Consider the following 54,597-nt stretch of genomic DNA (forward strand, 5'->3'; position numbering starts at 1 on the left):
TCTCAGCCAGACTGAGGCGATAGCCCTGCAAGCATCGCGTTGATCTCGTCAACCGTGCTGCGCGCACTTCGCATGACACCGACCAGCGTGGCTGACGCCATGCCGGTCCATTCACCGTAGCCCACCAGCCACAGCCGTGGCTCAAGCAGGCTACGAGTGCCGTTCACAGCGACCTTGCCCTGAGCATCAATCAGGCCCAGCGACCGCAGGTGATCCAGCGCAGGCCGAAAACCAGTGCACCAGATAACCGCATCAAAGTCCGACTCCGATCCGTCACGCCAGCGCACGCCTCGCTCAGTGAAGCAATCGAATGGCTCACGCGCGCTGAGCACCCCTCGCGAACGGGCCTCCACAACGGAAGCCACCATCACGATATCGCCAAAACCCCCCGGGAGGTCGTCCACTGGACGCCCGGCCTGTTGGGCCCTCCAGCGTTCAGTGGCGCGCTGAAACAGCACACCGCCATCCACGTTGTCGGGCAAAAATACAGGAGGTCTCTCGGTAACCCATGTCGTCTGAGCATGCTGCGAAACCTCAGCCAGAATCTGTGCGCCTGAATTGCCGCCGCCGACGATCAAAACGCGCAGGTCAGCGAAAGCATCAGGTTCCAAATATTGTGCGGAATGGATCTGGGCGCCCCGAAACCCGTCAATCCCCTTGTAGTCTGGAACGTGCGGGTGTCGCCAGTTGCCGGTAGCGCTGATCAGGGCCGCAGCCTGCCAGTCGCCCTGGTCAGCGTGCACAAGCCATCCGCTGTCTGTGCGTTCGACAGATTGGACAGTGACCGGTCGCCGCACAGGCAGCTCGTACCGCTCTTCGTAACGACGCAGATAGTCGAGTACTTCGTCTCGCGTCGGGTAGCGATCGCTGCCCGCCGGCATCGGCCAACCAGCCAGGGAGCTCCACGTGGCCGGCGAGAACAGGCGAAGGGATCGCCAGGTATGACGCCAGGCACCGCCGGCCCCCTCTTCAGCATCGAGGATCACGAAGCTGCGGCCACTGCGGCGAAGAAAATAACCGGCCGACAAGGCGGCCTGACCCCCACCGATGACGATCACATCGAATTGCTGCATGGACCCCATCATCGCAGCCCGGCACAGTGACGTTTCAGAACGGATGCCGGGGCTTACCCGGACGGTACCGACCCTCATGCAGGCGGCAACGCCATGCCACCAGCTGGTCCAGCAGTTCATTGAAGCGGCGGGCGATTCGCGCCGAGAAGTTGTGTCCCTGTGTACGGATCACAGTGGTACAGCAGGGCATGCTGCTGTGCGCGACGGGTCGGGATGGGCTCATGGTGTTTGCTCGCAGAAGTATGGAGAAGTGGTGCAGCAGCGCAGGGCACGCCGCTGCCGGGAGTTGGAGGATCGCCAGCAACCCGCTAATGCGAGTCGCTGCGCGCACATCAGAAGGGGAAACTGCTTCGGCCTTGGCGATCCGAGACCATTCGTTCAACACCAAGATCTCGCAACATGGCGCTGCTGAGCCTCATGTCGTTCAACGCGGCTGAGTCGAGGTAGGCAAGATGCTGAGCCTCGTGCCGCGCCTGGTTCTTTTCAAGTCGCCATGTCGCCAGTGCCTTAATCAATCGACTGGACACACCTGACAAGCGGGGCCAGAAGGAAAAGCGAGCGCGCCGTGCCTCTGTCGCCGAGGAATCGAGGTTCACACAGCAGGCGATACCCGCGTGAAGACGAGGTTCACAGCATTCCATGTTGTCCTCCAGGGTTGGGAGCTGCGCAGCCGATACAACAGCTGCAACGGTATAGACGCCGTCAGAGGCCAAAGGTGCCCAAGCTTGAGGATGCGTGGGAATACGGCTTCGCGCTGGCCCGAGAGGTTGTCGGGCTGTCGCAGCCTGGTTCCTGAGTGCAATCCTGCGACGTACGACAAATCAGAGACATCGCCTGTCATGGCGTCCGCGTCCCCAGGCGCAAGAGTAACGAGAGTTGGGCGGCCTCTGATTTCATCTTCAACCTCAACAAGGTGTCTATGAAACCGGCAGCAGCCCACTCTACCTCCCACGTAGCAGTCGGTAGACCACCGGCACCACGAACAGCGACAACAGCGGCGCGCTGATCATGCCGCCGACCATCGGAGCGGCGATGCGCTGCATCACCTCGCTGCCGGTGCCGCTGCTCCACAGGATCGGCAGCAGGCCGGCCACGATGGTCGCCACGGTCATGGCCTTGGGCCGCACGCGCAGCACGGCCCCCTCGCGGATGGCCTCCAGCAGGGCTTCGCCATCGCCGCGGCCCTGCGACAGCCGATCGCTCCAGGCTTGCTTCAGATACACCAGCATGATCACGCCGAACTCGGCGGCCACGCCGGCCAGCGCGATGAAGCCCACCGCACTGGCCACCGACAGGTTGTGGCCGAGCATCCACAGCAGCCAGACGCCGCCGACGAGTGCGAACGGCAGCGTGGCCATGATGAGCAGGGCCTCGTCCATGCGGCCGAAGGTGAGGTACAGCAGCACGAAGATGATGAGCAGCGTGAACGGCACCACCACCTTGAGCTGCGCGCTGGCGCGCTCCAGGAACTCGAACTGGCCCGACCACGACACCGAATAGCCGGGCGGCAGCGACACCTGCGCCGCCACCGCCTGCTGCATGTCGAGCACCGCGCCGCGCAGGTCGCGGCCGCGCACATCCACGTACACGAAACCGGCCAGGCGCGCGTTCTCGCTGCGCAGCATGGGCGGGCCGTCGTTGACGCGCAGGTCGGCCACGTCGCCCAGCACCAGGCGCTGCCCCACGGGCGTGACCATGGGCAGGGCGCGCAGCCTGGGCAGCGAGTCGCGCAGTTCGGCGGGGTAGCGCAGGTTGATGCTGTAGCGCTGCAGGCCTTCGACCACCTCGCCGATCACCATGCCGCCCACAGCGCTTTCCACCACGGCTTGAACGTCGGCGATGTTGAGACCGTAACGCGCGGCGGCCTCGCGGTCGATGTCGATGTCGATGTAGCGCCCGCCCGTGAGCCGTTCGGCCAGCGCGCTGCTCACGCCGGGCACGGGTTTCACCGCGCGCTCGATCTGCCCGGTGAGCCGGTCGATGGTGGCCAGGTCGGGGCCCGCCACCTTCACGCCCACGGGGCTCTTGATGCCGGTGGCCAGCATGTCGATGCGGTTGCGGATGGGCGGCACCCAGATGTTCGAGAGCCCCGGCACGCGCACCGTGCGGTCGAGCTCTTCCACCAGCCGGTCGGGGGTCATGCCGGCGCGCCACTGCGCGCGCGGCTTGAACTGGATGGTGGTCTCGAACATCTCCAGCGGCGCGGGGTCGGTGGCGGTGTCGGCGCGCCCGGCCTTGCCGTACACGCTCTGCACCTCGGGCAGGGTCTTGATGAGCCGGTCGGTCTGCTGCAGAAGCTCGGCCGCCTTGGCCGCCGAGAGGCCGGGCAGCGCGGTGGGCATGTACAGCAGGTCGCCCTCGTCCAGCGGCGGCATGAACTCGCTGCCGATGCGCTGCAGCGGCCACAGGCTCGCGACCAGCAGCAGCGCCGTCACCCCCAGCGTGAGCCGGGGCCAGGCCAGCACCGCGTCCAGCATGGGCCGATACACGGCGATGAGCGCGCGGTTGATCGGGTTGCGGTGTTCGGCCGGTATGCGCCCTCGGATGAGGTAGCCCATGAGCACCGGGATGAGCGTGACCGCCAGAGCGGCCGAGGCCGCCATGGCGTAGGTCTTGGTGTAGGCCAGCGGCGAGAACAGGCGCCCCTCCTGCGCCTGCAGCGTGAACACCGGCACAAAGCTCAGCGTGATGATGAGCAGCGAGAAGAACAGCGCGGGCCCGACCTCGGCAGCGGCCTTGCCCATCAGCCGCCAGCGCGCCTCGCCCTGCAGCGTCTGCCCCGGGTGGGCCTGGCCCCAGCGTTCCAGGTGCTTGTGCGCGTTCTCGATCATCACGATGGCCGCGTCCACCATGGCGCCGATGGCGATCGCGATGCCGCCCAGCGACATCACGTTGGCATTGATGCCTTGCTGCTGCATCACGATGAAAGCGACCAGCACGCCCAGCGGCAGCGTCACGATGGCCACCAGCGCGCTGCGCACGTGGAAAAGGAAGGCCAGGCAGACCAGCCCGACCACGATGAATTCCTCGATCAGTTTGGTGGTGAGGTTGTCCACCGCGCGCTCGATCAGACCGGAGCGGTCGTACACCGGCACAATCTCCACGCCCGCCGGAAGACCGCGCTGAAGTTCTGCCAGCCGGGCCTTTACGGCGGCGATGGTGCTCAGCGCGTTCTTGCCCGAACGCATCACCACGATGCCGCCCACTGCTTCGCCCTCGCCGTCGAGCTCGCCGATGCCGCGCCGCATCTCGGGGCCGGTCTGCACGCGCGCCACGTCGCCCAGCCGCACCGACACGCCAGCCGGTGTGGTCAACAGCGGTATCGCGCGGAAGTCGTCGAGCGTGCGCAGGTAGCCGCTGGCGCGTACCGCGTACTCGGCCTCGCCCAGCTCGAGCACCGAACCGCCGGCTTCCTGGTTGGCTCGGCCTACGGCATCGCTCACCATGGCCGGCGTGATGCGGTAGGCCTGCAGTCGGTCGGGGTCGAGCACAATCTGGTACTGGCGCACCATGCCCCCGATGCTGGCGACCTCGGCCACGTCAGCCACGGTCTTAAGCTCGAAGCGCAGGAACCAGTCCTGTAGCGCACGCAGCTGTGCCACGTCCTGCTGGCCGGTGCGGTCGATCAGCGCGTACTGGTAGATCCAGCCCACGCCGGTGGCGTCGGGCCCGATGCTGGAGCGGGCGTTGGCGGGCAGGCGCGCCTGGGCCTGGTTCAGGTACTCCAGGACGCGCGAGCGTGCCCAGTAAGGATCCACACCGTCGTCGAACAGCACGTACACGAAGCTGTCGCCGAACATCGAGTAGCCGCGCACCGCCTTGGCGCCCAGCACCGACAGCATGGTGGTGGTCAGCGGGTAGGTCACCTGGTTCTCCACCAGCTGCGGCGCCTGCCCGGGCCAGGTGGTGCGCACGATGACCTGGGTATCGGACAGGTCGGGCAATGCGTCCAGCGGCGTGCGCTGCAAGGCGAGCACGCCCCATGCCGTGACGATCACCGTGGCGACCAGCACGAGCACGCGATTGGCGATGCTCCAGCGGATGAGCCGGGCAATCATCGCGTTGCCCCGGGCGCGACGCGCTGCAGGTCGGTGATTTGCGGAACGTCGCCGTCCTGCATCTGGAATTCGATCTGCACGCGCTCGCCCAAGCCCAGATCGCGTGGCTGGCGCTCGCGCGGCGGCAGCTTGAAGTCCATCGTCATCTCGGGCCAGTTCAGCGACGGCACGGGCGGGTGAGTCAGCGTGACCGTGTCGCCTTCCAGCGCATTGATGACTGCGTCGGTGCGGTGGCTTTGCGGTGCCGGCGGGGCGGGTTCCGTGCCCTGGTTCAGTCTGGCCTCCAGACCGCGCAAGCTGGCCTCCGAGTCGATCAGGAACTGCCCCGAGCGGACCACGCGCTGTCCGGCCTGCAGGCCGGCGATGACCTCGACCTGATCGCCAGCCTCGCGCCCGGTCTGCACCTGCACCGGACGGAATCGCCCGTCGGCCTCCGCCAGCATCACCACGCTGCGCTGCCCGGTGCGGATGACCGCATCGGCCGGCACGAGCAGGCGCATGTCGCCAGCCGGCCGCGCAAAGCGCATCTGCACCAGCATGCCGGGCACCAGCCGCGCGCCGGGGTTGGGCAACTCCAGCCGCGCCTTGAGCGTGCGGGTGGTCGGCTCCACCTGCGGCAGCAGGACCTGCAATCGCCCCTCAAAGGTCTGGCGCGGCACGGCCGGGCTGGTGGCGCTGACCGCCATCCCGGGCATCAGCTCGGCGCTCTGGCTCTCGGGCACCTCGGCCTCGGCCCACACCGTGGCCGTGCCCTGCACGGTCATCAGAGGTGTGCCGGGCATCACCGTCGCGCCCTCGCGCACCATCAGCGCGGTCACCACGCCGGCTTGCGGCGCGCGCAGCGTGAAGCGCGCCTGCAGCACACCGGTGCGTTGCACGAGGTCGATCTGGGCAGGTGACATGCCGGCCTGGCGCATGCGCTGCAGCGCGGCCTCGCGCAGCGTGTCCAGCCCACTGCCCTGCATGCGCGAGATGGCCAGCAGGTCCTCCTGCGCGGCCACCCAGTCGGGCACGTACACATCCAACAGGGGCGCGCCGGCGGCCACGCGATCGAAGGTGGCGCGCACGTGCAGCTTCTCCACAAAGCCGTTGGCGCGGCTCGTCACCGTGGTCTGGTCGCGCTCGTTCCACGCGATGCTGCCCACCGCTGTCACCTCGGCGGACAAGGCCCCGGCCTCCACCACGGCGGTGCGCAAGCCCAGGTTCTGCTGGATGCGCGGGCTCACCGTCACGGTACCGGTGTCCGATCCCTCGGCACCGGCGTAGCGTGGCACCAGCATCATGTCCATGAAGGGCGACTTGGCGGGCGCATCGAAGTTCCTGCCCGGCACCATGGGGTCGTGGTAGTTCAGGATCCGGCGCCCCGTGGCTGGGTCCAGGTCGCCGGCCTTGAGGCCATCGCGCATGTGGCGCCGCGTGGCGTCCTCGCCCTGCGAAATCGTCCACGTGGACGGGTCCGACATCGCCTCAACGGCGGTCGAAGCCCCCGGTTTGGACAGCGCGTCGTCGGCTGTGCTCCGAGGTTCAGCCGAGACGCCCATGCGCACACCACTGCGCACGCCCGATTGCCAGGCGGCAATGCCCACCCCGACCAGCAAGGCAAAGGTGGCAGCGCAGGCTATCCAGCGCGCACGCGTCGATGAAAAGAACGGCTTCATGGGTTCACCTCGCTTGGGTATTGGACGCGGCCGGGGTCGTCGATCGCAGGGCGTCCAGCGCCGACCATGGGCGCGCCGCATCCAGTTCCACGTCGATGCGTTCGATCGACAGGACCACGGCAGCCTCCTGGGCGGCCAGCAGCTCACGCAGCGACAAGGTGCCGGCGCGGTAAGCGGCCATTGAGGCCACGACGCGCTGTCGCGCCAGCGGAAGGCGTTCGCGATCAATCAGCTCGAGCTGCGCCAACGCCGCGGCAAGGGCTTGCTGCCACTCGGCGATCTCCAGTTCACTGACACGGCGCGCTTCATCGACCTCGGCGTCGCGCGCGTCGGCCTCGGCCAGGCGTGCCGACAGTTCACGATCCTGACGCCGCGCACGGTTACTCGCAAGCGGAATCGACACACCCACCGACAGCATGTCGCTGTAGGCGCTGCCGCGCTGGCTGAGCATCAGTTCCACACTCCAGTCGGGATCGCGCTCCAGGTGGGCCAGGTCGGCGGCCGCACGCGCCACCTCGGCACGCGCCTGCAAGGCCTGCACAGCGGGATGCTCATCGAGCCAGCGGCGCGAGGGCTCTTCGACCCACGCCGCTTCGTCCAGCCGAGGCGGCTCGCCGAGCGTGATCTGCCCCTGCACCCCCGTCCATCGCTCCAGTGCCTGGCGCGCGACGCGCTCGCGGGCATCGGCTTCGATGCGAAGTTGCTCGAGCCGCCAGAGCGCATCGCGCGCAGCGAGCAAGTCACTCGGCGTGCCGCGGCCCGAGCGCGCTGCGGCTTCGGCGGCCAGCACTTGCCGCTGCAAGGACTCGCGCTGCGCGGCCAGCAAGCCCAGGCGCTGCTGCGCGGCCCGCAATGCGAACCAGGCCACCGACGTCAGGCGCAGCACCTCGGTGGCCTGCTCGCGATGTCGGGCGTGAGCCGCTTGGGCCTCGCGCTCATACCAGCGAGCGCGCGCCTCGCGCTTGTCACGTCCCGGCAGCGCCTGGGCGATGCCGATGGAGCGCATGGTCATGAAGTCGCGCGTTGTGCGCCAGCGATCGGCGCCGTTGACCGGCAGGTTGTCCAGCGACAGGCGCAACACCGGGTCAGGCCGCTGCGCGGCCGCCACCGCCATCTCGCGCGCAGCACGGGTCTCGGCCTGTAACGCCTTGAGCAGGCCCGAGCGCTGCAACGCCGCGGCCATCGCCGCACTGCGGTCGATGCCCGATGGCGCCTGCGCGCGCAGACCCATCGGCACGGACAAGCCAAGCACAAACACGAACACGAGTGCCAGCGCACCGGGGCCGCGCGAACGCCAGGACGGCCCGCACGGACCGCACAAGAAACGAGACATGGGTCACCTCCTGAACCAGCTGGACCGGATCGGGCCCGGTCGATCACCGCACCGACCCTTGCGCAGCGGCAAGACGGTGCTGAGGGGTTCAGCCGAGGGAGGGGGGCCGCCAGATGGCGGAACGCGCGGATGAGGGTGGTCCGGCGACGTTGAGGGCGAGATGGCGGGTTGTCTGCAGAGCGGGTGCAGCCGACAAACCGCCTGACGGCACGCTGGCCATGGGCGCACCACAGTCCACGCCGGTCTTGCAAGGCTGACCGGTTTTCAGGAAGGTGGCCTCGTCGTTGCAGCAATCGGGCACAGCGCCAGGGCCCGCGTCGTCGGCCATCGCGCCGGATGCCATCACCATGCCCTCCGTCGGGCACGGTTCGACGGGCGCCGCCCAAGACCATGCGCCCTGCAGAGGCAGGGACAGGCAAATCAGCAGCGTGACAAGCCAACGCATGGGCTGCATTCTAGGATTTTCTTCGGAAATCTCAGGCATGTCTCATCAAGCCCCGAGGCGGGGTGCAAGCGCCGCGAAGTCGTTCGCCGCCAGGGTGTATCCGGAAAAGGATAGGTGGATGGAGGCCAGCGGGTCGCTGACTCCCATTTCGGGAGATCAGACACCATCCTCAGCCATCTCGACGTTGGATCTGGAGATGGAAGCACTTCTGTATTCGACAACGCACGTCACTGGTTGTCCCGCGGTACGTTCAGCGAACCGTCAGCTGGCGTATTCAACAGGAACCATCTGCACAAAACGTAGGGCGTTGCGGTGGCGGCAGGTGTTCTGTACCCGTTGACGGGCGGGTTGCTTTCTCCTTGAGCGCGGCCCAGACGATGATCCTGAGTTTGGCGTCGTTGATTGGTAACGCCTTTTGACTGCGCTCCGGCTGCTGAGCCGGATATGGCGTCCAGCGGAGCACCTGACGAAGATGTAATGGGCTTGCAGGGATGGCGTCATGGCCGGCGCCCTATCGTGGCGGCGTACTCACGTACCCCGGGGCGTGCAGCAGCACCCCGGGCATCAGCAAGGAAACGCCATGAAATCCCAGTTTGTCATTGCCGCGCTGCTGTTTGCCAGCGCCTCTGTTTTTGCAGGCGACGCCGCGCGCCAGGCCGCTGCCGAGGTCACGCCACTCAAGGATGGCGGCGCCCTCTACCTGTTCAAGGACGGCAAGATGGCCAAGGAAGATCGCTTCGGCCGAGCCGAGTATCTGCGCGCGGGCGCGACACTTCTGACGGCGAGTGACAAGCAGGTCCCCGTCACGAGCAACGAGGTCGCACGCCTGTCGTATCTGCTAAGCAAGGGGCACAGCAACCACTGACCCCATTCCTGGCGATCGCGCTAGCGGGTCGTGAACTCGAGCGCGAACGTGTTGACCCCGTCTGCGGAGCGCACCGTCACCTCGCCGTGGTGAGCGTGCATGATGGCCTTGGTGATGGGAAGCCCCAAGCCCACCCCCTCGGAAGCGTCCCGGCTTCGGCCGGGGCTCAGGCGCACGAAGCGATCAAAAAGCTGCTGGTGGGATGCAACCGGAATATGCGGACCGAGGTTGCTGACCGCCAGCACTACACCGGTATCGGATGGTCTCACCACAATCGACACGGTAGAGCCAGCATCGGCGTGCCGCACGGCGTTGGAGAGCAGATTACTGATGGCACGGCGAATCATCAATCGGTCGCCCGCCACTTCGCCGACGCCATCGACACCGATGGTCAGATACTTTTCGCTGGCCACAGCCTCGTAGAACTCCACGATTGACCGGGCCTCTGCCACCAGGTCCACAGGTTCGCGCAAAGGCAATTCATGCAAGTTTTCGGTCTTGGCCAACAGCAACATGTCGGAAATCGTGCGCGCCAGACGCTGAAGTTCTTCCGATATGGTGGCCAGGCTGCTGCGATAGTCCTGCGGCGTTCGCTGCTGTGCGAGCGTGACCTGCGCAGCGGTCAGCAAATTGCTCACGGGCGTGCGCATCTCATGAGCCAGGTCCGATGAAAACGCGCTGAGGCGCTCGAAGTCGGCTTGCAGGCGATCCAGCATGTTGTTGAGCGACAGGGCCAGTTCGCGCATTTCCCGAGGGACACTCTCGGCGGGCATGCGCTCGGCCAGGTGCTGGGCGCTCAGGCGCTCAGCTCGCGCCTTCATGGCTGTCAATGGCTTGAGGCCGCCTCGGCTTGCCATCCACCCTAGCAAGGTGCCGGCCAACACGGCGACCAACGCGTAGCCCGCGATCTTGAGCGTCAAGTCATCGAGAAAGTGCCGGTGATGGCTCGTATCGACGGCCGCGGTCACCGATATCTGCCCGGGCGCGTTGGCGCCCAAATCCAGCACGAAGCGCTGGGCGTACAGGCTGCCATTGGTGTCACGCCAGGCCAGGCCTTGGAGACTTGTCTCCAAACCTTCCCGCACGGCATCGGGCATGCTGAGGTCGCCCTGCTCCAGCAGCACGCCTGAATGGCCGCTGACCCGAAGGTACAGGCCGTCATGACCATGTGTGCTCGTGGCCAGTCGACGGCGCAAATCGTCCTCGGTTTGGCTCGCCTGAACCGCTTCTTCCACAAGGTGCACCTTGCTCATCAACAGCGAGCGATCCAGTTCGATGAAATGCGCGCTTGTTTCCCGAAACACGAGCGTCGAGAAACCGGCCAAAACGAGCGCAACAACACCCGCGAACAGAATGGTCAGACGCGCGGTGAGTGACATGCTTGCCTGCAATCAGTGATCGGGTTCGTCGAGAACGTAGCCCATGCCTCGCACCGTCTGCAGGAGCTTGGTGTCGAAGCCATCGTCGATCTTGGCGCGCAGTCGCCGCACCGCCACGTCGATCACATTGCTGTCGCTGTCGAAATTGATGTCCCACACCAGCGACGCAATCAGCGTCCGAGGAAGGACCTCACCGCGGCGTCGCATGAAGAGCTCCAGTAGCCCGAACTCCTTGGCGGTCAGGTCTACGCGCCGACCTGACCGCGTGACGCGGCGACGGACAAGGTCCAGCTGCAAGTCTGCGATCTGCAAGGACGTCGTATCTTGAATTTGGCCGCCACGCCTTAGCAGCGTCTTGATGCGGGCAAGCAACTCGGAGAAAGAAAACGGTTTGATCAGGTAGTCGTCGGCGCCCAGCTCCAGGCCTTTGACGCGATCCTCCACGCTGTCTCGGGCGGTCAGGTACAGCACCGGCAACTGGCTCTTCTTGCGCCGCAAAGAGCTCAGCACAGACCAACCGTCGATGCCTGGCAACATGACATCCAGGATCACGAGGCCGTAGTCGCCCTCGGTGGCCTCGTGCAATCCGTCGACACCGTTGCGGGCCAACTCACAGAAGTATCCAGCCTCCCTCAGCCCTTGCTTGAGGTATTCGCCCGTGTGGGCTTCGTCTTCGATGATGAGGATCTTCACGCTACTCGACTCCGATCATTGGCAGTTTGCCACGCCGTTTGTGCAGACCCAACATGACAAATCTGTAATGAAACGGACAGACGCCTGTGTGCGGGCAGTCAGAACAATGCCCTCATCGATCAGCAAAGGAGTCCACGTGAAGAGAGTTCGATGGAAAACGCGGGGGTTGGTCCTCCTCGCGGCGATGGCGTCCGCGGGCTTGGTTGCCGCGCAAAGCACCGCAGCCGAACAGGCGTCGGACTGGCGCTCTGCGAACGACGCGGTCGGCCAGTTCAAACGAGGGCACGCCGACATCCTCAAGTGGGAGGCGCAAAACGCCCCTGCGCCAGTTGCCGAGCCGAAGCTCGAACCCGGCTTCCCGCTGCCGACGATGGAGAGCGTTGTTCGCGCGGCCTGGAAGCCACACCTTGAACTTCGCAGCGTGATGTCCCGATTGGGTCAGGAGAACGCTGACCGCATTGCAACTGGGCAATGGCTGGACGTCGATGCGCGTCACCAGCGCCGTGTGGGCGGGTTCGACGAATTGCTGGACGTCGCGGTGGATGCCCGCAAGGCATGGCTGAGCGCCGTGGCGGCGAAACAGGCGCTGCGCCTGCAACAGGAATCGCTCGACGCCGCGCAGGCGGCCACCGAACTGGGGCGTCGCATGGTCAAAGTGGGCAACTGGAGTGCGTACCAGCAAAGCCGCGTCGAATTGGGGCTCTCCGCGGAGAAGACGGCGCTTCTTCAGGCCCGTGTCGCAGCGGCGCAATCGGAACAAGCGTTGTTGAAACTGCTGCGCCTCAACGGCGTGTATCAGCGGTTGGATCTGCCCGACACGCTGCCCGATCTGCCCAAAGATCTGCCGAGCGGCGAGCGTCTGAATGCCGAGCTGAGAGAGATCTCCGCTCAGCTGCCTGTCGTGAATCAAACCAAAGCAAAAACCAACTTCGATCTCGCCGTTGGTGCGTGGGAGGCCACGTTGGGCGTCGCTCGCGCGTACCGCAACGAGGTGATGACCCAACGCAACCTGATCGTCGACGAAAGCGTGCTTCAGTACAACGGCATGCTCAAGAGCGTGTGGGAACTGCTCAGCGAAGTTCAGGCCCGCGCCCAGGCGCAGCGCAACACCGTGAACGCGGTACGCGACTACTGGTTTGCCGAAACCGACCTGCTGTGGGTACTTCAAGGCGGAGAACCCACGTCCTTCGTCACACCGGGCGCACCTGCCGGTGAGGGCGCTGCTGCCGCCGGACATTGAACCCAACAAACCATCCAAAAAATGAGCAATCGACGTCAATTCTTCGCGGGCGCCGCCGCCACCATGGCCGGTCTCACCGTTGCACGATCGGCGCTGGCCGCCCTCCCCGAGCCCGTCATCCAGACCTCTGTTGACACAGCGGCACCTCTTGTTCCCAATACCGGGCGCCCATACAACCCGGTGGTCACGCTCAATGGCTGGAGCCTCCCCTGGCGCATGAACAATGGCGTGAAGGAGTTCCACCTGGTGGCCGAGCCCGTGGTGCGCGAGATGGCGCCCGGCTTCAAAGTCAATATGTGGGGCTACAACGGACAAAGCCCTGGACCGACCATTGAGGTCGTTGAGGGCGACCGCGTGCGCATCTTCGTAACCAACAAGCTCCCCGAGCACACCACCATCCATTGGCACGGCCAGCGCCTGCCCAGCGGCATGGATGGCGTCGGCGGCTTGAACCAGCCCGCCATTCCAGTGGGCAAGACCTTCGTCTACGAGTTTGAGGCACGTCGCCCCGGCACCTTCATGTATCACCCGCACGCCGACGAGATGGTGCAGATGGCCATGGGCATGATGGGCTTCTGGGTCACGCACCCCAAAGGCAAGCATCCCCACATCAGCGACGTCGACCGCGACTTCTGCTTCCTGCTCAACGCCTTCGACGTCGAGCCCGGCAGCAAGACGCCCAAGGTCAACACCATGACCGACTTCAACATCTGGGCTTGGAACAGTCGTATCTTCCCAGGCATCGACACGCTCAACGTGCGCCTGAACGATCGCGTGCGCATCCGCGTGGGCAACCTGACGATGACCAACCACCCCATTCACTTGCACGGCCATGAATTCCTGGTGACCGGCACAGATGGTGGACCCACGCCGCCCTCCACGCGCTGGTACGAGGTGACCACAGATGTAGCAGTCGGTCAGATGCGCCAGATCGAGCTGATTGCCGACGAAGAAGGCGACTGGGCCGTCCATTGCCACAAGAGCCACCACACCATGAACGCCATGGGTCACGATGTACCCACGATGATTGGAGTGGACCACCGTGGTCTGGTAAACAAGATCCAGCGCGTGGCGCCGGACTACATGGTGATGGGCGAGCGAGGTATGGCCGACATGGGCGAGATGCAGATGCCCATCCCCGACAACACCGCACCCATGATGACCGGCACCGGCCAGTTCGGTCCCATCGAAATGGGTGGCATGTTCAGCGTGTTCAAGGTCCGCAAAGACCAGAAGCCGGGAGACTACAAAGATCCCGGTCCCTACAAGTTTCCGCAAGGCACCGTTGCCTATGAATGGTCAGGTGCCACCCCGACCGCGCCACGTTCAGCCGCCGTCAGTAGCAGCGGCAAGGCCGAAGCAACGGCTGTGAAGCCCTCGCACAGCGCGAAGCACCACTGACGCCTCGCATTCAGTTCCGTTCGTACGACATCTCACCATTTTGGAGTCATTCATGAAACTTCGCACTGCGGCCCTGCTCCTGTCACTGGCCTCGATCACCACCCTCGCGAGCGCCCATGGCAACGAGGAGCACAAGAAGGCCGGACCGGTCAAGATGGAGCAAAAGCCCTGGGGCATTGCCGGCAACGCCAAGGCGGTGAGTCGCACCATTGAGATCGGTATGACCGACGCCATGCGTTTCACGCCGGACAAGCTGGAAGTGCGGGAAGGTGAAACGGTGCGTTTCGTCCACACCAACTCGGGCAAGGTGATGCACGAGTTTGTGCTGGGCACCAAGAAGGAACTCGATGAGCACGCGGCGCTGATGAAGAAATTCCCCGGCATGGAGCACGAGGAGCCCTACATGTCGCATGTGGCGCCCGGCAAGCGGGGCGAGATCGTCTGGCAATTCAACCGCGCTGGCGAATTCGACTTCGCCTGCCTGCTGCCCGGCCACTACGAAGCCGGCATGGTCGGCAAGATCAAGGTCGTGGCCAAGTAAGTCACCCCGCTCATCTCAATAACTGGGACAAAGAACATGAAACTCACTTCCATTCTCGCGGTGGCCAGCCTTTCCCTGGCAGCACTCACCCAACCTGCGATGGCTCAGACCATGGACCACGGCAAGATGGGCATGACCCAGGATCTGCCCATGGTCGACGCCGAGGTGCGGCGAGTCGACAAAGAGAACGGCAAGGTCACCCTCAAGCACGGCGCCATCAAGAACATGGACATGCCGCCGATGACCATGGTCTTCACCGCGCGCGACAAGGCCATGCTCGAAGGCATCGCTGTGGGCGACAAGGTGCAATTCACCGCCGTCAACGAGAAGGGGCAAATGCTGGTCGAGTCGATCAAGGCCATCAAGCCTTGACCTCTTGTTGACGCCCCGGATGCCCATGGAGCTCTGATGCGTCGCTGGATCGCGCCCCTGCTCTTAATGGACTTGCCTTGGCAGTCCCCGGCCATCATGGGCTCGTGAACCATGCCCTGAGCCTTAAGCTTGGAAGCTATCGTTTTTCGATGCGATGACCGACGTCCGCGATAACGGCATGGTCGACGGCAGCGTCAACTCCTGCAACGACTTTGCCGCCCGGCGCGCACCGGTCAGGTGTGCTAGGTCGATGCCGCACGTGTATCAGCCCGCGACTGGCCGGCGCTAGCCGCCTTCGTCGTGACCTTTGCCGCACTACCAAGCGTCCCACACGTCCGTGACCGGCGTGGCAGGCACCCTGGCTCAAACCTTCCGGCGTCTGGCGATCACTTGCGCGGTTTGCGGCATTCGCACTCAGCGAGTGCGTATTCGCGAGCTGCCAGTACTGTCCCAACTCTGGCAAGTTCTTATGGTGTCCTCGCCCAGCGCTGCCATTGGCTGCACTGGGCGTTGCGCGCATCAGTGCGCCCCACAGGCGGGGCTTATCTTCCGGTCCGTCTCCCCAGCCCTCCGTACCCTTGTCTGGAACCAAGCACTCATCCTCGCGCAGGCGCGCTCGGCAGAGCGTAGAAGCGCTCAACCTAGCTGGGCCAAGCTGCTCCGAGGCCGACCAAGGGAGTGAGCGCGTGGATGCCCAGCCATATGTCTCAGACGCGCGCCGAGCGAAGCCTCAGTGCGTTCAGCACCACCGACAGCGACGAGGCGCTCATGGCGAAGGCGGCGAAGATCGGCCCGATGAGCAGGCCGATGAAGGGGTAGAGAATACCCGCGGCTACCGGTACGCCGGCGGCGTTGTAGACCAGCGCGAAGAACAGGTTCTGGCGGATGTTCCTCATCGTCGCGGTAGCCAGCCGCCGTGCGCGCACGATGCCGGTCAGGTCGCCCTTGACGAGGGTGAAGCCGGCGCTCTCGATAGCCACATCGGCGCCGGTGCCCATCGCGATGCCCACATCGGCCTGCGCCAGCGCCGGCGCGTCGTTGACGCCGTCGCCGGCCATCGCCACCTTGCGCCCCTGGGCCTGCAACTCCTGGACGATGCGGGCCTTGTCTTGGGGAAGGACGTCGGCGCGGATTTCGTCGATGCCCAGACGCGCGGCGACCGCCTTGGCCGTGCGCTCGTTGTCGCCGGTGGCCATAATGAGGCGCAGGCCCAGCGCGTGAAGTGCCTTGATCGCCTCCGGCGTACTGGCCTTGACCGGGTCGGCCACCGACACCAGACCGGCAACGGCTCCGTCCAGCACAACAAACATGACCGTCTGGCCTTCGTCGCGTGCGGCGTCGGCCTTGGCGGACAGCTCCGTGCCGTCGAGACCCAGATCCTTGACCAACTTGAGGTTGCCCAATGCCACCGATTTACCGTCGACGCGGCCTTTGACGCCCTTGCCGGTGACCGCCTCGAAGTCCTGCGCCTCGACCAACTTGACGCCACGCTCCTCCGCACCCTTCACGATGGCCTCGGCCAGTGGGTGCTCCGAGCCCTTCTCCAGGGTCGCAGCCAGACGCAACACCTCGGCTTCGTCGTGCCCCGGCTCGGGCATCACGGCCACCAGCTTCGGCTTGCCCTCGGTGAGAGTGCCGGTCTTGTCGACGATCAGCGTATCGACCTTCTCGAAGCGCTCCAGCGCCTCGGCGTTCTTGATGAGCACACCCATCTGCGCGCCGCGGCCGGTGGCGGTCATGATCGACATCGGCGTGGCCAGCCCCAGCGCACAGGGGCAGGCGATGATAAGCACCGCCACCGCCGACACCAGCGCGTAGGCCAGTGCCGGCGCCGGACCCCAGATCGCCCAGGCGATGAACGAGGCCACCGCAATGCCGATCACCGCCGGCACGAAGCGGCCGGCCACCATGTCGGCCCACTTCTGGATCGGCGCACGGCTCTTCTGCGCGCTGGCCACCATGTCCACGATCTGCGCCAGCAGGGTGTCGGCACCGACACGCGTGGCTTCCATCACCAAGCTGCCGGTACCGTTGATCGTGGCGCCGGTGAGCCTGTCGCCGGCCACCTTCTCGACCGGCACCGGCTCGCCGGTGATCATGCTCTCGTCGATTGAAGAGCGGCCGTCAACGACGGTGCCGTCCACCGGCACCTTGTCACCCGGGCGCACGCGCAGGCGGTCGCCAACCTGCACCTGCTCGAGCGGGATCTCAGCTTCTGTGCCGTCGGGGCGGATCACGCGCGCGGTCTTTGCCGCGAGGTCGAGCAGCGCGCGAATCGCTTTGCCGGTGCCTTCGCGAGCTCGAAGCTCCATCACCTGGCCAAGCAGCACCAGAGTGACGATGACCGCAGCGGCCTCGAAGTAGACGCCGACCGTACCGGTCGCTGGGTCGCGAAATCCGGCCGGGAAGATTCCTGGCGCGGCCAGCGCTACCACCGAGTAGATGAACGCCGCCGCCACGCCCATGCCGATGAGGCTGAACATGTTCAGACTCCAGGTGCGGAACGAGGTCCAGCCACGCTCGAAGAAGGGCCAGCCGGACCACAGGATCACCGGTGTGGACAGCGCGAGCTCGATCCACATTGCATTGTGCTCGCCGAAAAATTCGCGCACGGCGGTGATACCAAGGAATGGCGACATCGTCAGCACGAGCAAAGGCACCGTCAGCACAGTGGCAACCCATAGGCGACGCGTGAAGTCCACGAGCTCAGGGTTCGGGCCGTCGTCGGCCGCGGCCGAGGCGCCCTCTAGCTGCAGGCCCATGCCGCATAGCGGGCAGGCGCCGGGCCTGGTCTGGCGCACCTCGGGGTGCATCGGGCAGGTGTAGACGCTACCGCGCCAGTCGGCTGGCACCTTGTCATAGGCGCTGGCCGCTGTTGCCTTGGCAGGTGTCGACGCGCCATGCGCGGCTTGACCGTGACCTGCGTGATCGTGGTGCGCATGGCCAGCATGGCCATGAACAGCATGGGCGTCGGCCGAGACCTGATCCATTGGCACCAGAAACATGCCGCACTTCGGGCACTTGCCGGGGGAATCCTGCTGGACCTCCGTGTGCATCGGGCACGTATAGGTCGTCACGGCATCGATTGCGACCTGTCCGGTCGATCGCTCGTCGTGGTCACGGGGGCGTTGTTGGGGCATATCCATGGTCTCAACCCTTGTCGCTGTCGTTGCGTGGACCGGCGCTCTGGCCACCATACCCGCCGTGCCCGCCATGGCCCCCATGACCGAGGAACAGGTGCATCAGCGGACAGGCCAGCAGCAGCAAGTAGATCCAGTTGCCAGCGACATGATTCCAGTGCTCGCGCAGCAGGTAGAAGCCGCCCACCAGCGCCACCATCAGCAGGGCCGTCTTCAGCGGCCTGCCCAGGCTCGAGGAGGACCGCTTCATATCTGGGGCAGGCCGCGAATCCGGGCCTTGCAGGGAACCGTGCGAGTGGTCATGCGTATTCATCGTGTCGTCCTTTCGTGATGCGTCGCGGAGCTCGAGTGCTCGTACTCAGCGTAGACCCTGACAACGTGTCAATGTCAAGGGCCTGCCGCGCGATCGCGTTGCAGAAGCGCCCTGCGTTTCTCGTACTCCTCGGGCGTGCATTCGCCGCTGGCCAATCGCCGCTGCAGCAGTTCGAGCGGCGTCTCACGCCGCCCAGTCATGCGACGCGCATCGTTCGTTCGCTCTCCCGCCCGACCCCACAGTGCCCAGACAAATGCCGCAACGATGCCGACCCAGAAGATCCACCACAGGAAGTGCATGCCGCCCATGAACCATCCGCCGTCGAAATACATATGCATCTCCTTCAACTTTGGTTTGGCGCCATGAGGGCGCTGCGGACGCGCTGCAACCGTGCGCGAACTTCGATAGCCACCTTGGCGACCTCGGGGTCGTCGGTGAGCTGCAGCACGGCCACCGGATCCATGAAGCCGGCGACGAGGCGGCCGTCGGCCTCCTCTCGCACGACCACGTTGCACGGCAGGAGCAGACCTATGTCGGGCTCTGCGCTCAGCACGCGGTGCGCCAAGGGCGGGTTGCAGGCGCCGAGGATGCGGTAGGCACGGCCGTCGACACCGAGCTTGGCCTTCATCGTGGCCTGCACATCGATCTCAGTCAGCACCCCGAAGCCCTCGACCTTGAGCGCCTCGACAACGCGCTGGACGGCCGCATCAAAGTCGCTGTCGGGTAGGTCGCAGTGGAAACCGTAGCTCATCTGTCGCCCCTCACTTGTTGGCAGGTGCCGGCGCCATACGGTCCATCATCATCTGCATCATGGACTGCATCATGTCCATTCGCTGCTCCATCATCTGCTGGCGCGACGCCATGTCGCCAGGTTGAGCGGGGTCGGCTCCAGGACGATTGCCGCCCGCCATTGCGCCGCCGCCCATGCCCATGCCCATGCCCATGCCCATGCCACCCATCATGGCCATGCCGTCCTGCATCAGCTTCATCTGCTCTGCCATCAGCGCATTTCGCTCCTCCGGCGTCTTGGCCGCAAGCATCTTGTCGTGCATCGCCTGCATGGCCTTCATCTGCTCGGCGTAGCCAGACGGCCCTGTAGTCGTACCGGACATGCCCATGCCTTGCGGAGCCTGCTGTGCCTGGGCCACGCGCTGCGCAGCCGATGCCGCAGGGTGATGGGCGTCATGATCGTCATTGCCAGCTGCAAAAGCCGAGGCGGCCAGCAGGGACAGCGTCGCGCCAGCAATGATCGTGATCTTGTGAACGGGTGTCATGGAAAGCTCCTGTCGAACGAAAGTGATTCGGAAAGTTCTGGTCGGATCTCAGTGTCGTGGTCGCACCTGAATACGGTGCCATGCGGACAACAGGCAGATGGCGCCTGCTGGCATGCGAGGGACGACGGGATGCACAAGTGCGTGCTCAAGCCGCCCCATGCTCCGGGACGGACGCGAGGACGAGGCGCTATAGCGCCAGACGTGAGAGTCGAGTGCGCGGCGGGATCGCGTCGGGGACCGGCAACGGGGCGGCGACGGAATCACCCGCCAAACGTGCGACGCTCGAAGTCCACGCTACCGAAAGCAGGAGCAGCGGCGCGTGGCCAAGGTCGACTGCAGCAGGCGTGGCGTCGGGTTGCACGCGGGTCTGCGACGTGGCGTCGCAGAGATCGAGACAAAGCAGATCGTCTGCCCCAGCGTCATTGCCATGCAAGGGCACGGCACCCCCGTGCCCCGCCATCACGATGGCTGCCGCCAGGGCACCGCCGCTTGCGTCGGCGTGAGCATGCGTCTTCCTGTCCTGCAGGACGCAGGCGTTTGCCCAAGACACGCTGATGGCAAACAGCCAGAACACCAGCATCGCCGCGGCAATGCGGCGCAAGGTTCTGGGTCGGCGGATCGGTACCATGGTGCTCACGAAGGAATGACACAGATTCTAGGTACGGGTTTCGCTAGCCATTTGACGCAGGTCAACGCCGCGGCCGATATGAATACAGTCTGTCGGGTCTCGATACGGGCCCACTCCCAGTCGAGTCAACCGAATGTGTATCCAGGAGATTAGTGGAGCCAGGGTGCTTCACGATCGCCGCCCGCATCGACCGGAACGATCTCACTAGAAAGGTGCGATACCGCCACCCGATGTGCTCCGCAGCGGGTAGCAGCGGCTGCCGCACTCAAAGTTGCCTGAAAGATCTCCCGCGCACTTAAGTGCGCCAACGCCACCACGATTCGTCGGTCAGGCTCCGCTGCCCCGAACCCCGCCGCCTTCAGCGCGTGCTTAACCACGCTCCGAGATAACTGAATCGCCTGCTCCGCATCCGGCGGCGTGATCAGGAACTCCTTGAAGCGCGAACGCAGCGTGGCCGGGACCCACCAGGGGTAGTTAGCCGTGGCGATCCAAGTGAGCTGGCTCGCATCGAGTTCCAGGTCCAGACTGATGTCCCGCACCTGTGCGGCTGAGACTGGCTCCAGCAGCGAGTGCAGCACCCCGGTTGGCGATGAGAACCCGCCTGAGGTCTTGCCCATCGTCTGTGCCTTGTCCAACTCATCCAGGATCACGAGTGGGTTGGCGTACTCACCCAGGCCAAGCAGATCGAAGACCAGCCCATAGCGCGAGTTGCCCCAGACAGCGTCCGAGCCAAGCAGCGCCCCGGAGGTTTCGGCCTGATCCATTGGGTGGCGGCGCACCGGCACCCCGAGCACCTTGGCCAGGGATTCGCAGAAGTGGGTCTTGCCGACACCCGGTGGGCCGTAGAGCAGCACGGGAGGTAAGCGCACCGGTGGCACCGGCGCCTTCACCTGGTCTGCCGCCTCAAGGCTCGAGCTTGAACCTTTGCCCGCGCCCTTCCCTGCCCTGGCCTTCTTTCTCTTCACTGGCGCTTGGCCGGTCTCGGCCACGCCCGCCGCGAAGCACATCTTCTGCAGCGCCACGTGGTTCGCAATGAACTGGATGACTTCACCGAAGTGCGGGTGATCCTCCTGCAGCGCCAGGATCGCCTCCACCGACGCCGGACTTCCGATCCGCCGCCAGGGCCCCCGCACCTTGAGCAGGTAGCCCAGCGGCTCGTTCCTTTTCTTCGCGTCCGAATCCACGCTCTGCGCCGAAGCCGCCATGCGCTGAACGTCCTCCTCCCTGTACACCCGCAGGCGCTGAGTCAGGGGCAGTTTCTCGATCTGGGCCCGAAGCTTGCCCTGATCCGGGTTGAAGCCCATGCGACGCAGTTCGGCCTCCATCTTCTCCCGGGTTTGCTGCGACTGTCGCTCGGCTTCCCTGGCAACAAGCTCCTGTCGCTCTCGCTCACGCTCTTGTTCTCGCGCTCGCTCTCGCTGCACCGGATCATCCTCCCGACGCACGTGCTTGCCGTGTTCGTCGGTCTCGGCCGATTCAGCGGCCTCCTTCTCAAGGCGCTGCTTGAGCTTCTTGAACTGCTCGGCCACGCCAGGGGGCAGCAGGAGCTCGTGCTCGTAGCTGTCGGCGAAGTGGGGTAGGCCCACGAAGTTGCCGTCCTGCAGCAGCCGCGAGCGGCCTTGCGCAGGAGGTGCGGTGAAGCTGGGCGGTCGGCGCCTGGCCTGCGGGGCCAGCTCCCAACCCGGCTTGGGGCGCAAGTACGGGCTCACCGCGTCAACCATGGACACGCCTGGTCCGATCGGGTCGGGGGTCTCGGGATCGGTCCTCTTGGGGTCGGTCATGTCTGCTCTCCCCGGCCTCACTTCAACGCGCGCAGCTTGTTGAAGTGGCTGATGCGGATCTGCTCGATCGCAGGCGGAACACCCCGCGCTCCGAAGCGCCGGCCCACCTGCCCTTTCTCGATGAAGGACAGGGCCACCTCGGCCTCTGGCCGCTTGCGCACCAGGTGAGCAGCCAGGCGCTGCAGCACCAGCACGGCTTTGGGCCCTGAGTACATCAAGGCGTAGACCTGCCGGTTGTGGCCGATGCGGCGTTTGACCTCATGGATCGGGGCGGGCACGCCCACGCACACCCGGAAGTGCTTCAAGGTCTGCAGGCAGTTCTGCGTCACCTGCACCACCAGGCGGTAGGTGCTGGCGCGGTTCGGGTACGTCTGCCGAACAATGGTCACGCACCCATCGCCATCGAGCATGCCGGCCGCCCAGGACAGGCTCGGGCGGGGCCAGGGGATGGAACGGTTTTCGTAGGCACGGCGCTCGTGGTCCGGAATGCGAACGGGTGTCGGCTTCGAGCCCAAGCCTGAGAACATGGCCAGCGACGACAGCCGCGCGGAATCATCGACATCGCTGTCGTCGATCTCGGGCATCTCGGTGAGTGGGCCTTCGTCCAGGTCGAGAGCGAGCTGGTCCTCGTCGATATCGGCACCGGCTAGGTCGGCGGAGTCTTCGGCATAGGCCTGGCCACCAGGTTCAACCGGTTCAGCTGGGACCCGCGACAGCGCCGCCGTCACCAGCGTGGGCACGGGATCCAGCGGCAGTGGCTGCTGGGCTTCGCCATCCGCATCGCGCAGCCGGGCATACGCTTCGCGGCGCGCCAGTCGCATGGCATCGCCGAAGGTCTGCGCCATGAGCGCAAACCGTGGGTTCACCGGATTCTTGCCCAGCGGGCCGTGCTTGCTGCCGATGCGGTACTGCTGGTGCACTGCGTCGGAGAGCAGCCGCTGCAGCCAGACCCCATCGTTGACCCCGTCTTCAACAGTTCCCTTCATGCCACCCTGGTCATCCCCTTCAGCACTCATCGGCTCCATGTTGATGAAGCGCGTGAGCAGGCTCCGCAGCGTGAGCTGGGTCAGCGGGTGCGCGGCGCGCTCGCCTTCGCGTTCACGCGCCATGGCCTCGCTTGAGGAATAGTCGCCACCCGACATCAGATCCGGCGCTGCATGCAGCGCCCCCAACTCAGCAATCAGGCAGGCCAGACGAACGAGCGAGGTTTCGTCGCGGGTCAGCTCATGAGAGTTGACCTGCTCGGCTGCGACCACACCCAGGGCCAGCGGGTGCACCACGCTGCGCGCACGCACCTCAGGCAGCAGCGCCACCAGCGCCTGCTCGATGTCGGCCCGTGCGATCGCGGCCATGAAGAACGCCTGGTGAGCGGGCTTCAGGCTCAGGATGGCGTGGCTCAGGTCGGCGGTGACGCCTTCCGACAAGCCCAGGTGATCGAGCAGCCAGGGGCCGGAGCCGCGGCCCGATCGCGGCTGATCGATGCCCGTGACCAGCAGAGCATCACTAGGCACGCCGGGCACTCGTGTCTTAGCGGCGCGGATCCAGCGCACGCGGGGAGAAGCCGACTGGGCGATTTCGGTCTGCTCCGTGGGCGTGGGCAGCACCAGCGTCTGGTCACCGCTGCCCAGCAGGGCGATCGACGCACTGCCCTCGCGGCGCGGGCAGATCTGGCCGTGCTGGTTCATGTACGGGCCCACGGGGCCGAACGGGAAAGTGGCACTCAGCAGCGTATTCATGCGAAACACCGAGCCGGGCTCGGCGAGTTCACCCAACACGTTGGGCATCTCCTCGCCGGGGGAGACGGCATAAGGCGTAAAGCCACCGGTGCCCGTGCCAGTGCCGGCGTCGGAACGAGGCGAGTTTTCCGGTTTGGCCTTGTCGTTGGCCGCCTGCTTGTTCAGGCGCGCCGAGAGCTGGCTGCGCACCTCCTTCTCGAACTCGCCCATGTTCTTGGAGAGCTCCTGCAGGATGGTCGGCATGGCCAGGGCGTGGGCCACCGGGTCGCCGTGCGGCTGGATGTGGCCGGCGAGGCCATGGGCTGCCTGGTCAACGGCCGGGTTGTTGATCGGGGCGGTGGTCTTCAGTTTCGAATTCATAGTCTTGGTCCTTGGTGATGAATGGACAAGTCGGGTTTCGGGTTTGGAGATCGGGCTGTTCTGGGCGGTGGTTTCGACGTGTTCTCGTTGTCTTGGGGCTGCTTCAGGCAAGGCTTCGCCTCACCGGTGCAGCGGACACATCGGTCCGGCCGGTCAATCAGTCAGTTGGTAAGGGTTCGTGGGTCGAGAAAAGCGCCTGGGCGCTCAGCGCTGCGCTATGAGCCGTGCCTCAGGAACGGCGGCAGCGGGGGTGGCCTGAGCAAGGCGGCAAGTTCTGCCTCACCCGGATCGGTGACGGTTCGATTCCGGCTTTCGGCACCCGATGCAGCTTTGCGGCATCGCGGCGCAGGCAGCACCTCGAAGGCTTGCGCCTCGTTGGCCGCCGGTGCCGAGCTGGCTTGCCCGCCCTGAAGCGGCGCGCCAGGCTGCGACACGAGAGCCGACGGATCGAGCGCATCGTTGGCCGCGGTCTCGGCCGATGCAGCATGCGCCCCAGCCCGATGGGCCGCTGGCAACATGGCCGCCTCTTCCGGCAGGCGCACCACCAGACCCTGCACCGGGGCGACCGAAATGTGCTGCTTCAAGAGCCGCTCCATCGCCGAGCCGTCCCGACGGGTCAGGTTGGGCACATAGCGGCTGTACACCCGGAACAGCATCTCGGTGCTGGTGTGGCCGAGCTGGCGCGCGATCCACTCCGGTGCTTCGCCCGCGGCGAGCCACAACGTCGCTGCCGTGTGCCGCATCTGGTACGCCCTGCGGTGAGGGATGTTGAGATGGCGCAGGAGCGGCGACCAGACCCGATTCAGAAAGTTCTGGTTGTCGATCGGCTCGCCCTTGCGGTTGCAGAAGACGAACTCGGAGAGTTTTCCGGTGACCTTGAATTGCGCCTGCAGGGCGTCGAACACCAGGTCGGTCATCTGGATGTCGCGCACGCTGCCATCGGTCTTGAGCTCATCCTCCTCCTTCATCACGATGGCCTCGCGAACCAGGATCAGGCGACGCTCGAAGTCGATGTACTTCCACTTCAGGCCGTGCACCTCCCCCGTTCGCATGCCGGTGAAGAAGCGCACGGTGAAGTAGTTGCGGAAGTCGGCCCGCACGGTCGTGAGGATCTGCTGGACCTCCTCGAGCGTGAAGGGCATGACGTCGGTCCTCTTCATCTTCAGCGGCTTGATGTTGCGAAACGCGGACGTAAACTCCAGCCGGTCGGCCGCCTCGTTGAGGATCTGGCGCAGCGGCTTCATCACGGAGTTGATGCGACGGTTGGACAGCGTGGAGAGGCTTTTTCGGGCGGGTACTTTGGCGAGTGATGCCCGAAAAGCCAGAACGTCTGCCTTGGTGATGTGGCCGACCTCTTTGTCCCCGAAGTACGGGATCAGGTACTGGTCCAGCGATCCCCGTTGCGTGACACGGTAGCTGCGGCGCCAGGACACTTCACACTCGGCGAACCACATGTCGGCGAAGTCCTTGAACAAGGGCGTGCCGCTGCGCGTGGTGGGCTGAGCAGCTTCAGCGTCGTTGCTCGAAGCTTCGGAGTCCGTCTGGCCAGACTTGGCTGGAAGCGGCTTTCCGAAGGTCTTCTCGTAGTCAAACGTGCCGAGGGCGATTTCGCCTTCGATGCGCTCGAGGGCCTTTTGTAGGCGCTTGCGGTTGGGCTCCGTATCCGGCAGCGCGGTCTGCTCGCGCAGGCGTTGGCCGAGGTACTTGAAGTCCAAGAACAGGAGCCCAGACTCGGGGCGGCGGCGAATACTACCCACGGAGCGCACCTCCGTTGGTCATCGGGATGCCGGAACTCATCACCTGCGAGTGGCGGGCCATGTCCTCTTGGATGTGCTCCCAGATGTAGAGGGTCTTGCGGCCGCCAAAGGGACGGATGTAGTGCCGGCCTTCGATGAGCACGCTGTCCTTCAGCCGATCGCGGATCGTTCGGCTGTCGTACTTGATCAGCGCTGACAACTCATCGGTCGTCAGGTAGGTCTGGTGCGGCCCAGCCAGGATAGGGACTTGCATGGTTGGCTCTCCTTTCTTGAGCAGTTACACTGGGAGACCAGTTTGCAAAGCAACAGGTGTTTTTGATCTCCTGTAGGTCACTATATCTCACGCTTTGACCCGCAACAACCCTTTTTGATCTTCTGCAGATCATTTTCTGACGAACGGCATCATGATCCGCTGTCACTTCGCCCGCTTGATGGGGGAGCGCAAGCTCAAGATCGCGGACGTCGCACGCGATACAGGGATCAATCGGGGGACGCTGACCAGGCTGTACTACGAGACCGCGGAGCGGATCGAACTGGAGGTACTCGATCAGCTTTGCGAGTACTTTCAGATCGACATCAGTGATCTGCTTGAACGGGTCAACTCAGACCAGGCGTCAGGGTAGGTCAGGCCCGTTTGATGCGGCGAAGTAGCTTGCGACTCTTGTCCAGCTCGAAGGACAGTTGAGCAGCGGTTGCTGCCGGCCGATAGCCAGTTCTGTGTGAGCGCTGTATGCCAATTTGCGGTCGTTTGTCCACGAAACGGCTAGGCCGACATCTTGCCTGGAGCGGAGTGGCCGCTAGACTGCCGCAATCGGCCAGGAGCGGGCGGTCATCCTGCAGGACGCCCCTCTGTAACGGTCGATGCCGAGAGGCCCGCTTTGGGCCCGTTGATGCCGTTCACGCTTCGGATGGCTATGTCCGGTACCAACATATAACGAGCGTTGACGTGGCTTTATCCTGAATGGCATGCACATGCTTCCCCGTGCGCCGCAGACACCAGTTCGTCGAGGATGCCGCAGCGCCCTTCGTGAGTGCCGTTGCAGCGCGCCCGCAGCTGCAGCAACTGCTTCTCCAGCGCCCGCATGCTCTTGAGGCGTGCCCGCACGCGGGTCAGTTGCTCGTCCACCAGCAGATCCACTTCGCCAAAGTGATCTTCGGGCGCATCCAGATAGCTCAGAAGCTGATGAACATCGGCCAGTGGCATGTCCAGCGCCCGGCAGTGGCGAATGAAGGCCAGGCGCTCCAGATGGGTCGCTTCGTAGTCGCGGTACCCGTTGTCGCGCCGCGCCGGCTCGGGCAGAAGACCCTGCTTTTCGTAGTAGCGGATGGTTTCAACATCCACGCCCGTGGCGCGGGCAAGGTCCTTGATCTGCATGTTGAAGCCCTCAGTTCAAACAAGTGATTGACACTGTAGCGGCTCCAGGGTTTCCAATGCAGGCATCGAAAGGAAAAACCATGCCAGCCCATTGCTGTGACCACGAAACTCCCAAGGTTGATGCCATCCTCAACCTGCGCCGCTACCGCAGGATCCTATGGATAGCCCTGATCGTCAACGCCGCCATGTTTCTCGTCGAGATCGGCGCGGGCGTGCAGGCGGGTTCGCTTTCGCTGCTGGCCGACGCGGTCGACTTTGCGGGCGACGCGCTCAACTACGCCGTGTCGCTGGCGGTGCTGGCCTCGGCGCTGGCCTGGCGCGCCCGCGCGGCCATGCTCAAGGCTGTGAGCATGATGGGCTTTGGCCTGTATGTGCTGGGCGCTGCGGTGTGGTCCGTGTGGCACGGCGGTGTGCCGCAGGCCATGACCATGGGCGCGGTGGCGCTGCTCGCGTTGGTGACCAACGTGGCCGTGGCGTGGATGCTCTACGCATTTCGAGAAGGCGACGCCAATATGCGCAGCGTGTGGCTGTGCTCGCGCAACGACGCCATCGGCAACGTGGCCGTGTTCATGGCCGCGCTCGGCGTGTTCGGCACCGGCTCGGCTTGGCCCGACCTGGCGGTGGCCAGCCTGATGGCGGCGCTGGCATTGCACGGCGGCTGGACGGTGTTGCGCCAGGCGCGCGGTGAGCTGGGCGAAGACAGCGCAAAGGAAGACCACCATGGCCACGTCCACTAAGGCATCGGGCGGTCGCCGATTTGATGGCGCCGCCCACGCCCAACTGATCCAAAGCGCAAAAACCGCAGCCTCCGCAGAGCAGTCTTGGCTGTACCTGGAGGCGGCCCATGTCGTGGGGCAGCTGCACGTCAAGCCGCACCTGCAGACCCACGCACAGATGTTGAACTTGGCCTTGCGCACCCGCGACTGGTCCGAGGCAGTAGGACAGGTGATGCGGCTGGCGCTGGTACCGCTGGGCCACCTGAGCGGGCGCCTACCGCTGGGCAACCCGGGCCGGTCCGCCGTGAGTGCCTTTGATCCCTTGCCTGTGCGTCCCGAGCTGGCTGAGCTGATAGCCCGTGCACGCGGCCATTGAGATGGCTGCCGCTTAAAATTCGTCGCATGCGCGCTTTTCTGATCTTGTTGATGCTCACGCTGCTGCCGCTGCAATTTTCTGCTGCAGCGGCTGCGGCGTGCTGCGGCCACGTTTCGGCCACGCAGGGGCCGCAAGCCACGCACCATCAGTCCAGCCATGGGCAGGCGGTGGAGGGCGTTGAAGACGGCGTCGTTGGCGACAGCGGCTTTGATCTAGATTGCGGAACCTGCCACGCTAACTGCGCCGCCACTGTCACTGCGACCACCGCGTCCATGGCCATCACTGCGGGCGCTGAACAGGTCGAACACCTCGCCGAACGCCGCTTGCTTTCCTGGCATGAGCAACCGTATCGTCCCCAATGGTCCACCCCGACAGGTTCGGGGTGGAACGATGTCGCCTGATGCGCTGACAGACACAACTTCCCCGATCCCCAGGCTTCAAGCGGCCGCCGTCTCAGACGGAGGCTGACCTCGGATCGTTTTGGAAGGACTCTCTCATGACCGCTCGCTGGACCCAGCGAAATCCCAGGTGGACATGGCTCGCCGCCGTGGCCATCCTTCTCTTGCTGGATCAATCCACCAAGTCGTATTTCTCCACCATCCTCGAACTGGGTGAAGCGGTTCGGGTCACCGACTGGTTCAACTTCGTGCATGTGCTCAACGCAGGTGCGGCATTCTCGTTTTTGGCGGATGCCGGTGGCTGGTAACGCTGGTTTTTCATCGGCGTTTCGGTGCTGGTGGTGGGCTTCGTTTCAGTGGTATGCCTCGCGCGGCAAGCCGAACCGATGGACCGCTGGCTGGGCGCCTTTGTGGCTGGCGGTGGTGGCGGCAACCTCGTGGACCGCGTCCAGATCGGCGCTGTGGTGGATTTCCTCGACTTTCACTGGCGCAACATCCATTGGCCGGCCTTCAATCTCGCCGATGTCTTCATCGTCTGCGCCGCGCTGACCTGGTGCCTTGCTTCATTGAAAGCGCCACCGCGCCAACCGACCCGCAAAACCCCTGAGGAGCTTCCTTCATGAAGCGTGGATGGTTCTGGATCCTGGGCGCCTGGGCCTTCGCTCTGGCGTCCACTCTCGGGGCGCTTTTCATCGGTGAAGTCATGGGCATGACGCCCTGTCTGCTCTGCTGGTATCAGCGCATCTTCATGTTCCCGTTGGCCATCATCCTGGGCATGGCCGCGTTCGCCGAAGACCGCCGCGGTGCGGTGTACGCGTTGCCGCTGGCCTTGGGTGGTGCCGCCATCGCGGGCTACCACACCGCGCTGATCGCTGGGTGGGTGCCCCAGTGGTGGGTGCCCTGCGGCGCCGGGCCTTCGTGCAGCGAACAGAGCCTAGAGATCCTGAACGGCATCCAGATTCCCTGGTTGTCTCTCCTAGCCTTCATCGCCATCGCCTTCCTGCTTTTTGTTTATTTGAGAAAGTCCCGTTCATGAACGCCAAAAAATTCACCGTCATCGGTCTGGTGGCTATCGTTGCCTTGTTCTTCTACCTGGGCATGAACGCCTACCAATCGCGGGTGCAGACCGCGCAAGACGTTCAGGTCAAGGCCGAGCAGACGCGCCTGGTACGCATGCACTCGCCGGTGTTCGGCCCGCAGAACGCGCCGGTCACCATCGTCGAGTTTTTTGACCCCGCCTGCGAGACCTGCCGCGCGTTCTATCCCATCGTCAAGAACCTGATGGCCCAGTACCCCGACGACGTACGGCTCGTGATCCGATACGCGCCGTTTCACCAAGGTTCAGACGTAGTGGTCAAGCTGCTGGAGTCGGCCAAGAGCCAGGCCAAGTACCAGCCGGTGCTGGAATCGTTGTTAGCCGCGCAGCCCGCCTGGGCCGACCACGGTCAACCCAGCATCGAGACCGCATTCAAGGTAGCCGAGCAGGCCGGGCTGGATCTCGTCAAGGCGCGGCAGGACATGGAAAAACCCGGTATGCAGGCCGTCCTGCAGCAGGACATAGAAGACCTTACCGCGCTGCAAGTCACCAAGACGCCCACCTTCTTCGTCAACGGCCGCAGCCTGTCCAGTTTCGGGCCCGATCAGCTTGCCGCACTGGTAGCAGAAGAAGTGGCCAAGGTGAAGAAATGAGAGAGATGGCTCCCGTACGTCCTTTCAACCGACGCAAGGTGTTGGTGTTGAGCGCTTCGTGGTTTGCGTCAGGTGGTCTCCTGGCGGGCTGTTCGCCCCGGGCGCCCATCTTCAAGAGCACCGACATCACAGGGGCTGCTTTTGCACAGGACCTAAAGCTCACCGACCACACCGGGCAGGTCCGCACCATGGCCGATTTCCGCGGTAAGGCTGTGGTGGTGTTTTTCGGCTTCACGCAGTGCCCCGATGTGTGCCCCACCTCCATGACCACCCTGGCCGAGGTAAAACGCCTCATGGGCGATCAAGGCAAGCAGTTGCAGGTGCTCTTCATCACAGTGGACCCGGAGCGCGATACGTTGCCCTTGCTCAAGGAGTACATGACCAACTTCGACCCGAGCTTTCTGGCGCTGCGCCCCGAACCGACCGAGCTCAAGGCCGTCGCTGACAGCTTCAAGATCTACTACCGAAAAGCCGAGGGCTCGACACCCACCTCGTACACGATGGACCATTCGGCGGGTAAGTACGTGTTCGACACCAGCGGAGCCGTGCGCCTGTTTTCGAGTTACGGGACCGAGCCGGGTGTGATCGCCGAAGACATCCTGACCTTGCTGAAATCCATGGACGTCTGACCACCCGTTGCCGGTATGAAAACTCTGCTGCTCTACCTGGTCACCGCCATCGCCGAGATCGTGGGCTGCTACTTGCCGCTGCTGTGGCTGCGTGGGCAGGGGTCGGGCTGGTTGTTGTTGCCCGCAGCGGCCGTGAGCCTAGGAACATTTGCATGGCTGCTCACCCTGCACGCTGCGCCTTCGGGCCGCGTGTATGCGGCGTATGGCGGGGCTATGTAGCCGTGGCGCTGGGGTGGCTTTGGACGGTGGACGGCGTCCGCCCGAGTAACTGGGATATGGCCGGTGTCGCTGTGGTGTTGCTGGGCATGGCGATCATCGCGTACCAACCCAGGGCATGAAATACCCCTGGTCACTGCCCAAGTGACCACGGGAGTCGCGCTCGCTCAGGTGGAGTTCCTAACGGCCGCTTTATGTTTCAACCAGCCGATCGTCGAGCTTCGGAGAGTGTCCGCGATTGGCCGATAGCGGGCATGCTAGCTCAGCAGGGACCTGTAACAAAGCAACTTTTGGGGATCCACGTGCCAAGGTGGTTCATGCTGCTTGCCCCTCAACTCGATGGGAGACCATCATGCAAGCAGCTTCATCGGTTATTCACGGCGAGCCGTGGAACAAGGGCAAGATCATCGGGCAGAAGGCTCCGTTCAAGCTGAAGGACATCTGGGCGCTGCGCGTGCGCCTGCAAATGGAATGCAGGGTCCGAGAGCTAGCCCTTTTCAATCTGGGCATAGACAGCAAGTTGCGAGGATGCGATCTGGTTGCCCTCAAGGTGCGAGACGTGTGCCATGGAGATCAGGTGGCGTCGCGTGCAACCGTCTTGCAGCATAAGACCCAGCGACCAGTTCAATTCGAGATCACATCAGCGACTCGGGAGGCCTTGCAGACGTGGATCAAGAAGGCAGCGCTGCGCCAGGAGGACTACCTTTTCCCCAGTCGTATTCACGATTCACCTCACCTTGGGACACGTCAGTACGCTCGGATTCTGGGGAGATGGGTCGATGAACTTGGCTTGGACCGAGCCGACTATGGAACTCATTCGATGCGCAGGACCAAGGCGACCTTGATCTACAAGCGGACCAAGAATCTGCGCGCAGTGCAGTTGCTCCTCGGCCACTCGAAGCTGGAATCTACCGTCAGATATCTAGGCATTGAGGTCGATGATGCTCTGGAAATCTCGGAGCAGACAGAAATCTGACCCCAGACCTGTGGCGAACATGCCCGCCAGCACCCAATGGGCTGGATGGCGGGCAGTAGCAAGTTGCGCGGACCGACCATGGGGTCGATGGCCAGCTGGGACGACTGATATCGGAGGCAGCGGACATTCGCCGCTCGATTGCCGATCGACCGAGATCAGTCTAAAGCGGGTCCTCGTGCGATGGGCTGGAGCCCCTGGCGGCGAAGAGTTTCCTGCGGTCAAATGCACCGACTACTAACACTCGTGCGCCCTGCGCGCGCAAAGTGCTGAGCCGGACGCATGCCGGGGCAAATGCAGTCTCAGCGGCCGAGTGCAGGGGCGGACGTCCAAGAGGCAGCCTAACCCGCGGGCCGGCCCTGACTTTCCCGTGGAGGGCACCATGGCGATCAGTGATCCGGGCAGTCACCCCCATAGCCGTAGGCGCGCCGCGGCCTACGTCCGCATGTCGACCGATCATCAGGAGCTCTCCATCGGCTTTCAGATGACTGCGATTCAGGCCTACGCGGTCGCCCAGGACATTGAGCTGGTCGCCGTGTACGAGGACGCTGCCAAGAGCGGGCTAGAGATCAAGAACCGGGCCGGCATGAAACGGCTGCTCAGAGACGTGATGGACGAGCCCAGGCCATTCGATGTCGTACTGGTATACGACGTCAGCCGTTGGGGCCGCTTCCAGGACATCGATGCTGCCGCGTACTACGAGTACACCTGCCGCATGCACGGAGCCGACGTGATCTACGTGAAGGAGTTGTTCGGTACCGCCCAGGACCCTATGACTGCCCTGCTCAAGACGCTCAAGCGGGCGATGGCCGCGGAGTACGCCCGCGAACTGGGGGTGAAGTGCCGCGATGGTCAAGACCGAGCAATTCAGCTGGGCTACCAGGTCGGCCCTTTGCCCCCCATCGGTCTCACGCGCGTGGCGGTCGATCGGCTGGGGAACCGACGACTCCTTGGCCGGCATCAGCACAAGGGCGCCCAGAGCGATCGCGTCGCCTGGATCCATGGGCCGCAGTGGGAGGTCGAGCTGGTGCGCCGTATCTTCACCATGTACGCCGATGAACGCGGCTCCATCAAGAGCATCGCGCGCCAACTGCAGTTCGAGGATCACCGAACGGCAGAGGGTAAGCGATTCACCCAGGGTGCGGTCTCCAACGTGCTGCGCAACGAAGCGTTTGCGGGTAACTTCGTTTGGGGGAAGACATCCGCGCCAGCCCGCAAGAAGCCCCACCGGGAAACCCGCGCCAACGCGGTCATCGAACCGATCGTGAGCCAGGAGCTTTGGGAGACGGTTCACCGAAAGCTCTGCAGACGCCGCTTTCAACGACGCGACAAGACCGAGTTGCTTGCTGAGCTGCAGCAGCGGTTGCGGGAGAACCCGACACTCAGTCAGATTGACCTGGAGGCCACGGGCCTGGCATCTAAGGAGACTTACGCAAGGGCGTTCGGGTCATTCCGGGTTGCCCTCGAGCTCGCCGGGCGAGATCTACAACTCGCCCGTAGCCATCACCTGGCTCGCATTGAGTCCGGTCGGGCCGTGGGTGACTTGATGCAGGACGACCTGATCGAGCTCTTTCGCTCAAATGGCATCGAGTGCAGCAGCCACCCCCGCAGCCGCGTTCTGTTGTTCACGGATGGGACCCGACTGCGCTTGCAGCTCTGCTGGCCGCACCGAGCGCCGGAAGGATTGCGCTGGCACGTGCTTAAGAAGGCCGAGCCCCGCGCAGCCTTCGTTCTATTTGCCCTCATGAACCAAGAGCGGCGGGCGCTCTGGTTCAGCCTCAAGCCCATGGAGGAGTTTCGACGTCTTCCTCCTTGGGTCGAGGAGCTTCCTCCGGACGCGTTCGGTCCTGTCTACACCGCTGATGAACTTGTCACCCTGGCTAGGCGGCTCCTAGTCTGAGTCACCCCCCCTTCATCCGCGGTACCGTCTGATTGTGGGCAGGTACCAGCAAGGATTCAGTCCGTTGGGACTGGAGGTTCGTTCTTCTGTTCCCGCACGATGGCCAGCCCAACTTGCAACGCGATCTTTTCGGCGGCCTCTTGCCACGACCAACCCTCGGGCATCTGGGCGGCGTCCGTTTCCTCCAGCGCGAGGATCACACGGCTCTCGACGACATCGCGAAGACGGGTGATACGGTCCCTGTCCAGCGAAAGGCCGCGAACTATCCGGTGTGCCATCACCATGTCCATCGCAAGGCGCATTCGCTTGCGAAGCTCGACGGGATCGATGTCTTCAGTGCGCATGAAGCAAGGATAGCGCTGCTACGGGGAAAGTCGGCATGCCGGATCAAGCCTCGGAGCCGAGTCGTAACGCCCGCTTGAGGCCTCCCCGTCGATCGGTGGCAAGGCGAATCGACCAACAGGGCCAGATTGATTTCGAAAACTGCACCACGCTCCCCTGAACTGGGGTAGGTACATATATATGTGCCGGACGCCAGGTTTTGCAAACTGGTTGCATGGACGTACGATGTGGCGATGCCCAACCTTGCACAGACTCTCAAACAAGAAATCGCCCGCATCGCCCGAAAGGAGGTACGGGAGGACGTCACGGCGCTTCGAAAGGCAGCCTCCACGTACAGGTCGGAGATTGCAGCGCTCAAGCGATCGGTGAAGGACTTGCAGGTGCAACTGCGCGCCACCCAAAGAGCGTTCTCTCGTGGCGCACCTGCTCAAGCGCAGGAAGGCTCGTCATCGCGTCCAGGTCGAAGGCCAACCTTTAACGCCGAGCGCCTGAAGGCCAAGCGACAGGCACTTGGACTGAGTCAGGCGCAGATGGCCTCGCTCCTCGGGATCTCCGCCCTCAGTCAATGGAAGTGGGAGTCAGGCCAGGTAACGCCGCGCGCTTCAAAGCTAGCGCGCTACTTCGCGGTCATGGCCATGGGTAAGCGAGAGGCTACCAAGCAACTCGGGACGCCCTAGCCGAGTCCGTATTCAGGGTGCGGTGCAGCCATGTACCGATGCCACCGCGAATAGACATACGTGACGTGCAGTCGCGTCGGACGCCGACGGGCCGCTCAGGCTGGAAGGTACAGGGCCTGATCAATGTGCGAGTGACCCCATTAGACTGGGTGCAGTCGGTCGTGGTTGCGGTCTTGACGGACTGCTTTTGAGTCAGAGGCGACTTCCAGATAGATGCAGCTCACAATTTGCTAGGTCACGCCTACTGGCTGACAGATTCCGCGAGCGGCACCGTTAGGGCAGACAGTCTCATGTTGCGAAGAACCGCATCACCTTGGCGAACTCGGCATCGTCATGGCCGAATATCTCGCGCAATCCTCGTCGCGACGCTCCGATCAAGGACTCCTCGACCATGCCCTCCAGGGGGGTCGGGGCTTTAATTTGTGCAGCTGCGCGTGTTGGATTGAGCCGGCGCGCCAGCTCTGCGCCCTCGGGAGCGATGATGAACAGCTTCAAGCCGCGCTCGACACCGCGGGCGATGGCGGCGTTGATGTGCTCGTCGCGGAAGCCGTAGCCGATGGCCATAAGCCGGACGTTTCCGGCCGCCAGGCTTTCCTCGAACACCTTGGCATACCAATTGAGGATGGACGTTTGCCCGATCTCGCGCGCCTTGGCCCCTCCCATGATCAGCAAGGGTTGACCATCCGCTCGCGTCCAGTTTGACGAGCCGTGCAGCTTGTAGATTGGTTGGCATCGGCCATCTGCCTTGAAGTCAGCTTCAGGTGCCGGGGTCCATGTCGCACGCGACCAAAATTTCGAGTGGAGCGGTTCCTGCGACCAAGCCGGCCTCATGCCTGGCATCTCGGGCCCGACCCACTTCTTCTTGCCGATCAAGGCGACGTTGTCGTTGGCATAGTGGTGCTCCAAGAGAACGTCCTGATTGAGCGTGAAGATTGCATCAAAGTGGGTGAGGAACGTGCCGATCTGGCGCTCGATGCGCTGCTCGCCAAACTGCCAGTCCGTGACCGCCATGAATGCCGAGTTCATGTCGTCGAACATCCGCCTGACCGCGTCCTGCAACGCCATGAGCGGTGCTCGCACGGCCTCGGGGTCTCGGGCGAACTGGCCTTGAAGCTCTGCCAGAGCGCCCTCGAATCCGCCGCGGTCCTGGTGCTGCCAAAGCAGCCGGCGCAGCCCCGGGTCTCGGGCGACTTCGGGGCTCCCGAGCAGATGTTCGAACGCCTCGGTCGCGAGCCAGCCGCCCCAATTGCGGCTGAACCCTGCGCCAATCAACAACAAGTCGGCGATGTCGCCCTCCCAAGCGCGTCAATCCTGCCGATAGGCTACTTCGTTTCGTCGGCAGGTTGGCCAAGCGGCGGCCCCAAAAGGATCGGGCTTCCGAAGAGGCCCGTTTGGGTCAGGTCGCGGACCTGTCAAATTTCAACAGATCAAGCGAACGGCTTGCATGTAGGACCGCTTTTCGGTATCCGTCCGGTCAACCCATCTTGAATGTGAGTTGAGAAGCGGGCATCGTCCCCACGATTGGAGGATCGTGGAGACGATGGAACAGATTTCAAACGAAGGGCGACCGCGCCGCCGTGAGTACAGCAAAGACTTCAAGGCCGAGGTGCTGGCCAAGTGCCGCCAACCCGGAGCGAGCGTGGGCGGTGTTGCTCTGGCCCATGGGCTGCACTCCAACATGGTCCACCGCTGGATCAGGGAGGCCGGCGCTGCATACCGAGCGCCTCTTGGGATGCCGGGTAGCCAGATCGCGCAAGCGATGCAGCCCAGGTTCACTCCCGTGCCCCTGGACCTGCTCAGTCCTGCCGTGCCCCAAGCGCCCGCAGGCAGCGCGGATCAGACTGCTCCCACCGCCCCGAGACCGGTTGAGCTGCAACTGCGCCGCGGTGACCTGATCGTGAGCGTACAGTGCCCACTCGAGCACTGCGGGACCCTGCTGCGCGAGGTGCTGCGGTGATCCGCATCGATGCGGTGTGGATGTCCTGTGAACCCCTGGATATGCGAGCGGGTACAGAGACCGCTCTGGCCCGTGTCGTACAAGTCTTCGGCGCAGCCCACCCCCATCACGCCTACCTGCTCGCCAACGCCAGAGCCAACCGCATGAAGGTGCTGGTCCACGACGGCTTTGGCGTCTGGCTGGTTGCACGCCGGCTCCATCAGGGCCGGTTTGTCTGGGGCAACTCCAGCACTCCCCGCCTGCCACTGAGCCAGGAGCAGCTACAAGCCCTGGTCACGGGCCTACCCTGGCAGCGCCTTGGGCAGGCAGGTGTCATCACGGTGCTGTGATCTTGAACGGGGCGTGTGCGCTCTTCAATTCGTGAATGTGCCAATGGGCACAGCCACTGGCACCGGTCATGATCACTGCCATGAACGAAGCGGTGGATCTGCAGAGCATGGACGAGGGCACGCGCCAACTGGTGCTGGGCCTGATGGGCCAGCTGCAGCAGCAGTCTGCAGAGCTGCGCCACAAGCAGGCGCTGCTCGACAAGCTCACCTTCGAGAACGCCATGCTCAAGCGCATGAAGTTCGCTGCCCGCAGCGAGGCGCTCAGCGCTGAGCAGCGCAGCCTCCTTGAGGACGCCCTCGATGAGGATCTGCAGGCGGTGGCGCTCGAGATCGAACAGATGGGCGACGCAGGCCAGCCCGCAGCCGAGCAGGTAACCCGCCAGCAGCCCAGGCGCCAACCCCTGCCCCCGGAGCTTCCCCGCCAGGAACTGCGCCATGAGCCTACCTCCACCGAGTGTTGCGGCCAGCCGATGAAGCGCATCGGTGAGGACGTGGCCGAGAAGCTCGACTACACCCCAGGCGTCTTCACGGTCCACCGCTTCGTGCGGGGCAAGTGGGCCTGCGCCTGCTGCCAGACGCTCAGACAGGCCCCGGTGGATGCGCACATCATCGACAAGGGGCTGGCCACCACGGGCTTACTCTCCCATGTGCTGGTGGCCAAGTACGCCGATCACTTACCCCTGCACCGCCAGGAGGCTATCTACGCCCGCGCTGGTGTGCCGATCCCACGCTCCACCCTGGCGCAGTGGGTGGGCAGCTGTGGCGTACAACTCCAACCGCTGGCCAGCGCCCTGCGCGCAGAGGTGCTTGCCCACGCCGTCCTGCACGCCGACGAGACGCCGGTGCAGATGCTCAAGCCGGCCGCTCAGAGAGATGGCAAGACCCAGCGGGCTTACCTGTGGGCCTACACACCAGGGCGGCACGAGCAGACCAGGGCGGTGGTCTATGACTTCAGCGAGACCCGGGCCGGGCGCCATCCCGCCTCCTTCCTGGAGGGCTGGGCGGGCACGCTGCTGGTCGATGACTTTGCCGGGTACAAGCAGCTCATGGGTGAACAGATCCAGGAGGCAGGCTGCTGGGCCCATGCAAGGCGCAAGTTCTTTGAGCTCCACACGGCCAACAAGAGTCAGCTCGCTGAGCAGGCGCTGGCCCTGATCGGACAGATCTATGAGGCCGAGCGACAGGCTCAGGGGGTAGAGGCAGATGAGCGGCTGCGCATACGGCAGCAGCAGAGCCGCTCGGCGGTGGATCGCCTACACCTCTGGCTCACAGAACACCGAGGGAAGGTGCCCAGTGGGTCGGCCACGGCCAAGGCCATGGATTACAGCCTGCGCCGCTGGCCTGCGCTCACCCGGTTCCTGGAGGATGGGCGGATACCGATCGACAACAACTGGGTCGAGAACCAGATGCGCCCGATTGCGCTGGGCCGCAAGAACTGGCGGTTTGCGGGCAGCCTGCGGGCTGGGCAACGAGCCGCTGCCATCATGAGCCTGATCCAGTCGGCCAAGCTCAACGGCCTTGATCCGTATGCCTATCTCAAGGATGTGATGGACAGGCTGCCGACCTGGCCCAACAGCCGTATCGGTGAGCTGCTGCCGCATCGCTGGAATCCCTCAACCGATTGATCGAATCTAGTGCCCCTCCATGGCTGCGATCAGCGGACAGCGCACATTCCCCTTGCCAGAGCCGCAAAGCAGAATCAGGCCAGAGAGTGCAGCCTCCATGCGTTGGAGGTCGGCCAGCTTGAGCCTGACTTCTGCCAGCTTAGACTCCGCTTGCCGCCGAGCTTGGGTACAACTCCCCCCGTCCTCCAGTTGAAGCAGTTGCGCGGTCTCGTCGAGGCTGAATCCCAGCCGCTTCGCTGACTTGATGAAGCTGAGCCGCGACTGGTCGGTTCGGCCATAGCGCCGGATGCTGCCCACAGGACGGTCCGGCTCTGGCATCAGCCCTTTGCGCTGATAGAACCTGATGGTCTCGACGTTCACACCGGCCGCTTTCGCGAGATCTCCGATCGTCATGCTGCCGTCGGACTGTGAAGGGGTATGGGTCATGGCGCTTGACTCTGTACTTTGGTACGGAAGTAAGCTTATCGCATGTCTACAACATCTACCGACCACCCGGGCCAGACCACTGGCGGCGGCAAGGCCCTGATTGCTGGTGGTATTTCGGCGCTGCTCGCCTCCGCCTGCTGCCTGGGCCCCCTGGTGCTGATCATGCTGGGCATCTCCGGGGCCTGGATCGGCTCTCTGACGCTGCTGGAGCCTTATCAACCGTGGTTCATGGGGGCGGCGGCGATTGCCTTGGTGGTTGCAGGACGCCGGATATGGCGCCCTGCGGTAGCGTGCGATGTGGGCCAGGTCTGTGAGCGCCCCATGGTCAACCGGTCCTACAAGGTGCTGTTCCTGCTGGTAGTCCTACTACTGGGAATTTCATTGGCGTTCCCCTGGATCGCCCACTGGTTCTACTGAATGAAGGGTTCTGCAATGAAACGATGGATCATCCCTGCGGCGGCAATGCTACTCATCGGGCCGAGCTGGGCGGCCCAGCAGAGTGCGGTCCTCTCGGTGCCAGGGATGAACTGCCCGACCTGCCCAATCACCGTCAAATTGGCGTTGACCCGGATCGATGGGGTCATCGACGTCAAGTCCAACCTGCCCAAGCGGGAAACCACAGTGGTGTTTGACAGTGCCAAGGTGAAGGTTGAGGCCCTGACCAGTGCGACCAAGAACGCCGGATTCCCGTCCACTGTTGTGTCTGTAAACCCATGAGCGATGTCATCCTGACCTCTGTCTTCACCTGCCCCGAGTGCGGTCATATGAAGACCGAAGAGATGCCCACCGATGCCTGCCAATGGTTCTATGAGTGCGAAGGGTGCCACGCCGTCTTGCGCCCGAAGGCCGGTGACTGCTGTGTGTTCTGCTCGTACGGATCCGTTCCCTGCCCACCAATCCAGATCGGTGGTGAAGCTGGTTGCTGTAAACCCGCGGCTTGATCTCTTGCTAAGCTATCTGTGAGCGGCCCATGTCAAGATGGGATAACCGGACGCATACGCTTTTCGGATGAAAGCGTGCCGTGAAAACTCGGTCGCAACCAGCAGCTATCGCTGCGAAGCTGAAGCCTGGGAGCTCAAGGTCGGCTCAAGACTGGGGGCGGCCATCCGAGTCAGCGCTGTGAACGTCCGATCTGCGCCACGTCGCAGTCATTCGGATGCCGGTCTTCGACTTGGGCCACTTGCAGCCAACGATGCCGTGGCTAGACTGCCGCAATCGGCCAAGAGCGGACATCCCACAGTCAAAACGATGAGCAGACCCTTGGAAGTTGAGCGGGCCATCAGCGCTGCACTAGCTGACGGCAATTCAGTTGCTGAATCGTCGATTGGCTGGACAAAGGTCAAGGAGGTCGTGCACTTCCGGCGCCCCATGAATGAACGCGTACGTGTAGAGCTAGCTGCCTGCGGATTGCGGCATTGGTTTGCTCCGGGCACTCCGCATGATTCGCCTTCAGAAGGTTTCACGCACGATGCGAGCGGTATCGCGCTCTCGTTTCCGGCCCCTTCAGTTTGACCCTGGAGCGTGAGGTCCGCTGTGGGCCGAGGCTGTGTGGAAACGCGCTGATCGCATCCAAGCAATTGCGCCTGATGGCGGTTCTTCCGGTTTTGACCCGTCGTGCCGCGTATGGGCGTTTCTGTGAGGCTTCAGAGCCTTTGCAGGTGTCCCTGAGTGCACGAATGGAGGCAACAGGGCTTACGCCCTCACCAGTCGCATCGCTTTCATCATGTTCTCGAACCCGAGGATGGCGAGCAAGCGCTTGAGGTTATAGGCCAGCACAGTCAGGCTCACCTCCGTACCCACGCCGCTCAGTCGCCTTGTCAGGAAGTGGGTGTGACCCATCCAGTGTTTGAAGGTCCCGAATACATGTTCCACCGTGCGCCTGCGCACCCGCATGGCCTGCGGCATTCGGTCCAGGCGCCGCTGCGCCGCCTCCAGAACCGTCTCGTGCTCCCAACGGCTGATGCGCCTGTGAGCGCTGGGCGTGCATTGCGTCTTCATCGGGCATTGCGGGCACGCACTGCTCCAGTAGCGCCTGAGTTGCAGACCATTCTCCTCACGGGTAAAGCGGTAGATGGCCCGCTGACCTGCAGGGCACAGGTACTCGTCGTCCTTGGCGATGTAGATGAAGTCTGATCGGTCGAAGCGCCCAGCGGCTCTGGCGCCGGAGGTCGTGGGTTTGGGCAGGATCGCCGCTACACCCGCCTCGACACAAGCCTTGATCTGAGGCGCGCTGTAGTAACCGCGATCGGCAATGGCACGCAATCTCTTACGGTCCATTGCTTCGCGTGCGGCCTTGGCCATGGGCGCAAGTGCGTCGCGGTCGTGCCCGCGATTGGTCACCTCGTGCGCCACCACGAGGTGATGCTCGCTGTCGACGGCGACCTGTACGTTGTAGCCCACGATGCCCGAAGCGCGCGCGGTGGTGGCCATGGAGCGGGCATCGGGGTCGGTCATGGACAACTGGCCGTCGGGCTGCTCGCGCAGTTGATCACGCACCCCATCGAGCACGCGCATTTGCTGGCGCAGCAGTTCGATCTTTCCCTTGAGGCGCTGGGTCTTGGCTTCGAACTCGACCGGCTGTGTGCGATCGGCCGTGTCCAGTGCCACCAGGTAGCGGTGAATGCTGTCCTCGATCTGCTGCTGGCGCTTGTCGATCTTGCCGGCGGTGAAGTTTCTGTCGCGCGAGTTCACCGCTTTGAACTTGCTGCCGTCGATGGCGACCAGGGATTGGCCAAAGAGCTTGAGGTCACGGCAGAGTTCGACGAAGCGCCGGCAAACGTTGCGAATGCCTTGGCCGTTGTCGCGGCGGAAGTCGGCAATCGTCTTGAAGTCGGGCGCCAGCCGCTGCGTGAGCCACATCAGCTCCACGTTGCGCTGGCATTCACGCTCCAGGCGACGGCTGGACTGCACTCGATTGAGGTAGCCGTAGAGATAGACCTTGAGCAGCACCGCCGGGTGGTAGGCGGGGCGCCCTGTGGCTGCTGGCTCAGCGCCATCGAACCCCAGCGCTGCCAAGTCCAGCTCGCTCACGAATGCCTCGACCACGCGCACCGGATTGTCTTCGGCAATGAAGTCGTCCAGACACTCGGGCAGCAACGTCACCTGCTGGCGGTCCTGGCCTTCGATGAATCGGGGCATTGCGACTCCCGAAATTGCGATGCAGACACTCTAAGAGGATCTCAGCGAATGGCGCAGAGGGTTTTCACACAGCCTCGGCCCACAGCAGCCGGCGGTTAAACAGAAGACCGGTCATTCCCGCGGCGAAGGGCGACCCCAACGGCTGCAGCTTCCTTGAGACCAGGGCGCATGCGCGCTCGTTGACGTGAAACCCGTCGGCAGCGGCGAACCACGGCCTCTCGGTGGTAACGCTCGGAGTGGCACTGACCTGGCGCGTACGCGCCGCCGTCTTCAGAGGCGTCACCTTGGATGCCTTCGCCGAGTTTGTGCTTGGTCGGGCAGCTTGGTCGGCTGACCGTATCGGTGCCGTCCACGACGCCGGAAAGTGGTCTGCAGGGTCAGGACTCAGGTCGTCCAGCGCATCAGCGTCACGAGCAGCACCAAGACGCCCAGGCCGAGGTTGATCGAGACCCATGTGCGAATCTGCGCCAAGACCGCACCACCGGCGGCCCACTCGGACGCTGCCACGGCCCGGCCGAGCCGCTTGAAGAGCACGAAGCGGATGTGCATGAAGATCGCCACCATCGCGACGCCCACCGCCGCCATGACGGTCCAGGCCAGCGGCATCTCGAAGTTGCCCCCCGACTGCACCACCTGCTTGGCCACACGGCCCAGCATCCACACGCCGCTGGCCAGCGTCAGCAGCGCGGCCACAAGTACCGCTTGGAAGAAGCGGCCGAGCACATCGTGCATCAGCCGCAAGCGGACTGGCGCTTCGAGCTGGGCGACGGCCGGGCGCAGGAAGAAGTGCGCAAATGCCATGCCACCGATCCACAGGATGATGGCCAGCACATGAACCGTCTTGAGGGCAGCGTAGATCATTTCGAACTTCCGTTCAGATTCAAAACAAACCCAGGAGCCAGTCACTGCCCCAGGCCCATGCCATCAGCATGACGCCCGCAGTGACGCACATCGCCAGGGCCGCCATCGCCAGCCCCAGGACAACCGCAACACCATCGCGAAACACCAGCCCCAGTCCGATGAGCATCAGCGCCAGCGCCGGGAGCACGTTGCCGAAGGGGATGGGCATGACGACGATGAAAGCCATCAACCCAATCGCTGCGGCGGTCCATGACCGTCTCTCCGGGGATGCAAGATGGCTCAGCCGGGCCCTGGCAAGACGCCCAGCCACGCAATAGGCAGACGCAAGCATGCCCAGCACCCGCTGCGCCCAGGTGCGTGAGAGTTCGAGTTCAGCCACCCGCCGAGGAAGGCATGCAGAGGACTGACCCCGCCACATCGCCGCCGCCAGCGCGGCCATTCCCAGGCCAAGCACAGTGCCGACGCCAGGCACGGGAAGGAGACACGGGACTGCCATCAGCAGCAGCCAGGTGCCGTGCGCGGCAGGCCCGTGGGCTTGCGCCAGGGTTTGCATCGACACCCTCTCGGCAGGCAGGTTCGCGGCTGTTTCACGCAGCCGCTGCACGATGGATTCCGTCATGGGGCCTCGACGTCGTCCCGCAAGGCACGGCGGGGACTGAGCAGATTGTCCTGAATGCTCATCAACTCACTCACGGCACGCTGCTTGCCGCCGGACGGCGGATCACCACCACCACCAGCGTCACCACCGTCAGAGGAACGACGAAGCCAAGCATGACACCCGAGAACGCCTGCAGCGCGTCGTGCTGCTGCGCGGCCAGGATCAGGTAAGCCACGTAGGCGACGTAGTAACCGAGGAAGACGCCGCCTTCCCAGCGCGCAATCTCACGGCCTGTGATGAAGACCGGCAGGCACGCGAGCGCCACGGCCAGCATGACCCAAATGTCGAAGGCCAGCAGCGACGGCGCCATGGCCAGGCCGAGGTCACCCGACACCAGGCCCGACAGGCCCAGGCAGCCCAGAATGTTGAAGGTGTTGCTGCCGACGACGTTACCTACTGCGATGTCGCGCTCGCCCTTGATGGCAGCGGTGATGCTGGTGGCCACCTCGGGCATGCTGGTGCCCGCGGCGACGATGGTCAGGCCGATGATCAAGTCGCTCACGCCCATCGCCTTGGCGAAGTTCACCGAGGCCTGCACGAGGTATTCGGATCCGAACACCAGCGCCGCCAGGCCGGCACCGATCAGCAGCAGTTGGGCGGGCAGCCGGTCGTCCCAAGCACCCGCTTCGGCGGGTTTGATCTCGTGGGCGTACTCATCCTTGGCGGCCTGTGTCTCGCGCCGCGATTGCACGACGAGGAACGCCGTGTACGACACGAGCAGCACGAAGAGAATTCCACCGTCGAAGAACGACAGTCGGCCGTCCAACCCCAGCGCCAGCAACAGCAGGCTCGCGCCGATCATGATCGGCACTTCCTGGCGGATCAGTTGGATGTTGACCACCAGCGGCGCGATCAGCGCACTGATGCCCAGGATGAACAGCACATTGAAGATGTTGCTGCCCACCACGTTGCCGATGGCAATGTCGGTCTTGCCGTCGAGCACGGCACCGACACTCACCGCGACCTCGGGCGCGCTGGTGCCGAAGGCCACGATGGTGAGTCCTACGACGAGCGGGCTGATGCCGAACGACAGCGCCAGCTTGGACGCACCGCGGACGAGCACGTTGGCACCGATGACCAGCAGGATCAGGCCACCGAGAAAAATGAGTATGTTCATGATCTGGCACTGTAGCTGCAAGCGTTCGCCCACCGCAGGCTGCAACGCCACCTGGGCCACTCAGCGGTCGGCCTGAGAGCCAGTTCCGCAATCAGACCCGGGAGCGGCTGCGGCTGCGCTCGGCTCAGCATCGCGGGCTGGGCCTGCTCCGCCCCACGGGCCCTCACAAGACCCGACCCGCGTGCTGCAGTGGTGCCACGCCCAAGAAGCCTACCAGTCAAGCTGCCACTGGCTGGCGCGGCTGAGGACCTGAGCCGCCACCGCGGCGGCGCAACAGCGCGATGAGCAGGTGCAGCCCGGCGCCTAGCAGCACGAGCAGCACGCTGCCGATGCCCCAGATCACCCATGTCGCCACGGTCAAGCCACCCGCCAGCGCGGGTGCGGCCTGCAGCAGGCCGTCGACAAACGGCGCAAAGCCCGCCATCAGTTGGCTTGCCCACTGCGCGACTTCGGGCGGCACCCAGGGGGCCAGCCAATCCGGCACAGCGATGGTGCCGGCGCCTGATGCAGCCCCTGTGAGCGCGCCCGCGTTCGAAACCGTCCAGACGGCAACGGCATGCAGCGCCCAGGCAGCCAGCGACCACAGCGCCAGAAGTGCGACGACGGAGAACCAACTGAGGACGTAGAACATGACTGGACTTCCTATGGTATTCGAATGGCACAGAGTATCGGGACCAATGCGCTTCGCACAAACCAGATTCGCACGCACTTAAACTTCGGTTTTCCCGCACCGGAGGACACATGCTGAACTACCGACATCTCCACTACTTCTGGGTTGTCAGCAAGGAAGGCGGCTTCGCCCGTGCCGCCGAACGGCTGGACATGGCGGTGCAGACCATCAGCGCGCAGGTGCGCGAGCTGGAGAAGGCGCTGGGCCACCAGCTCCTCAAGCCCTCGGGCCGTGGCGTGGCCCTCACCGAAGCAGGTCAGGCTGCTTTTGCACGCGCCGAGGAGATTTTTCAGCTGGGCCAGGGCATCCCTGACGAGGTGCGCGAAGCGGCCAGCGGCAAGGTGGCCCGCCTGGCGGTTGGGTTCTCCGATGGCATCTCGAAGCTTGCAGCCCATGCGCTGCTGGAGCCCGTGTTGAGCACACCCAACCTTCGGTTGGTCTGCCACGAAGGAGAGTTCGAGCAGCTGCTGGGCGAACTGGCGCTGCATCACCTGGACCTGGTGCTGGCCGGTCAGGCCGCACCGCGCAACCCGAACCTGCGCCTCACCAGCGAGCGCCTCGTTGAGTCACCGGTCGAGTGGTATGGCCCGGCCCGGCTGGTCGGGAAGCCCGAGCGCGACCGGTTTCCGCAAAGCCTGAACGACTTGCCTGTTCTGCTGCCCACTGGGCACTCGGCCCTGCGCCCGACGCTGGACCACTGGTTCGAAACGCAGGGCCTGCGCCCTCGCATCGTAGGGGAGTTCGAGGACAGCGCCCTGCTGGCGGTGTTTGCGGCTCGCGGCCTGGGCGTGTTCCCGGTCAGCCGACTCGGAGCAGACGACGTCGGCCTGATGCGCGGCCTTCGGCTGCTGGGCAGTAGTGATGGCGTGAAGGAAGAGATCCACGCCATCCGGTCGCGGCGCGGCCAGCACCACCCCCTGGTGACGCAGGTGGTGGCCGCGGCGCGACTTTAGAGGTGTCCTGATCGACCTCGATCAGGCGGCGTGGCGATGGGCCACCTTCGTGGCGCTCGGCTCCTCGCCATCGTAGAGCTTCCAGTGGCGTCGAGCGGCCTCCACCACCAAGGTTTCGCCGTCGGCCAGATGGCCATCGGCGCGCGCCGCGGCCAGGGACAGGCGCATCACCTTCCTTTGCCGCGCCGGATCGGAGATCTCGGCCATCAATGACGCCAAGGCGCTGTCATCGACGTTGCCCATGAGCGATCCGGTCTCGTACCCACCCGCCAGGAGCTCTTCGCACAAGGTGTGAACGATGTGCGGCAGGAGCTGGGGCTCCAGCCCGAGTTCGCGCTCCGCGCCCAACTGCTTGAGGATGTTGAATTCGGAACTGCACACGTGACCGTCGGAGATGAGCACCAGCGCGACGATGCGCGCGGCGGCTTCTGGGCTGTTGTGGGGGTAGCTGCGCACGATGGGTCTCCGTTGAGATAGGTCAGTCTGAGGTGACAAGCTGAGTTTCAGAGTCAGTCGCCCCGGGCGGGATGCCGGCGTTCAGACTGGCGTGTACGACGCTCGGCCGGGATCGGGATGGGCACGAGCACTGGCGCTTGCTGTGGCACCCACTGCCTGAGGTCCTCCTTCAGCAAGCGCAGGCTCTGCTTGATCCGGGCAAGTACGAGGGACGCAAAGCGGAAGGAAGGCTTCATGGCGGGTGAGCTCGGAAGTGAGGACAGGCGGGAATATGCATCCTGTCCTGCTTCTGAAGAAGCGATACTTCCGAGCATCTAACTCAGGAAAATACGAACTCGCCGGAAGATGGAGCGCCCGTTGCAGAGCGGAACTCACGTCCGGTCCGGCCGGACCTCACTGACCTTGGCGAGCCGGAAAGCCCGGTCGTCGCCCTTGTAGTCCCACTGCTCGATCCGACAGCATCCCGGCGCCGCATCCGCGCCCCAGCGCAGCAGATTGACCGAGTTGGGCATGCCATCACGCACCCGGGACGACACGGCCGTGCCCGCCTGCACGACCCACAGCGAACGCGCCAGGCCTTGCAGCGGCATGACGTAGGGGAGGTGGATGTGACCGCCCATGACGAGGTCGGCACCGGCTTCAGCCCAAGGCTGCAGAGCGGCCGCATGCCCGCGCAGTCGGTTTGGCTCTTCCTCGGCACGCGTGACGGCTATGGGCTGGTGCACCACGACCACGCGCAGCTGCGCGGGGTCGGCATGCTCCACAAGTCGCGCGACACGGTCGATCTGCAGCGCGGATACCTCACCATCTTTGTGTCGCCAGGGTCGCGTGGTGTTGACGCACACCACCAGGAGTTCCGGGGAGCGGTGCACCGGCTCGAGGTCTATGCCGAACGCGGCGCTGTACCGCCCATACGGGCTGCGCAGGCGCGCCCACAGATCGAAGAGCGGGATGTCGTGGTTGCCTGGGACGGCCAGCACGGGAGCTCCCAGACGGTCCACGAACGAGCGTGCAGCCCGGAACTGGGCCGGACGCGCGCGCTGCGTGATGTCGCCCGACAGCACAACCACATCAGGACGCTGCTGGTGGGCCAGCGTGCCCAGGGCTTCGACGACCGCGCCCTGCTCGGTGCCGAAGTGCGTGTCGGAAATCTGCAGCAGGACGCTCAAGGCGCTGCCCCTTCGGCGCTGGATCGGGCGTCGACAACGGCAGCGTCGCGCTGTGGCATCAGCAGGTACAGTGGTTTGGCCAGCACCCGGAAGTCCAGCGGTGCGCGCATCATCGTCACTTCGCCATCGAAGGCCACCTTCACCCCGCTGCGGCCCTGCGGCAGCGTAGGCCGCACCACCAGGTGCTCGAACTCGAAGCGCTCGACGCCTGCGGCTTCACCCAGCCTGCCCATGGCGCCATGCAGCATCAGGCCGATCATCGACAGCGTTCCGATAGGCCGCAGCACGAGCGCGGCCATGCTGCCGTCGCCTGGCGTGCCGGCCAGGGTGTCATCGGGCTCGGCGCCGAACTGCTGCAGCTGCAGGCGGTTGTTGCCCACGAAGAGCGTCAAGGTCTGCATGTCGCGCACCTTGCCACCCATCTCGATGTGCAATCGCAAGCGGCGCTGCGCACGAAGCAAAGTCGCACAGGCTGCCACGAACGCCACCCAGCGGCTGCGACCGAAGCGGGCCTTGTAGGCTTCACGGTCTTCCAGCAGTTCAGGATAGAGCCCGAGACTGGCGTTGACCAGGAACACGCGGTCGTTGATGCCGGCCACTTGAACCGGCGCAGGCACCGAAAGCAGCAATTGGCGGACGGCATCGGCCGGGTCTGCGGGTATGCCGTGCGTGCGGGCAAAGTAGTTGAAGGCGCCCTGTGGCACCACGCCCATGGCGCAGCCCGCAGCGTGTGCAGCCTGTGCCACGGTGTTGAGCGTGCCGTCGCCACCGACGGCGACCACGGCCGTGCGGGTGGCGATCGCCCTCGTCGCCGCCTGGTGCGACACGCCAATCAACTCGGCGGGGCTGCAGAAGAGCAAGTCACCCCGCCGTCCACCCGCGCGCAGCGCGGCTTCGACGATTTCGCGCTTCGCCTCCGCGTCGCTGCTGCCCGCCGCCGCATTGACGATGAACTGCAGCGAAGACGTGGGGTCGATTTCCGGGAGAGCGGCCATGGCCCAAGGCGCGTTCAGGTCTTTTCCCGCGTCAAACGTTCTGCAAAAGAGATGCCGATGGCAGAGAGCACGAAGGTGAAGTGAATGACAGCCACCATCGTCACGATCTGGATATTCTCCAAAGTCAAATCGCCGCTCAGGTACGTCTTCAAGGCATGCACGCCTGAGATCGAGATGATGGCGAATGCAAGCTTCAACTTGAGGTTGTAGGTGTTGACGTGGTCCAGCCAGTCGGGCTTCTTCATGTCCTTCTTGTCGAAGTGCCCCGTGGTCACGAAGAGCGACACACCGGCGAGCGCGACCACCCACACCAACTGCGCCACCATCGTCATGTCCACCAGTTCGAGCACCTTGATGATCAGGTCGATCTTCTCGAGATCGCCGAACAGCAAGGTGCTCATCAGCTTGTAGGTTTCCAGCAGGAACTTTCCCAGAATGCCGAAGATGATCGCCACAAGACCCACATAGAAAAACAACATCGTGAATCTCATGCCGTAAAGCAGCGACCCGACCCGTGAAAGCAGCATTTCCATTCTTGTTTTCCTTGAAACAGAGCCGACAATTACGTCGAACAGCGAACCAGCCGAAGCTTCCTGCGCCACGCAGGCCAGCTCGCCCAGGCGACTGAAGCTGACCGAGGCGGACGATTTCAATCGTGGCGCAGCAGGTCACCGAAGACGGTGTGCTCGCCCTCCTTGCGATCGGCGCCAGGCGCGTCGTACAGCACGAGCCAGCGCGCCTTGCCGCCCGACAGCGCCGGCGGCAGGTCACAGATGGCTTCGGCACGGTTGGTGCCGCGACCATGTGGCAGGGGCACCGACTCGGTCAGCGCCGACTCGAAGCGCACCGGCTCGCGGTTCGCGGCCAGCAAGGGCCGGGCGGCGGGCCACTTGAAGACGCGGATGTCGCCGTTCAGCACCATCGTCGGGCCGGCCAGGATGTAGAGGTCGTCGCCGGAGAAGTGCAGGTCCCGCACGCCCAGGCCGTCGAGCTGCAGGAAGTGCTTGCGGATCAGCGTGCCGCTGTCGTCGAGGGGCGCCAGGCGCAGCTGGTCACCGCGGGTCTCGACCGCGACCTCGAGCAGCGCCGACCAACCGCGCAGCACCGGGCCGCGCAGGCCGAGCAGCAGCCGGCGGCCGTCCACGGCCAGGCCTTCGATGTCGAAGCCGTTGTCCTTTCCCGGGATGGCCAAATACGGTCCGAAGTGGGGGTCATCGGCGAGCGCACGGGTGAGCAGGTTCGTTTGCGCATCACCCTTCAGGCGCAGCGCCCGTCGGCCGTCCTTGGCCTGCCGTACCAGGCAGGGCTCGCCCTTGGCGTCAGGCTCGATGGGCAGGCAGGCCAGCAGGCGCCGATTGCCGTCGAGCGCCACCTTCGACAAGCGCTTGGCGTTGTCGGCGTGGTCCCGGTCCGGTTTGGCGTTCTTGCGCTTCAGGCCATGCGAGCCCACCAGCCACAGGTAACCGTCGGCCACGGCCATGCCTTCCAGATCGGCCTCTTCCCCGGCCGTGCCGGGCAGGTCCAGCAGATCGGCGAGCGGGAAGTCGCGCACCTCGCCGAAGCGCAAAGCCTCGCGCCCCACCGGGGCGAGCAGGCGCAGGCGGTCCAGGCCGCAGGCTTCGTCGCCCGCCACCCAGAGCCAGTCGCCGGTGAAGGCCGCGCCGGACAGATTCGATTGAACCAGGGAGTCAGGAGCGAACTCCAGACGGACGGCATTGGCGGTTCGAGCGTTGGGCATCTGGTGCTTCTCCAAAGGGTGACGGGCCAGCAGGCACGCGTGCTGCAATGCGTGCCGGCCTGAGCCGCCAAACCCCGAAGTCTGCGGCCGAAGCTCCTTCCTATGTTCAGGTTTATCCGATGTTCACGTTCTCGAAAGACTGCTTTTCCAGAACCGCCAGGCACCCCACATTCCGTCTGTCCCTCAACCGATGGAGATCCGTGATGCAAGTGCTCTTCAAGTCCCGCCATCCGCAAGCCACTGACTTGCGCGACCTGACCGAGCGCCGCGTGCGCTTCGTGCTGCGACGCCTGGGCTGGCTCGTGCCGCGCGCCGAGGTGCAGATGTCGGACGTGAACGGGCCGCGCGGCGGCATCGACAAGCGCTGCCAGGTGGAACTCCGGACCGATGGCGCCGGGTCGGTGGTCGTCGCCTCCGTGGCGAGCGACTGGCGCACGGCGCTGGACAACGCGCTGGCGCGTGCCGCGCGGTTCCTGATGCGCTTGTGGCGCCGGGGCAGTGACTCCCGTCGCATGCGCCAGCGCTTCATCGGTCACGAACGCTGAACTCGAACGACCTCAGGACTCGACTCCATGAACTCCATGACGCCCATCCCCTCGACCACTCGCCCGGAGACCGCGCATTCGGCGTCTATCGCCGCAGGCAACGCGACACCCACGGATGTCGTAGGTACGAGCCGTGTGCTGCGCAACACATACGCCTTGCTGTCGATGACGTTGCTGTTCAGCGCGGCCATCGCTGCTGCCAGCGTGACGTTCCAGCTGCCGGCGCCGGGCATCCTGCTGACCCTGGGCGGCTACTTCGGCCTGCTCTTTGCTGTCTACAAGTTCAAGAACAGCGGCTGGGCCTTGCCGGCTGTGTTTGCGCTGACGGGCTTCATGGGCTACTCCCTGGGGCCGGTGTTGGCCAAGTCGCTGGCACTGCCCGGCGGTGCACAGGTCGTGACGATGGCCCTGGCGGCCACGGGCGCCACCTTCCTGGCCTTGTCGGCCTGGGTCTTGACGACCCGTCGCGACTTCAGCTTCATGGGCGGCTTCCTGTTCGCCGGCATGGTCATCGCGCTGATTGCCGGCCTGGGCGCGGTGTTCCTGCAGGTTCCGGCGCTGGGCCTGGCCGTCGCCGCGATGGTGGCGCTGCTGTCGGCCGGCCTGATCCTGTACGAGACCAGTCGCATCGTCACCGGTGGCGAAACCAACTACGTGCTGGCCACCGTCGGGCTGTACGTCTCGATCTTCAACCTGTTCACGAGTCTGCTCAGCCTGTTCGGCTTCGGCAACTCGGATGAATGAACCCTCATCAGGAGCACCCCATGAAATGCCCCACCTGCACCGACACCGCACTCGTGATGAGCGACCGCCAGGGCGTCGAGATCGACTACTGCCCGCAATGCCGCGGCGTGTGGCTGGACCGCGGCGAACTCGACAAGCTGATCGAGCGCTCGGCGAGCCTGGCACCACCGGTCCCAGCCGGCAACGCGGCCGCCCGATCACAGCCCCAGTTCGCGGACTCCGATTACGAGCATGGTCGAGGCCAGCAGGGCGGCCGCAGGAAGTCCTGGCTAAGCAACATCTTCGACTGACCCGCGACCCACTGCACCCAAGGGAGACCCATGATGCGCAGTTATCCCGTGAACAGCCCGCAGGCCGCAGCCCGCATCGTCGCACTGACGGTGGTCGCCGATGGCGACATCGGCGACGCTGAGATCAAGTGGCTCGACCGCCTTGCCGTGCATGAGCAGTTGGGTCTGGCGCGGCATGAGTTGCACGCGCTGCTGGACACCTTCTGCGAGGATCTGCTGTCCAGCGACCAGTTGAAGTGGGCCGACGCCTGCCCGGTGGACGAGCGCACGCTGGCGGACCTGATGGGTGAAGTCCAGGACCCCGCGCTACGGCTGAAGTTGCTGCGCTTGTGTGTCGAGCTTGCAGAAGTCGACGCGCATGTTGACGACGGTGAATCGAGCGTTCTAATCGCCGCGGTCGAGCATTGGGGCTTGCACCGTGAGATGTTTCGGCCGTCGTCTCGGAACTGACCGGCTCGCCCTGCCTGATCAATCCGAGGTGTGGGTCTGTGGGCTTTCGGCGGGGCGTGTCGGAAGTGCCCCATGGCGTGCCCATGATCGGGTCGAGATCGATGTTGGCTGTCCGCTATGGAGACACAACGGCTATGTCTGCTGATGGCCGATTGCGGCAGTCTAGCTACGACCTCGCCTTCTGCAAGCGGTCCATCGTTGTCGCGGAGTTCTGAACGTCTGCAACGTGGCGCAGAACGAACGTTCGGCGCCCGCTCCCGGCAGACCGCAACCGCTGCAAAGTGGACCAACGCATCAGCGTTGCTGTCCAACCCGCAGGGCGCAGGATTCGGAGGATCTTCCTGGCACGGGACCGAGGGTCGCAACTGGACCTTGCGTGTGTTAGGCATGGCACAGCCAAGGCACAGCCAGGGCACAGGAAGACCTGCGGCATTCCTTCAGACCATTGGTCCAAAGTCCTGCTGTGCCCTAGAACGCTTGCTCAAGAAGTCGACGTCGAAGCCAATCAACTGCCCTTGTGATTGGCTACTCACCGAGGAGGTGAGGTATGGCGCGGCTGGCGGGGATCGAACCCACGACCCTCGGCTTCGGAGGCCGATACTCTATCCACTGAGCTACAGCCGCGTGGCTGGAAAAGACCAATACTCGTTCTACTGCGCGCTTCCCGAATGACGACAGCCTTCGGAGGCCAATACTCTATCCACTGAGCTACAGCCGCGTGGCTGGAAAAGACCAATACTCGTTTTACTGCGCGCTTCCCGAATGACGACAACCTTCGGAGGCCAATACTCTATCCACTGAGCTACAGCCGCGCAGAGCCGGTCATTCTAGCCGCACGCTCGGGATCCCGAGAGGGCCCAGGCCCGCTGGCTATAATCGCGGGCTGTCCGCCACCGCCCGGCGGGCCTTGCCAGAAGGCCTTGATGGCCCGCCTGCCACTCCCCCTGAGGACCCCATGAGCGACCACGCGCACGATTCCCACACCGGCCCCATCAAGACGCCCGCCCAACTGCTGTGGACGTCGTTCTTCGCGTTCGTGGTGCCCGTCTTCATCATCATCGGCCTGGTCTTCTACGTGACCTCGGGCAACAAGCCCGCCGCCGGTGCTGTCAACATGGAACAGGCCACGGCGCAGCGC

General features: G+C 64.4%; 59 protein-coding genes, 1 tRNA gene and 2 pseudogenes (2 of these 62 cut by a window edge). 30 read left to right on the forward strand and 32 right to left on the reverse strand.

Going from position 1 to position 54,597, the window contains the following annotated elements:
- Positions 1-15 carry the final stretch of a DAPG hydrolase family protein gene (locus WDZ95_RS14100; RefSeq protein ID WP_166228569.1) on the forward strand. Its footprint begins 612 nt before the window's first position, so the window shows 15 of its 627 coding nt (coding positions 613-627); its start codon lies beyond the left edge, outside the window; it ends in the stop codon at positions 13-15.
- On the opposite strand, the gene WDZ95_RS14105 is transcribed toward WDZ95_RS14100, so the two are convergent.
- From WDZ95_RS14105 to WDZ95_RS14125, 5 genes are all read right to left on the reverse strand, one after another.
- A complete protein-coding gene (locus WDZ95_RS14105) occupies positions 3-1,073 on the reverse strand; it encodes an ArsO family NAD(P)H-dependent flavin-containing monooxygenase (protein WP_205710661.1) in 1,071 nt (356 codons plus the stop codon). The genes WDZ95_RS14100 and WDZ95_RS14105 overlap by 13 nt on opposite strands.
- 941 nt (positions 1,074-2,014) lie before the next feature.
- Positions 2,015-5,131, reverse strand: a complete 3,117-nt coding sequence (locus tag WDZ95_RS14110) for an efflux RND transporter permease subunit (RefSeq protein ID WP_166228571.1) — start codon at positions 5,129-5,131, stop codon at positions 2,015-2,017.
- Positions 5,128-6,789 (reverse strand): efflux RND transporter periplasmic adaptor subunit, encoded by a 1,662-nt coding sequence (locus WDZ95_RS14115; protein WP_070400930.1) that lies wholly within the window; start codon positions 6,787-6,789, stop codon positions 5,128-5,130. The genes WDZ95_RS14110 and WDZ95_RS14115 overlap by 4 nt, the downstream gene beginning before the upstream one ends.
- A gap of 4 nt (positions 6,790-6,793) precedes the next feature.
- On the reverse strand, positions 6,794-8,122 hold the full coding sequence (locus WDZ95_RS14120; RefSeq protein ID WP_166228573.1) for a TolC family protein: 1,329 nt from the start codon (positions 8,120-8,122) through the stop codon (positions 6,794-6,796).
- Positions 8,123-8,210: 88 nt separating this feature from the next.
- A complete protein-coding gene (locus WDZ95_RS14125; protein WP_166228575.1) occupies positions 8,211-8,606 on the reverse strand; it encodes a hypothetical protein in 396 nt (131 codons plus the stop codon).
- Positions 8,607-9,147: 541 nt separating this feature from the next.
- Between WDZ95_RS14125 and WDZ95_RS14130 the strand changes: the two genes are divergently transcribed.
- Positions 9,148-9,432, forward strand: a complete 285-nt coding sequence (locus WDZ95_RS14130; protein WP_070400929.1) for a CopK family periplasmic copper-binding protein — start codon at positions 9,148-9,150, stop codon at positions 9,430-9,432.
- 20 nt (positions 9,433-9,452) lie between these two features.
- Here WDZ95_RS14130 and WDZ95_RS14135 read toward each other — a convergent pair whose 3' ends face one another.
- The gene (locus WDZ95_RS14135) at positions 9,453-10,811 is read right to left on the reverse strand and encodes a heavy metal sensor histidine kinase (protein WP_166228577.1); all 1,359 of its coding nucleotides are present in this window, start codon (positions 10,809-10,811) and stop codon (positions 9,453-9,455) included.
- A 12-nt stretch (positions 10,812-10,823) separates the two neighbouring features.
- Positions 10,824-11,504 carry a heavy metal response regulator transcription factor gene (locus tag WDZ95_RS14140; RefSeq protein ID WP_070400928.1) on the reverse strand — a complete coding sequence of 227 codons (681 nt, stop codon included), beginning with the start codon at positions 11,502-11,504 and terminating at the stop codon, positions 10,824-10,826.
- Between the two features lie 166 nt (positions 11,505-11,670).
- On the opposite strand from WDZ95_RS14140, the gene WDZ95_RS14145 reads away from it, so the two are divergent.
- Genes WDZ95_RS14145 through WDZ95_RS14160 form a run of 4 tightly spaced genes read left to right on the forward strand, consistent with a single transcriptional unit; the run spans position 11,671 to position 15,058 of the window.
- On the forward strand, positions 11,671-12,744 hold the full coding sequence (locus tag WDZ95_RS14145) for a TolC family protein (protein ID WP_070400927.1): 1,074 nt from the start codon (positions 11,671-11,673) through the stop codon (positions 12,742-12,744).
- Positions 12,745-12,765: 21 nt separating this feature from the next.
- On the forward strand, positions 12,766-14,145 hold the full coding sequence (locus WDZ95_RS14150) for a multicopper oxidase family protein (RefSeq protein WP_070400926.1): 1,380 nt from the start codon (positions 12,766-12,768) through the stop codon (positions 14,143-14,145).
- Between the two features lie 52 nt (positions 14,146-14,197).
- Positions 14,198-14,686 (forward strand): cupredoxin domain-containing protein, encoded by a 489-nt coding sequence (locus WDZ95_RS14155; RefSeq protein WP_070400925.1) that lies wholly within the window; start codon positions 14,198-14,200, stop codon positions 14,684-14,686.
- 36 nt (positions 14,687-14,722) lie between these two features.
- Complete coding sequence (locus WDZ95_RS14160) at positions 14,723-15,058, forward strand: copper-binding protein (RefSeq protein WP_070400924.1); 336 nt, start codon at positions 14,723-14,725, stop codon at positions 15,056-15,058.
- Between the two features lie 707 nt (positions 15,059-15,765).
- Here the strand turns inward: WDZ95_RS14160 and WDZ95_RS14165 are convergent.
- From WDZ95_RS14165 to WDZ95_RS14210, 10 genes are all read right to left on the reverse strand, one after another.
- Positions 15,766-18,114 carry a copper-transporting P-type ATPase gene (locus WDZ95_RS14165; protein WP_205710784.1) on the reverse strand — a complete coding sequence of 783 codons (2,349 nt, stop codon included), beginning with the start codon at positions 18,112-18,114 and terminating at the stop codon, positions 15,766-15,768.
- 94 nt (positions 18,115-18,208) lie between these two features.
- A complete protein-coding gene (locus WDZ95_RS14170; RefSeq protein ID WP_070400922.1) occupies positions 18,209-18,448 on the reverse strand; it encodes a DUF2933 domain-containing protein in 240 nt (79 codons plus the stop codon).
- A 137-nt stretch (positions 18,449-18,585) separates the two neighbouring features.
- Positions 18,586-18,843 carry an SHOCT domain-containing protein gene (locus WDZ95_RS14175; protein ID WP_070400921.1) on the reverse strand — a complete coding sequence of 86 codons (258 nt, stop codon included), beginning with the start codon at positions 18,841-18,843 and terminating at the stop codon, positions 18,586-18,588.
- An 11-nt stretch (positions 18,844-18,854) separates the two neighbouring features.
- A complete protein-coding gene (locus tag WDZ95_RS14180) occupies positions 18,855-19,262 on the reverse strand; it encodes a DUF302 domain-containing protein (RefSeq protein WP_070400920.1) in 408 nt (135 codons plus the stop codon).
- Between the two features lie 10 nt (positions 19,263-19,272).
- Positions 19,273-19,785 (reverse strand): hypothetical protein, encoded by a 513-nt coding sequence (locus tag WDZ95_RS14185; RefSeq protein WP_425779334.1) that lies wholly within the window; start codon positions 19,783-19,785, stop codon positions 19,273-19,275.
- 187 nt (positions 19,786-19,972) lie between these two features.
- On the reverse strand, positions 19,973-20,413 hold the full coding sequence (locus WDZ95_RS14190) for a hypothetical protein (protein WP_166228581.1): 441 nt from the start codon (positions 20,411-20,413) through the stop codon (positions 19,973-19,975).
- A 149-nt stretch (positions 20,414-20,562) separates the two neighbouring features.
- Positions 20,563-22,194 (reverse strand): AAA family ATPase, encoded by a 1,632-nt coding sequence (locus WDZ95_RS14195; RefSeq protein ID WP_166228584.1) that lies wholly within the window; start codon positions 22,192-22,194, stop codon positions 20,563-20,565.
- A 17-nt stretch (positions 22,195-22,211) separates the two neighbouring features.
- A complete protein-coding gene (locus WDZ95_RS14200) occupies positions 22,212-24,290 on the reverse strand; it encodes a hypothetical protein (RefSeq protein WP_166228586.1) in 2,079 nt (692 codons plus the stop codon).
- A gap of 215 nt (positions 24,291-24,505) precedes the next feature.
- Positions 24,506-26,005: a site-specific integrase gene (locus tag WDZ95_RS14205; RefSeq protein WP_240936411.1), complete on the reverse strand. Its 1,500-nt coding sequence runs from the start codon at positions 26,003-26,005 to the stop codon at positions 24,506-24,508.
- Positions 26,006-26,039: 34 nt separating this feature from the next.
- Positions 26,040-26,300, reverse strand: coding sequence for a hypothetical protein (locus WDZ95_RS14210; RefSeq protein ID WP_166228590.1), 261 nt, complete (start codon positions 26,298-26,300; stop codon positions 26,040-26,042).
- Positions 26,301-26,451: 151 nt separating this feature from the next.
- Here WDZ95_RS14210 and WDZ95_RS14215 point away from each other — a divergent pair, with 151 nt between their 5' ends.
- Positions 26,452-26,670, forward strand: a complete 219-nt coding sequence (locus WDZ95_RS14215; protein ID WP_166228592.1) for a helix-turn-helix domain-containing protein — start codon at positions 26,452-26,454, stop codon at positions 26,668-26,670.
- A 329-nt stretch (positions 26,671-26,999) separates the two neighbouring features.
- Here the strand turns inward: WDZ95_RS14215 and cadR are convergent, their stop codons facing one another.
- On the reverse strand, positions 27,000-27,422 hold the full coding sequence (gene cadR / locus WDZ95_RS14220) for a Cd(II)/Pb(II)-responsive transcriptional regulator (protein ID WP_166228594.1): 423 nt from the start codon (positions 27,420-27,422) through the stop codon (positions 27,000-27,002).
- A gap of 80 nt (positions 27,423-27,502) precedes the next feature.
- Here cadR and WDZ95_RS14225 point away from each other — a divergent pair, with 80 nt between their 5' ends.
- The 10 genes and pseudogenes from WDZ95_RS14225 to WDZ95_RS14270 all read left to right on the forward strand — a co-directional run bounded on the left by WDZ95_RS14225 (position 27,503) and on the right by WDZ95_RS14270 (position 34,319).
- The gene (locus WDZ95_RS14225; protein ID WP_166228596.1) at positions 27,503-28,159 is read left to right on the forward strand and encodes a cation transporter; all 657 of its coding nucleotides are present in this window, start codon (positions 27,503-27,505) and stop codon (positions 28,157-28,159) included.
- Entirely contained in the window at positions 28,143-28,514 is a 372-nt protein-coding gene (locus WDZ95_RS14230) for a DUF3703 domain-containing protein (RefSeq protein WP_166228598.1), read from the forward strand. The genes WDZ95_RS14225 and WDZ95_RS14230 overlap by 17 nt, the downstream gene beginning before the upstream one ends.
- Before the next feature lie 26 nt (positions 28,515-28,540).
- Entirely contained in the window at positions 28,541-28,915 is a 375-nt protein-coding gene (locus WDZ95_RS14235; RefSeq protein ID WP_166228600.1) for a hypothetical protein, read from the forward strand.
- A 95-nt stretch (positions 28,916-29,010) separates the two neighbouring features.
- Positions 29,011-29,535, forward strand: a pseudogene (lspA, locus tag WDZ95_RS14240) (signal peptidase II).
- Positions 29,532-29,948 carry a disulfide bond formation protein B gene (locus WDZ95_RS14245; RefSeq protein ID WP_166228602.1) on the forward strand — a complete coding sequence of 139 codons (417 nt, stop codon included), beginning with the start codon at positions 29,532-29,534 and terminating at the stop codon, positions 29,946-29,948. The pseudogene lspA and the gene WDZ95_RS14245 overlap by 4 nt, the downstream one beginning before the upstream one ends.
- Positions 29,945-30,601, forward strand: a complete 657-nt coding sequence (locus tag WDZ95_RS14250) for a DsbA family protein (protein ID WP_166228604.1) — start codon at positions 29,945-29,947, stop codon at positions 30,599-30,601. Before WDZ95_RS14245 ends, WDZ95_RS14250 begins: the two co-directional genes overlap by 4 nt.
- Entirely contained in the window at positions 30,598-31,230 is a 633-nt protein-coding gene (locus WDZ95_RS14255) for an SCO family protein (protein WP_166228606.1), read from the forward strand. The genes WDZ95_RS14250 and WDZ95_RS14255 overlap by 4 nt, the downstream gene beginning before the upstream one ends.
- A 15-nt stretch (positions 31,231-31,245) precedes the next feature.
- Positions 31,246-31,568: pseudogene (locus WDZ95_RS14260) on the forward strand (YnfA family protein).
- Between the two features lie 230 nt (positions 31,569-31,798).
- Complete coding sequence (locus tag WDZ95_RS14265; protein WP_166228607.1) at positions 31,799-32,422, forward strand: tyrosine-type recombinase/integrase; 624 nt, start codon at positions 31,799-31,801, stop codon at positions 32,420-32,422.
- A gap of 379 nt (positions 32,423-32,801) precedes the next feature.
- Positions 32,802-34,319 (forward strand): recombinase family protein, encoded by a 1,518-nt coding sequence (locus WDZ95_RS14270; protein ID WP_166228609.1) that lies wholly within the window; start codon positions 32,802-32,804, stop codon positions 34,317-34,319.
- Between the two features lie 56 nt (positions 34,320-34,375).
- Here the strand turns inward: WDZ95_RS14270 and WDZ95_RS14275 are convergent, their stop codons facing one another.
- The gene (locus tag WDZ95_RS14275; protein ID WP_240936412.1) at positions 34,376-34,663 is read right to left on the reverse strand and encodes a hypothetical protein; all 288 of its coding nucleotides are present in this window, start codon (positions 34,661-34,663) and stop codon (positions 34,376-34,378) included.
- Between the two features lie 231 nt (positions 34,664-34,894).
- On the opposite strand from WDZ95_RS14275, the gene WDZ95_RS14280 reads away from it, so the two are divergent.
- Complete coding sequence (locus tag WDZ95_RS14280) at positions 34,895-35,338, forward strand: helix-turn-helix domain-containing protein (protein ID WP_166228611.1); 444 nt, start codon at positions 34,895-34,897, stop codon at positions 35,336-35,338.
- A 288-nt stretch (positions 35,339-35,626) separates the two neighbouring features.
- On the opposite strand, the gene WDZ95_RS14285 is transcribed toward WDZ95_RS14280, so the two are convergent.
- Entirely contained in the window at positions 35,627-36,616 is a 990-nt protein-coding gene (locus tag WDZ95_RS14285) for an SIR2 family protein (protein ID WP_166228613.1), read from the reverse strand.
- A 262-nt stretch (positions 36,617-36,878) separates the two neighbouring features.
- On the opposite strand from WDZ95_RS14285, the gene WDZ95_RS14290 reads away from it, so the two are divergent.
- From WDZ95_RS14290 to tnpC, 3 genes are all read left to right on the forward strand, one after another.
- Entirely contained in the window at positions 36,879-37,295 is a 417-nt protein-coding gene (locus WDZ95_RS14290; protein WP_143434174.1) for a transposase, read from the forward strand.
- Entirely contained in the window at positions 37,292-37,624 is a 333-nt protein-coding gene (gene tnpB, locus WDZ95_RS14295; RefSeq protein ID WP_166228615.1) for an IS66 family insertion sequence element accessory protein TnpB, read from the forward strand. Before WDZ95_RS14290 ends, tnpB begins: the two co-directional genes overlap by 4 nt.
- Before the next feature lie 80 nt (positions 37,625-37,704).
- Positions 37,705-39,249, forward strand: coding sequence for an IS66 family transposase (tnpC, locus tag WDZ95_RS14300; protein ID WP_166228617.1), 1,545 nt, complete (start codon positions 37,705-37,707; stop codon positions 39,247-39,249).
- A 6-nt stretch (positions 39,250-39,255) separates the two neighbouring features.
- Here the strand turns inward: tnpC and WDZ95_RS14305 are convergent, their stop codons facing one another.
- A complete protein-coding gene (locus WDZ95_RS14305; RefSeq protein ID WP_070401207.1) occupies positions 39,256-39,675 on the reverse strand; it encodes a MerR family DNA-binding protein in 420 nt (139 codons plus the stop codon).
- A gap of 42 nt (positions 39,676-39,717) precedes the next feature.
- On the opposite strand from WDZ95_RS14305, the gene merT reads away from it, so the two are divergent.
- The 3 genes from merT to WDZ95_RS14320 are packed head-to-tail and all read left to right on the forward strand — an operon-like array spanning position 39,718 to position 40,616.
- Positions 39,718-40,092 (forward strand): mercuric ion transporter MerT, encoded by a 375-nt coding sequence (gene merT, locus WDZ95_RS14310; RefSeq protein WP_070401208.1) that lies wholly within the window; start codon positions 39,718-39,720, stop codon positions 40,090-40,092.
- Positions 40,093-40,107: 15 nt separating this feature from the next.
- Positions 40,108-40,392 (forward strand): mercury resistance system periplasmic binding protein MerP, encoded by a 285-nt coding sequence (merP, locus tag WDZ95_RS14315; protein ID WP_079364967.1) that lies wholly within the window; start codon positions 40,108-40,110, stop codon positions 40,390-40,392.
- Positions 40,389-40,616, forward strand: a complete 228-nt coding sequence (locus WDZ95_RS14320) for a GDCCVxC domain-containing (seleno)protein (protein WP_079364968.1) — start codon at positions 40,389-40,391, stop codon at positions 40,614-40,616. The genes merP and WDZ95_RS14320 overlap by 4 nt, the downstream gene beginning before the upstream one ends.
- Positions 40,617-41,367: 751 nt before the next feature.
- Here WDZ95_RS14320 and WDZ95_RS14325 read toward each other — a convergent pair.
- From WDZ95_RS14325 to WDZ95_RS14345, 5 genes are all read right to left on the reverse strand, one after another.
- A complete protein-coding gene (locus tag WDZ95_RS14325) occupies positions 41,368-42,813 on the reverse strand; it encodes an IS1182 family transposase (protein ID WP_166228619.1) in 1,446 nt (481 codons plus the stop codon).
- A gap of 384 nt (positions 42,814-43,197) precedes the next feature.
- On the reverse strand, positions 43,198-43,674 hold the full coding sequence (locus WDZ95_RS14330; RefSeq protein WP_011829311.1) for a CopD family protein: 477 nt from the start codon (positions 43,672-43,674) through the stop codon (positions 43,198-43,200).
- A 19-nt stretch (positions 43,675-43,693) separates the two neighbouring features.
- Positions 43,694-44,293, reverse strand: a complete 600-nt coding sequence (locus WDZ95_RS14335) for an exopolysaccharide biosynthesis protein (RefSeq protein WP_041929606.1) — start codon at positions 44,291-44,293, stop codon at positions 43,694-43,696.
- Between the two features lie 70 nt (positions 44,294-44,363).
- Positions 44,364-45,449: a calcium/sodium antiporter gene (locus WDZ95_RS14340; RefSeq protein ID WP_011829313.1), complete on the reverse strand. Its 1,086-nt coding sequence runs from the start codon at positions 45,447-45,449 to the stop codon at positions 44,364-44,366.
- Between the two features lie 217 nt (positions 45,450-45,666).
- Positions 45,667-46,080, reverse strand: a complete 414-nt coding sequence (locus tag WDZ95_RS14345) for a hypothetical protein (RefSeq protein ID WP_011829314.1) — start codon at positions 46,078-46,080, stop codon at positions 45,667-45,669.
- Positions 46,081-46,190: 110 nt separating this feature from the next.
- Between WDZ95_RS14345 and WDZ95_RS14350 the strand changes: the two genes are divergently transcribed.
- A complete protein-coding gene (locus tag WDZ95_RS14350) occupies positions 46,191-47,072 on the forward strand; it encodes a LysR family transcriptional regulator (RefSeq protein WP_011829315.1) in 882 nt (293 codons plus the stop codon).
- Positions 47,073-47,093: 21 nt separating this feature from the next.
- Here the strand turns inward: WDZ95_RS14350 and WDZ95_RS14355 are convergent, their stop codons facing one another.
- From WDZ95_RS14355 to WDZ95_RS14375, 5 genes are all read right to left on the reverse strand, one after another.
- Positions 47,094-47,528: a TerB family tellurite resistance protein gene (locus WDZ95_RS14355; protein ID WP_166228621.1), complete on the reverse strand. Its 435-nt coding sequence runs from the start codon at positions 47,526-47,528 to the stop codon at positions 47,094-47,096.
- A 371-nt stretch (positions 47,529-47,899) separates the two neighbouring features.
- Complete coding sequence (locus tag WDZ95_RS14360; RefSeq protein ID WP_011829318.1) at positions 47,900-48,697, reverse strand: metallophosphoesterase family protein; 798 nt, start codon at positions 48,695-48,697, stop codon at positions 47,900-47,902.
- On the reverse strand, positions 48,694-49,692 hold the full coding sequence (locus WDZ95_RS14365; RefSeq protein WP_166228623.1) for a diacylglycerol/lipid kinase family protein: 999 nt from the start codon (positions 49,690-49,692) through the stop codon (positions 48,694-48,696). The genes WDZ95_RS14360 and WDZ95_RS14365 overlap by 4 nt, the downstream gene beginning before the upstream one ends.
- 14 nt (positions 49,693-49,706) lie before the next feature.
- Positions 49,707-50,345, reverse strand: coding sequence for a YqhA family protein (locus tag WDZ95_RS14370; protein WP_237706384.1), 639 nt, complete (start codon positions 50,343-50,345; stop codon positions 49,707-49,709).
- Positions 50,342-51,445 (reverse strand): DUF3616 domain-containing protein, encoded by a 1,104-nt coding sequence (locus WDZ95_RS14375; RefSeq protein ID WP_205710662.1) that lies wholly within the window; start codon positions 51,443-51,445, stop codon positions 50,342-50,344. The genes WDZ95_RS14370 and WDZ95_RS14375 overlap by 4 nt, the downstream gene beginning before the upstream one ends.
- Before the next feature lie 188 nt (positions 51,446-51,633).
- On the opposite strand from WDZ95_RS14375, the gene WDZ95_RS14380 reads away from it, so the two are divergent.
- Genes WDZ95_RS14380 through WDZ95_RS14395 form a run of 4 tightly spaced genes read left to right on the forward strand, consistent with a single transcriptional unit; the run spans position 51,634 to position 53,459 of the window.
- Positions 51,634-51,975 (forward strand): hypothetical protein, encoded by a 342-nt coding sequence (locus WDZ95_RS14380; RefSeq protein WP_041929608.1) that lies wholly within the window; start codon positions 51,634-51,636, stop codon positions 51,973-51,975.
- Positions 51,976-52,002: 27 nt separating this feature from the next.
- Positions 52,003-52,719, forward strand: coding sequence for a Bax inhibitor-1/YccA family protein (locus WDZ95_RS14385; protein ID WP_011829323.1), 717 nt, complete (start codon positions 52,003-52,005; stop codon positions 52,717-52,719).
- Positions 52,720-52,739: 20 nt separating this feature from the next.
- On the forward strand, positions 52,740-53,009 hold the full coding sequence (locus tag WDZ95_RS14390) for a zf-TFIIB domain-containing protein (RefSeq protein WP_011829324.1): 270 nt from the start codon (positions 52,740-52,742) through the stop codon (positions 53,007-53,009).
- Positions 53,010-53,039: 30 nt separating this feature from the next.
- Positions 53,040-53,459, forward strand: a complete 420-nt coding sequence (locus WDZ95_RS14395; RefSeq protein WP_011829325.1) for a TerB family tellurite resistance protein — start codon at positions 53,040-53,042, stop codon at positions 53,457-53,459.
- 548 nt (positions 53,460-54,007) lie between these two features.
- Here the strand turns inward: WDZ95_RS14395 and WDZ95_RS14400 are convergent.
- Positions 54,008-54,083 (reverse strand) — tRNA-Arg (locus WDZ95_RS14400).
- A 331-nt stretch (positions 54,084-54,414) separates the two neighbouring features.
- On the opposite strand from WDZ95_RS14400, the gene WDZ95_RS14405 reads away from it, so the two are divergent.
- Positions 54,415-54,597, forward strand: partial view of a c-type cytochrome gene (locus tag WDZ95_RS14405; RefSeq protein WP_425779349.1) — the start only. The gene runs 660 nt beyond the window's last position; only the first 183 of its 843 coding nucleotides appear in the window; it begins with the start codon at positions 54,415-54,417; the stop codon falls past the right edge of the window.

The sequence above is a fragment of the Hydrogenophaga sp. T2 genome (genome assembly GCF_049843535.1).
Classification (GTDB): Bacteria; Pseudomonadota; Gammaproteobacteria; order Burkholderiales; family Burkholderiaceae_C; genus Hydrogenophaga; species Hydrogenophaga crocea.

Bases quoted from the DNA above. Each gene is read 5' to 3' on its own strand.
- WDZ95_RS14250 (WP_166228604.1), top strand. From the start codon at position 29,945: ATGAACGCCAAAAAATTCACCGTCATCGGTCTGGTGGCTATCGTTGCC.
- cadR (WP_166228594.1), bottom strand. From the start codon at position 27,422: ATGCAGATCAAGGACCTTGCCCGCGCCACGGGCGTGGATGTTGAAACC.
- WDZ95_RS14335 (WP_041929606.1), bottom strand. From the start codon at position 44,293: ATGACGGAATCCATCGTGCAGCGGCTGCGTGAAACAGCCGCGAACCTG.
- WDZ95_RS14185 (WP_425779334.1), bottom strand. From the start codon at position 19,785: ATGACACCCGTTCACAAGATCACGATCATTGCTGGCGCGACGCTGTCC.
- WDZ95_RS14215 (WP_166228592.1), top strand. From the start codon at position 26,452: ATGATCCGCTGTCACTTCGCCCGCTTGATGGGGGAGCGCAAGCTCAAG.
- merP (WP_079364967.1), top strand. From the start codon at position 40,108: ATGAAACGATGGATCATCCCTGCGGCGGCAATGCTACTCATCGGGCCG.
- WDZ95_RS14175 (WP_070400921.1), bottom strand. From the start codon at position 18,843: ATGTATTTCGACGGCGGATGGTTCATGGGCGGCATGCACTTCCTGTGG.
- WDZ95_RS14210 (WP_166228590.1), bottom strand. From the start codon at position 26,300: ATGCAAGTCCCTATCCTGGCTGGGCCGCACCAGACCTACCTGACGACC.
- WDZ95_RS14135 (WP_166228577.1), bottom strand. From the start codon at position 10,811: ATGTCACTCACCGCGCGTCTGACCATTCTGTTCGCGGGTGTTGTTGCG.
- WDZ95_RS14350 (WP_011829315.1), top strand. From the start codon at position 46,191: ATGCTGAACTACCGACATCTCCACTACTTCTGGGTTGTCAGCAAGGAA.
- WDZ95_RS14120 (WP_166228573.1), bottom strand. From the start codon at position 8,122: ATGTCTCGTTTCTTGTGCGGTCCGTGCGGGCCGTCCTGGCGTTCGCGC.
- WDZ95_RS14150 (WP_070400926.1), top strand. From the start codon at position 12,766: ATGAGCAATCGACGTCAATTCTTCGCGGGCGCCGCCGCCACCATGGCC.
- WDZ95_RS14180 (WP_070400920.1), bottom strand. From the start codon at position 19,262: ATGAGCTACGGTTTCCACTGCGACCTACCCGACAGCGACTTTGATGCG.
- tnpC (WP_166228617.1), top strand. From the start codon at position 37,705: ATGAACGAAGCGGTGGATCTGCAGAGCATGGACGAGGGCACGCGCCAA.
- WDZ95_RS14115 (WP_070400930.1), bottom strand. From the start codon at position 6,789: ATGAAGCCGTTCTTTTCATCGACGCGTGCGCGCTGGATAGCCTGCGCT.
- WDZ95_RS14130 (WP_070400929.1), top strand. From the start codon at position 9,148: ATGAAATCCCAGTTTGTCATTGCCGCGCTGCTGTTTGCCAGCGCCTCT.
- WDZ95_RS14275 (WP_240936412.1), bottom strand. From the start codon at position 34,663: ATGCGCACTGAAGACATCGATCCCGTCGAGCTTCGCAAGCGAATGCGC.
- WDZ95_RS14255 (WP_166228606.1), top strand. From the start codon at position 30,598: ATGAGAGAGATGGCTCCCGTACGTCCTTTCAACCGACGCAAGGTGTTG.
- WDZ95_RS14200 (WP_166228586.1), bottom strand. From the start codon at position 24,290: ATGAATTCGAAACTGAAGACCACCGCCCCGATCAACAACCCGGCCGTT.
- WDZ95_RS14280 (WP_166228611.1), top strand. From the start codon at position 34,895: ATGCCCAACCTTGCACAGACTCTCAAACAAGAAATCGCCCGCATCGCC.
- WDZ95_RS14195 (WP_166228584.1), bottom strand. From the start codon at position 22,194: ATGACCGACCCCAAGAGGACCGATCCCGAGACCCCCGACCCGATCGGA.
- WDZ95_RS14330 (WP_011829311.1), bottom strand. From the start codon at position 43,674: ATGATCTACGCTGCCCTCAAGACGGTTCATGTGCTGGCCATCATCCTG.
- WDZ95_RS14365 (WP_166228623.1), bottom strand. From the start codon at position 49,692: ATGGCCGCTCTCCCGGAAATCGACCCCACGTCTTCGCTGCAGTTCATC.
- WDZ95_RS14385 (WP_011829323.1), top strand. From the start codon at position 52,003: ATGAACTCCATGACGCCCATCCCCTCGACCACTCGCCCGGAGACCGCG.
- WDZ95_RS14395 (WP_011829325.1), top strand. From the start codon at position 53,040: ATGATGCGCAGTTATCCCGTGAACAGCCCGCAGGCCGCAGCCCGCATC.
- WDZ95_RS14225 (WP_166228596.1), top strand. From the start codon at position 27,503: ATGCCAGCCCATTGCTGTGACCACGAAACTCCCAAGGTTGATGCCATC.
- WDZ95_RS14270 (WP_166228609.1), top strand. From the start codon at position 32,802: ATGGCGATCAGTGATCCGGGCAGTCACCCCCATAGCCGTAGGCGCGCC.
- WDZ95_RS14340 (WP_011829313.1), bottom strand. From the start codon at position 45,449: ATGAACATACTCATTTTTCTCGGTGGCCTGATCCTGCTGGTCATCGGT.
- WDZ95_RS14380 (WP_041929608.1), top strand. From the start codon at position 51,634: ATGCAAGTGCTCTTCAAGTCCCGCCATCCGCAAGCCACTGACTTGCGC.
- WDZ95_RS14170 (WP_070400922.1), bottom strand. From the start codon at position 18,448: ATGAAGCGGTCCTCCTCGAGCCTGGGCAGGCCGCTGAAGACGGCCCTG.
- WDZ95_RS14305 (WP_070401207.1), bottom strand. From the start codon at position 39,675: ATGACCCATACCCCTTCACAGTCCGACGGCAGCATGACGATCGGAGAT.
- WDZ95_RS14105 (WP_205710661.1), bottom strand. From the start codon at position 1,073: ATGCAGCAATTCGATGTGATCGTCATCGGTGGGGGTCAGGCCGCCTTG.
- WDZ95_RS14325 (WP_166228619.1), bottom strand. From the start codon at position 42,813: ATGCCCCGATTCATCGAAGGCCAGGACCGCCAGCAGGTGACGTTGCTG.
- WDZ95_RS14230 (WP_166228598.1), top strand. From the start codon at position 28,143: ATGGCCACGTCCACTAAGGCATCGGGCGGTCGCCGATTTGATGGCGCC.
- WDZ95_RS14290 (WP_143434174.1), top strand. From the start codon at position 36,879: ATGGAACAGATTTCAAACGAAGGGCGACCGCGCCGCCGTGAGTACAGC.
- WDZ95_RS14155 (WP_070400925.1), top strand. From the start codon at position 14,198: ATGAAACTTCGCACTGCGGCCCTGCTCCTGTCACTGGCCTCGATCACC.
- merT (WP_070401208.1), top strand. From the start codon at position 39,718: ATGTCTACAACATCTACCGACCACCCGGGCCAGACCACTGGCGGCGGC.
- WDZ95_RS14110 (WP_166228571.1), bottom strand. From the start codon at position 5,131: ATGATTGCCCGGCTCATCCGCTGGAGCATCGCCAATCGCGTGCTCGTG.
- WDZ95_RS14345 (WP_011829314.1), bottom strand. From the start codon at position 46,080: ATGTTCTACGTCCTCAGTTGGTTCTCCGTCGTCGCACTTCTGGCGCTG.
- WDZ95_RS14125 (WP_166228575.1), bottom strand. From the start codon at position 8,606: ATGCCTGAGATTTCCGAAGAAAATCCTAGAATGCAGCCCATGCGTTGG.
- WDZ95_RS14245 (WP_166228602.1), top strand. From the start codon at position 29,532: ATGAAGCGTGGATGGTTCTGGATCCTGGGCGCCTGGGCCTTCGCTCTG.
- WDZ95_RS14165 (WP_205710784.1), bottom strand. From the start codon at position 18,114: ATGCACACGGAGGTCCAGCAGGATTCCCCCGGCAAGTGCCCGAAGTGC.
- WDZ95_RS14160 (WP_070400924.1), top strand. From the start codon at position 14,723: ATGAAACTCACTTCCATTCTCGCGGTGGCCAGCCTTTCCCTGGCAGCA.
- WDZ95_RS14235 (WP_166228600.1), top strand. From the start codon at position 28,541: ATGCGCGCTTTTCTGATCTTGTTGATGCTCACGCTGCTGCCGCTGCAA.
- WDZ95_RS14190 (WP_166228581.1), bottom strand. From the start codon at position 20,413: ATGGTACCGATCCGCCGACCCAGAACCTTGCGCCGCATTGCCGCGGCG.
- WDZ95_RS14320 (WP_079364968.1), top strand. From the start codon at position 40,389: ATGAGCGATGTCATCCTGACCTCTGTCTTCACCTGCCCCGAGTGCGGT.
- WDZ95_RS14265 (WP_166228607.1), top strand. From the start codon at position 31,799: ATGCAAGCAGCTTCATCGGTTATTCACGGCGAGCCGTGGAACAAGGGC.
- WDZ95_RS14390 (WP_011829324.1), top strand. From the start codon at position 52,740: ATGAAATGCCCCACCTGCACCGACACCGCACTCGTGATGAGCGACCGC.